Origin of the sequence: Hyella patelloides LEGE 07179, assembly GCF_900659865.1 — a bacterium.
Taxonomy (GTDB): domain Bacteria; phylum Cyanobacteriota; class Cyanobacteriia; order Cyanobacteriales; family Xenococcaceae; genus Hyella; species Hyella patelloides.
Genome location: NZ_LR213776.1, coordinates 1 through 57,671 on the forward strand (window position 1 = coordinate 1; position 57,671 = coordinate 57,671).

Consider the following 57,671-nt stretch of genomic DNA (forward strand, 5'->3'; position numbering starts at 1 on the left):
TGGTTTGCTGTCCAAAAATTTTCAGATTGTAGCTCCTGAAGATGGTGACTACACAATTTTGGTCAGGCTTGCAGGATGGGCTAATGAAGGAAATGGTGTTGTTGTCGAGGTTGATAATGTTAGTTTAGGGGTTGATTAACGGCAACTTGAATCAGGGAAAATTACTGTGTTGCGATTAATTAAAGCAGGTATTGTTACTCTTGGCGATCGCTGATTTTCTCATGTCAGCAATATCTAAAAATACATATTTGATAACTGTTTTATACTTCTAACTTTTCAAAAAGAGTAGCTAAAATTGTATTAGAAATTAAAAAGCCTTCAGGGTCGATTAATTTAAGCCTAGTTTCTCCTTTTTGATTTTCAAGGACTACTAGATTTTGCTCTGAATAGGGTTTTAAGCAAGTTAAAATATTGGCTTTAGTTTGTTCTCCAAAATTTTTTGCTATTTGGGATAAACTGACACCTTCTACTAAGCGTAAGCCTAACATCAGAGTTTCTAATAAATAATCATTTTTAGTAAGGTTTGGAACATTAATAATTGCTCCTTTTTGTACCCAATCATAATAGGTTTTGCGAGTGCCAGGACGATTAAATCTTAGATCGTTGAAATAACTAGCTGCACTCATGCCAAATCCATAGTAATACTTATTTTCCCAATAAATTCTATTGTGACGACATTGATATCCTGTTTGAGCATAATTAGATATTTCGTAATGTTGATATCCTTGTTGTGTCAGCAATTGTTGGGTTAGCTGATACATTTTTCTTGTGGTTTCATCTGTGGGTAGCGGAGTTTCTCCTGGTTGATATTGTTTTCCAAAAGCAGTTACAGGCTCAAGTACTAAATCGTAACAAGATATATGAGGCGGTGCAATTTTAATTGCAGTTTCTAAAGAGTGTTGACAATGTTCTATAGTTTGATGGGGTAAACCTGTAATTAGGTCTATACTAAAGTTTTTAATATTAGCTTGTTTAATTAAATCGATCGCAGTAAAAATATCTTTAACATTATGGGTTCTTCCACAAATTTCTAGTAGTTTGCTATCGAAAGTCTGGACTCCTAAGCTAACACGATTAATACCCAAACTTAAATATTCTTGTAGCTGTTTTTTATCAAATGTTCCAGGATCAATTTCTAAAGAGATTTCCGCATTAGAGGCAATACCCAAATATTGTTTTATGGTAGTTAAAATTGTTGCTAATTTATCTACTGGTAATAAAGATGGTGTTCCTCCACCAAAAAAGATAGTTTGTAACGGCTCATTTTTAATAGCTGTTAGTTTAATTTCTTGGCAGAGATGATCTACATAATCTGCTACCATTGTCGAACTATTCTGTAAGGGAGCATCTCCTACTACGGAAATCGCAAAATCGCAATAATAACAACGACGACGACAAAAAGGAATATGAATATAAGCAGCAGTAGGATTATGATAAATCATTCAATATTTTGTTCAGTAACTTCTATGATTTTACCTTGGGAGGTTTTCTTAAATACAGCAAGAGCATCTTGTCCTTGTTGTACGTTAGCCAAACAACAAATATTACCGATCTTATCTGAAGCAACTTGCATAGAGGAACGATATTTAAGATGCATATGACCAAATAAAACTAATTTTGGTTGTAAAGCTTCAATTAATAATCGAGCGTATTCATTGCCAATTTGCTCGTATCGAGCATTAGAGTATCTTTGTTGCAGTTTATCTAAGTCTTCTTTTTTTAAGATATCAGTAGCCCATTCATGCATAATTAAAATATCTGTATCTTGATAATTAAGTGCTTGTTCAATTTCTACTTCGGTAAAGCCAATATATTTTTTATTAGAATAAGATTTGATAGCTTTTATTGACGGGCGATAAGAAAATAATTCTGGTTTATATATTCCCGAAACTCCCACAATTTTTAAATCACATACCTTAATTTGATTAACTCTTCCTAAATAATTAAAATTAGGAGCTATCTCTTGACCTTGAGGAAAATAGTCTAAAAATCCATAGGGTTCATGGTTGCCACCAATAAAATATAAAGGATAAGTAAAACGAGCCTGATTATGATAAAAATTGGCAAAATCTCCTAACTTTTTATACTTAGTTGGAGCATCCATTGTTACTAGATCTTCTTCATGACGATGAGGTTCAAAATCGCCTACTTGTAAAACAAAATCTAGTTTTTGCTGATGTTTTGCTTCCCACTTTTGTAACAGTCCTAGCATCTTATAAATATGACCATGAACATCTCCAACCGCAGCGAAGTAAATATCGAGATGTGTGTTTTTCTCTATTGTCTCTATCATCAATTTAACCAGCTATAAGCTCTAAGCTTTGTTTAATTCCTCCACTTCTAGCATAGTGGAATAAGACTACGTAGTGGATAAAATTGCCCCCACATTTGCTTGCTTGTAACTAATAGCCTATAGCGATTTTAAAATCATTTAGGATTATTATATAGCAATACGTTTTTAGTTTAAGACATTAGGGATTTGTTCAAAGGGAAGAGGCAAGAGGCAAGAGAAAACGTCCTAATGTTGTCCCGTAGTGTTATAGTTCTATTTTGAGGTTAGTTTTCAAACCAATAATCGCTAAAATCACATACAGGTTCATAACCAATCTTTTTATAGATTCTATTTGATGTGGGATTGGCTAAATCGGTAAATAAAAAACAATATTTAAATCCTTTATCCAACAAGGACTTACTCAAAGTGGCAACACAAGACTTTGCATAACCTTTTCTCCGATATTCTGGAGGAGTATACACAGCATTGATTCTAATTCCGTTAGGAGTTGCTCCGCTCACACCTGCCATCGATACAGGAACATCATTTTGCCAAATATACAAACTATTTTGGCTGAGACGACGATCGCAATTTTCTTGATAGTGTTGTTCTGGTTCATTTTCGCCTAATGCTTCTTCGGCAAAAGTTTTTATCCAACTAATTAATAAAGGGCGATCTCACGAAGTGAGGCGTTGCACGATCGCTTTTAGTAGCTAGACGCAGATAACCATTAGTTTTATTGACTGGGTTCACAACTTCTAATTGATAAATACGCTGTGCCAAACCCAATCGATAAGATTTTCCTGTCAAAGATTGCCACATTTGAGCAAAAGTGAGTGCTTCGGGTTTGGGTGCAATAACACCTGGTAAAGATTCCCCGCGAGAAACCAAATCTCTGGCAATAATAGCGATCGCATTTTCCGATCCAGATTTTGATAACACTAACTCATCAGGAGGCGGAGTTTTGATGGCAGTAGCTAAAACTGTATTGTTTTCTGTTACTACAGCTAAATAAGGCTGCTGAGTAAAATGTTTTCTCGAACCTATTCCCAACATCCAACAGTGAGTGGCTTCTTGCTGTAGCAAATAATCTTTTACAGTTTTATAGTAGCAATCTATATTTTCAAAATGCTCGATTTGCATTTTTTAAGTCTTTCTACTTTGTGCTATTGTTTCCTTTTTTTATCTTACAAATTTATTGACGGTTGTAAAAAGCGATCGCTCTAACTTAAAAAACTATTCTTATCTCAATTTGATAAATGGAAAGCTACACATAAATTCAATCTAAAGAAAGGGTGGGCGATGCTCACCCTTGTATATCGAAAGTAGTGATCGACTGTTGCATTCTTTCTTCTAATTGGTATTAGAGATGTTGGTTTATTTCTGCACGTACCAAGAGCAATGGTATTAATTGTTGTTAAAAATCTTAACTACTGATTTCTAACTCCTGATTGCTAACTGCATGACTTTTAACTTCTGATGCATTAGGATTTAATACTTGATGGTATTTTTGAGCAATAATTTGAGGAGTAAAGTTAGTTTCTAAATATTGGCGACCAGAAGCACCCATATCTACAGATAGATGAGGATTGTCCGCTAAATAACGAATAAAATTAGCTAAACCGTAACTATCTTGGTTATTAAAACAACCGCCACAGCCAGCTTCGGCGAGTAATTCTCTCAAATAAGAATGAGGTTCACAGATAGCTGCGATCGCTCTTCCTGCTGCCATTACGCCATAGAGTTTACTAGGAGCGACGATTCCTTCCATACCTGGGGCGATACTGACTAAAGCCAAATCACAAGCTGTTAGAGAATAGGGGAGATTTTTGCGGTCTTGATAGGGTAAAAAACTACAGTTATCAAAACCCCAATCTGCAACAGTTTGACGACAGATATCATGTTTTGCGCCAGCACCAATAAAGACAAACTGGATCGGCTCATTTTTGAGTAGTTTAATTGTGCCTAAAATAGTATCGACATCATGACAACGCCCCAAATTACCAGAGTAAAGTACAGTAAATTTGCGATCGATTCCATGTTCGCAAGCAAACCAGTTTTGTTGTTTGGCTAGAGGTTTAATCCAGTCTGCATTAGCCCAATTGTGAATAATGGCAATTTTAGAATCTGTGTCAGGGTGTTTAGCGGTAATACGATTTTTCATGGTTTCACTAAGCACGATAATGCTTTTAGCTCTGCGCCACACCTTCCCATTAACCCAGTTCCAAAATTTGGCGATAGGATGATTGTCACTAATTAAGCCAAACTCTGTCGCCACATCAGGATAGAGATCGTAAACCAAACAGACATAAGATACTCCAAAAAAGAGATTAGTTAAATAACCAACTACAGAAAGAAAAGGAGGTGCAGTAGTAATTAGTAAGACATCATTTCTTTTGCGATGACGCACGATATGTAAGGCTGTTCTCAAACAAAAGATGATTCCATTAATCGCTTTACCAGTAATTCTTCCCGACCACATCCGAGAAGCACGGGATCTTTTAATAGTCACTCCTTTGACTTTTTCTTTAGGGGGAGCATTTTCTTCGCTAAAAGCGTATCCTGGTTGTCCAGTAAAGACATTTACCTCGATATTATTATCCTCTAATTGCGTAGCTAATTCTTGAATTAATTGACCCGTCGCAGCGTAATCAGGTGGATAAAATTGCGTAATTATCGATAAACGAAAGTCATACTCTTTTGCTATTTGTAAATCTTTATCTTGAATAGTTGTATCGATATAAACATTTTTAATTTGAGTTGCCCACACATCGGATAATTTAAACACTGTTAACTTTACCTATAGATACGACTGGAAACTGAGTTTTTACTGTCTTATAGTTCCCAAAAATCACGTAGTATCGATCGCGATTATGATTTTTTGGGTATTTTTTTTGGCTAATAGTTTCTACTGAGTAAAATAAAATATTACTGAATATAAGTAGCTAAATTTACGTATTTTATCTGATTCCTTCAATTCCTTATCAATCACTAAATCTAAATCAACAAGTCAAACTAGATTAAGGATTTTATAAAGATGCCATGTTTTTTATCCCTGTAAAATAACCTACGAGTAATTACGTAATAAGATAACTAATAAGCAAACTTTTAAAATTAAATCAATTTTAGATTGATGTATAGAAAACTTTTACTTAGTGGTCTTACTGCTCTAAGCGTTATTACTTTATCTTCTAACAATCTGGTTTCGGCATTTTCCGCAAATAATGACCCAACTAAGCGAGAATGTACTGCTATTGATAGTTCAAAACTCAATCAAAAATCCGATATTTTGCAAAAATTCAATTTTTCCGAGCATCTGAATGTTAAGATTGAAGGCTCAGGGATTGTTGCTCAATTTGTGCCTCAAAATACGCAACAACAGGCTATAGAATTAGATGATTTAGCAGCAGCTACGGGTTATAAAAGTTTTAATTGGGTAAATTATGTAGAACAAGACCCTTATGGCATTGCAGATTATCAGGGAAATTTATTATCTCTTCCTTATAACGACCCACCTCCAGGTGGCTATCAATACGAAGCAGCAGATCGTCAACCTTTTTATTGGGATATTGAAAAGTGCGAAAATTGCAGTTCTCGTCACTATTATCAACATCCCAAAATTAAGCAAAAATTTACTTTAACCTTTGAAGATCATCCTTCTGATTATCGTCTGCAACTAGGAGAAACTATTGAATTTGTGACTCATTTAGTAGGAGTTAAAAATAGTCATCTCAATCAGGAGCGATTGCAATGGGATGTCTTAAGCACCTTTAAATGGCAACTTAGTAATAATGCTGCTGGTAGAAGTCAAGTATCTTTAATTGCTGTAGAGCATAATGTTTTAGAGCTATCATCATCTTTACTTGCTCAAATACAAAATGATGGCGGTATTATTCCTGATTTAGAGATTGCGACTCAGGATAAATACAATTCTCATAGCCCCCAATGCCCACTACAAAGTCATCAAAATCAACATCTTGATAGCCATCTTTAACTAAAGTTGAACCTGTATCATCAAAACGTAATAACAGCCCACCTTCTACTAAAGATTCAAACTGATTAATTTCTGAATTAGGGATATTTCTTCTGGTAGCTAATTTAGTAGGAATTTCTTCGTTAAACAAAGCTTGTCTGTTGCTTTGATTATTAAAAAAGTCTACGGAGTAAACTACTCCTGCAAATTTGCCTTCATAGTAGGACTCTAAATAAAAGGCATATCTTTTACCTGTTTTAAAGGTAAATTCTACCATCGGTTGAGGTACAGCATTACCTGGTGTTCCGACAAAATCGTAGTTAGAACCACTCAAATTATCTTCATAGGTAGAACGGCGACTTACCGTTTCATAAATATCAGATGGCTTAGTTTCTGCTAGCAAAGGAGTTTTGGCACAAGATTCAAAAATAATTTCTCCTCCCACACCATTTTGACAAGAATCTAAATCAATTATCCCAAAAGTAGATTGATACGCACCATGAGATTGAATAAATTCAAATTCAATAGTGGTATTTTCTTGAAATTGAATTCCTTTGTTTCCGATATAATCATTGGCGGTTGCTGATTGACTCAACACGTTGAGAAATCCTATTGTGCCGAGGGAAATACTAACCAAAGCTAGTTTAGATAATTTTTTTGGCTGCAACCTGGTCAAGTAATCGATCATTTGCTGATTTAACTTCATTTTTATTAATTCTCCGCAAAGCTTGTGATGTTACCAAATGCTGTTTTCTGGGTTTAATTGATCCACCTGCTCCACAAATTTTTGTGATTCTTCAAGCTTTTTCTCCACAGTTTGACGAGCTTGAATTGCAGGATTGACACAATTGGCCGATCTTCTTCTGACAAATTTTCTAGGCTGATTACTAGCTCTTTGTTCTACTGCTTCTGCTGCTGCCAGTTCATTTAAAGAATTTTGCAGGTCATTTTCGATCAATTCGGCTAAATCATTCAAGCTAATAGCCCTAGTACCCTCTCCAGAAGGAACACAAGGGTCAGAAAAACAAATTGTAACTGTATTAGAGCTATCAGAACTCAAAGTATCGGCATTTCCTGTTATGGTTTCACCACCAGAAACACCACTTATATCTTGAATAGATTGAATGATATCGGGAGAAAGAGTAATGGTGCTACCTAATCCTTCTACTGTCAAGACACCTGTATCAGAATCTAAACTGCCATTAATGCCATTACTAGGAACACTCGTATCGACTAAAGACTGATTAGTCGGGATTGATGTTGTATCGTGATTAAAACCATTAGCATTACTAGGATTAATAGCAGCTATTTCTCCTGCAATAATCACCAAACCAGCTAAAAACCATTTATTGCTCGTAAACATAATTAATTTTTGCACCTAATCTATATACAGTTAAAATCCTGCGCCGACTCCTAAAACAAAACGTGCGCCATCTCCTGCGCCAGTAATATCTCTTAAGCCTAAGTTGAAAGTGACGGGTACAGTTTTAAAAGGAGAGATCGAAGTACCTACGGCTAAGTCTTGTCCTGTCCATTCGATAATGCCACTGACAGGTCTAGCAATTCTAAAAGCTAAACTACCAAAAACATTAAATCCTTCTTCATCATCTTCAATTGCTTGTTCCGTACGAAACTGTCCATTGCCAGCTCCTACAGTCAAAGCGACTCGACTAAAAGCAGAATTGAGATTTTCTCTAGTAGAAAAGATTTTAGTTGTCGCTAGATAAAGAGAATCTTGGAAGTCATTTTCATCGCCAATATTTAAAAATCCATTCCAGCCAGCAGCAATTCCCCAGCCAGTAGAAATAGTACGATGAAGTTTGGCACTAAAACCACCTGTACCAAAATCACGATTTTCACCAAAACCAGCCATGGTATAATTGAGTTCAAAGCCAACCGCTTTTCTGGCGTTGCCAACACCAATACCAAAGCCAATAACCCCATCAGGATCATCCTGATCGAAACCCGCTCCATTGCGACTATTGGGGGTAAAACCAATACCTACATAAGCATTACCGCCATCAGCACCAAACCCATAAGGATTTGCCATAGTAAAGCCAGGTGCGCCTCTATTAGGAGCAAAGTCACGACGACCAATTTGTTGCAATTGAAATAAAGTCTCTGTAGGTTCTTCTTCTTCATCAGAGTTTGACCACGAACCATTGGCGATGTCTTGAGGTCTATCAGAAGCCTCGTTTTCTGCTTGTGCTAAGAGAGAACTTGCTTTTGTTGTCCACTGATTTTGTTCGATAAAGTCAGCTTTACGAACCGAGAGATTTTGATTTTTAATATTGTCTGCTGTAGTTTCAATAGTGCGAGCTTCTACTGATAGTTCAGTCAAAGGTAATAAAATAGCACTTAAACAGATCAAATTTACTATACGCATTAGTTTACTTTAGTACAATACAAATAAAACATTTACTAAGGTAAGACTACAGAAAAAGGTCAATAGGCTACAGAAGTATCAACTTAACTTTTGTAAGTAGTTGAGTTAATTTTCTTAAGTAGCTATCCTTAAATCCAGTAGCACTGTTGCTGTTATACTCTAGATTTTTATAAGCCTCAACCAAAAAGTAAAAATTTCAGAATATTTACGTAAATAGTTGATTGAATACATATTAAGTAGCTAAGTATAATTTCTATTAAGAATAGATATTATAAAAAAATAATTATTATTAAGAAAAAAAGCAATAAATAGCTTAAGCTTGTTAATTAATAGATGGAAAGTCTAGATCGTAAGGATACAGAATGCCATAATGCCGATAAAATAAGTTATAAAAAAAGTAACAAACAATTCCTAATTAGGCTTGCGCTCAAAGCCAATAAACAAATAAACAATAATAAATACTCGTAAAAAATATTGTTTAAATAGCTATTGATACGCAAAAATCCTATTAATCGTCATCCGTATTTGCTCTAGTCAATTACTTATATTTAAGGAAAAATACGTATAAATACTGACAGCAAAAAATCGGTAATTTGATAGCATCTTAAAAGTAATAAGCAATGAATATTTCTCGATCTCCAATGGACAAAAAAACCTGGGCAGCTATCAGTGTTGTAAGCCTGGGAATTTTTTACTTTAATCTTCTCTGGAAAACAACAGGAGATATAGATAGCTTAACAACTGACCTGTTATTTTATAGTGCAATTTGCGCCTTGCTGTGGCGACGGAAAGATTCTCTAGTCTGTAACAGCGATCTGGTTTCTTCTTTTGTGGGTTTGTCTTTATTGACTATTTTGTTAATAAAAAGTACTACCCTTTTTAGTTTTGAGGCTACTTTAATTCCTTTGATTCCTTTCTTTGCTGCTATTAGTTTGGCACTAATTAGCTCTGGTATTCGAGGTATTGGACAATACAAAAAAGAGATATTTTTTGCTTGGTTTTTATTTTTCCCCACAGGAGTAATTGGGCATTTTATAGATGGTTTAATTCAAATTACGGTGTTAAATGCCAAGCTTGCTACTTACATTCTCTATTATGTCGGGTTTAATGTGGCAAACCAAGGTAATCAAGTCATCCTTGCATTACCAGAATTAGGACAATTTAAAGCGATTGTGGATTATCCTTGCGCTGGAGTTCCTATGATACTCCTGATGCTGAAATTATCACTATTGCTAGTGTGCTTCTTTCCTTTTAATAAATCGCAAAAAATTTTGATTCCTACTGTTTCGGTAGCAATTGGATTTACCCTAGGAGTGATTCGAGTTTGTATTTTAACTTTGCTAATTCCCCAGCCAGCTAAATTTGATTATTGGCATGGCTCAAGTGGCGATGGGATTTTTTCTACTTTGGCTGTTGTAATTTTTTCTGGCTTTGCTTATTGGATGCTAGAGAAAGCAAACTCATCAGTTAATAATAACCAGTTAGTAGTTCCTAGTGAGTTATCGGTTATCAATGATCGGCAAGCTATTAGCGATGAAAAGGTAGCAACGAACAACCAACAACGAACAGCTAATTATGATTAAAAAAAATCTTTGGCATCACAGGTTATTAACTACTACAGCCATTGGTATTAGTCTTGTAGCAACTTATTCTGTTATTAATCCTAATGCAGGAAATCATTCTGTAGCTACTTTTGCTTTTCCCGAACAGATACCCCTTCCTTTTTGGGAATATAGGGGTAATCAAGCAATAAATGTCAGTAAATTGAACTCTGAAAAAAGTCAAGATGTAATTCAATCGGCAAATCGTTATCAATATCAAGAAAACGATACCCGATTAGATATTGAAGTGTATTATTTGACCGATACTAGGGGTAATGTAGAAAGTCTTTTAGTAGAGCAAACTAAGATTACTCCTGAAAGTTTAAAAACCCAAGAGATCGAACAACAAGATAACGGTTACTATAGCATATTTAGCGATCGCGATCGCACCTATCTGAGTAGTTGTCTCAATCCTACTGGTAATAGTACGGTAACTCAAAAACAGTTTTCGCAAAATCTCGATCGACGCCAGTTAAATCTCAAGTTGCTTGGGAATTGGCTGTTGGGTAAAGATAGTATACGCGATCGTCGCTGTCTTTGGGTAACGATTTCTATTCCCAACGATAATTCTTCTTTTCTGCAACCTAGGGGAATCCTCGAACAAGTTTGGCAAAATTGGTACGAATGGTGGCAACCCCGTTTTCCCAGTTTATAAATTTGCATAAATATACGGAATTAATTTCATGACTAAAAGCCCCACTTCCCCTGTGATTAGTTTTTTTAAAGAGCAACAAGTTTTTTCTCTAGCTATTCTACGTTTAGTTGGCTATGGACTGATCGTGATGGCTGCGATCGACTATATTAGTTTATTAATTCCACCTCAATTGATGAATCCTGTCTGGGAATTTAAAACTGTGGGAGCAATTGTCGAGCGAATTCCCATTGTTTTATTGGGTCTGGTTTTTGTCTTTTGTGGAGAAAGAGAAGAACGTACCCCCATAGAAAATTTGTTACTGAGATGGATATCTTGGTTCTGTTTAATTTTTGCTATCTTTTTATTTATTACCTTTCCCCTCAGTATTATTAATGGTTTCCGTATTTACTATAGTAATAATGCTCAAGTTAACCTTCAAATTGGTAGTCGTATTGAAAATTTAGCTAAGTTTCAAACAGAACTAGAATCAGCACAATCTCTAGAACAAATTGGCAATGTTTTGCAAAAACAGAGTAATAGCAAAGTTAATATTCCACAGTCAGTAAATGAAGAGCAACTCAAAGCCGATATCTTAAAAAGCGTCACAGAAAACCAAAATACATTAAAATCTCAAGCTGCTAATTTACGATCGAGTAAAAGTTTTACTCTTCTCAAGCAGGGTATTAAGTGGAATCTCGGAGCATTGATTTCTGCTTTTATTTTATTATTTATTTGGCAGCAGACTTTTTGGGCAAGAATTAAGTATGAACCAGAAAATGATTAAATTAGTTACTTGAGACTAAGTAATCAAGTTAAGAGTTACTAAATATATTATTAAAGCTAATTTTTAATTTATTTAAAAAGCATTTTTATGAAAACACAAAAACTCATAATCAAGATATTTTATAACCTTTAGCTTACTAATTAATACTGATATTTACTACTGCTTTTAAATCATTAATTCTGTTACTTAGTAGGCTCTACAAATAAATGAGTGAATTTACTGAGGCAGCCTACGTATAATCTGTATAATATAAGCTTAGTAACTAGATATTAAAGCAAACTATTGACTAAATACTTATATTTAACTATCAACTATTTTTTGAGTTTGAAACTTTATTGAATATATAAAGAATTATCATTAAGTAATTTCCCAACTGTTTGATCGTCCAAAACTTTAGTTCTAAATAATTAGAATGAATAATCCCATAAATAATCCAGAATTTGTTCAGTTACCTTCTCAAGAAACAGGCTTTTCTTTATCTGAACTTAAGCAAATAATTTTTCGTCGCTGGAAACCAGCTTTAATCGTTGGTACAACAGTATTTGCAGGAATTTTTATTCCTACTATGTTGCAGACACCGAAATACCAATCAGAAACCTTTATTCTTCTAGAAAATCCTCAAACTAAAGAATCTGCCCGTATTGTTCCTGGTAATATGACAAGAGGAAGTGCCTTTTCTAGTCTGAGAGATTTATCAACAGAAATCTTAGTACTCAGAAGCAACTCTCTAATTTCTCAAGCTATAGCTCAATATCCTAATACTTTTAAAGGATTATCAGTAGGTGAGGTTATTAGTAAACTATCTATTAATACTCAGGAAGTTAACGAGATTCCTACAGACGTTTTGACGGTTTCCTTTATTGATTCTTCTCCTCAAAGAGCCAAAGAAGTATTAGATGCTCTGGGTAAAGTTTATGTTCAATATAGTTTAGATAAACAGCGTTCTCAAGCAGCTAATGCTATTGATTTTATCGATGAACAACTACCAGATTCTCAACTGGATTTAGATAAAGTAGCCTATGACATACGCAGTTTTCGCCAAGAAAATAATCTAGTCGATCCCAATATTTATGCTTCTGATGTCAGTAAGTTCCGTCAATCTTTAGAACAAGATTCCAGGTCAACAGAAATAGCTCTTGCGAGAGCTAAAAGCAAGTATCAAGAACTATATTTTCAACTGCAACAACTAGGTCAAGAGCCTGATACTATCCTGGCATCTACTGTTTTAAGTCAAGATGGGGTTTATCGAAAGTTAGCAACTCAACTAAGTGGATTAGAAACTCAGTATCTTTTAAATAGCACTAACTTTAAGGATACTTTCCCTATAATGCAAGACCTTAAAGATAAAGGACAAGAACTTCAAGAATTGTTGAGAGAGCGAGCTACACAAGTCTTAGGAAATACTGTCTCTCAGGCTGTCTTAGATAAAGCGATCGCGACTTCAGCAGAAATTATCAATAATACTAATACCACAACTAGCATTACTAACGCAACTGAAAGCGAATCAACTACGGAAAATTCAGAAGTTAACTCTCAAGGTAACATCCTCGCAAGTCTAGGGAATCAACTTCTGGCAGCCAAACATGAAATAGCAATTCTCGAAAGTCAGATAGGAGGAACCGACAAAGCCAAAGCTAAAGTAGAAAATAGCTTTCAAGATGTACCTCAGTTACAAGAGGCTTATGCAGAATTAGAACGTCAGTTAGTAGTTAAGTCAGAATCACTTGACTATTTATTGAAAAGACGACAAGAATTGCAGATATCTCTTGCTCAAGAAACTGCTCCTTGGAAAGTTCTCGACAAGCCTTATCTACCCCATAAGCCAATTTCGCCTAATATCCAAAGAGGTTTAGCTTTGGCTCTGGCTGGCGGTGGTTTTATTGGCATCTTAACTGCCTGGCTACTACATCAGTTAGATACTAGAGTTAAATTAATTGACGAAGTCAAACAAATAACTCAACTACCTTTATTGGGTGCTGTACCTAAAGTTTTAGAACCTCGTATAGTTCTTAGTAATGAAGCAGAAATTAATATCTCAAAAGGCTACAATTATAGCTACTCTTCTTTTACGGAAGCTTTTCGTGCTATTGCGATGAACCTGGGCTATATGATGGCTCAATCAGGCAAAATTAAATCATTAGTTTTAACTTCTTCCACTTCTTCTGAAGGAAAAAGTACTACTGCTTATAACCTGGGTTTAGCTCTTACCGATTTAGGCTCGCGAGTTTTAATTGTTGATGCAGATATGCGTAAGCCTAAAATGCATAAACTCACGAAACAGTCTAACGAAAAAGGTTTAACTGAAGCTATTGTTTCTGATGAACATTGGTCAGAAATTGTCAATCCGAACATAGTAGATGGTCTAGATGTTATGACCGCAGGTTCTAATGTACCGAACCCCATCGCCATCTTAAATTCGCCAAAAATGGCTCAGCTTTTGAAAGAATGGGAAGAATCTTATGACTATGTTTTAATCGATACACCACCTATTGGCATAATGGCAGATGCTCAAAGCATTATCCATCTTGTGGATACAGTTTTATTTGTAGTAGGAATCGAACGCGCGACTCAGAAATCTATTTCCCATACCCTGGAAATCTTGCAAGGCAATCACTCTAATTTAGCTGGATTTGTCGCTAACTTTGTGGAGAAAGACTTAGACTACTATTCCTATTCTTACTACTCACACTACTACAATCAACCTACTAATAGTGGTAATGAGAATCAACAAGAAAACAGTGGCATTATGCAACAATTCCGCCGTCGATAAAACCAGTTGCTAACAGAGGCAATGTGATGAATAAATTAACAAAAAGAAAAATTAATCGCAGTATCAGACATTCCCGTCAAGCAACTTGGAATATCTACTCTCCAGAAAGTCAAATCAAACATCCGATCCAGCTAGTCAAAATCATGTGGCGCGATCTACTTGCTTCTCGTGAATTAGCTTGGCGACTCTTGGTTAGAGACATTAGTGCTAAATACCGTCAATCTTTCTTAGGTATCTTTTGGGCAATAATTCCTGCGGTGGTTACAGCAGCAAGTTTTACCCTAGCAAAAAATAACGGGATTGTTAATATCGGTACGACTGATTTACCTTATCCCGCCTATGTCATGTTTAGTATGACGCTGTGGCAAACTTTTGTCGAAGCTCTCAATGCACCTATTCAAGGAGTAACTGCGGGAAAAGCCATGTTAGCGAGAATTAATTTTCCCCGCGAAGCACTGATTTTAAGCAAGCTGGGAGAAGTCTTCTTTAATTTTGGCATCAAGTTAATTTTGATTATCCTGATATTTATCTGGTTCAAAATGCCTGTGAGTACTAGTGTAATTTTAGCTCCCGTAGCTTTAATTCACTTGGTAGCATTAGGAACATTTTTTGGTTTAATATTGGCACCTATCGGAGCTTTATATCAGGATGTTTCGCAAGTTATCACCTTAGCAACTAGCTTCTGGCTATTTCTAACTCCTGTCGTTTATCCCGTACCCAGTGGTGGTGGTTTATTTGGGGTAATTATCAAGTTTAACCCCGTGACACCTCTATTAGTTACCACGCGAGAATTAGCCACTACGGGAATTATTTCCGATCCGATAGGTTTTTGGATTGCCAGTAGTATCAGCTTAGTTGGTTTGCTAGTTGCTTGGATTGTTTACCGCATCTCAATGCCTTACATAGTAGAAAGAATTAGTTCCTAGAAAATGATTAATCTTACCCCAGAAAAAGTAATTGAACCTTCTCCTGACAATAGTGAAGTAGTTCTCTCCGTCGAAGGAGTATCTAAAAAGTTTTGTCGCGATTTAAAACGTTCTCTATTTTACGGAGTACAGGATATTGCTGGCGAATTAACTGGATTTAGAGCAAAAAGCGATAAGTTAAGAACCAAAGAATTTTGGGCTTTAGATAATGTCAATTTTCAACTTAAAAAGGGCGAAGCACTGGGCTTAGTGGGTAAAAATGGTAGCGGTAAATCAACTCTGTTACGCATCATTGCAGGTTTAATTAAACCCGATCTCGGTACGGTAAGAGTAACTGGTAGAGTTGCACCTCTAATCGCTTTAGGCGCAGGTTTTAATCCCATCCTCACAGGAAGAGAAAACATCTATGCCAATATGTCAATCTTGGGGTTATCCACTAAAGAAATTGATGAGAGATTTGATGATGTTGTTGAATTTGCAGAGATCGGAGAGGCTATTGATTCTCCTGTGCAAACATACAGTTCTGGAATGGCTGCACGCTTAGGCTTTGCTAGTGCCATTCATACCGAACCAGATATTTTGTTGATTGATGAAGTATTGGCTGTTGGAGACGCAAAATTTAGAGCCAAATGTAACCGAAAACTCAACGAAATTCGGAGTCAAGGTTCATCTTTTGTTTTAGTTTCTCATAATGTAGCAGCAATTTTAGGTATATGCGATCATTCTGTATATCTATCAAAAGGAAATATGATTGCAGATGGCTTAACAGATTCAGTAGTAAGGAAATATGAAGCAGATTTATTTATCCAGGAACAGGAAATATATCATGGAAAAGTTTACTTTGAGGAAAAGACCCCAATAGCAAGTTCTGGTGCAGATATTAGATATTTTTGTTTCAAAGATATAGATGGCAATATTATAGATTTTCCAGAAGTTGGAGAATATGTTAGTTTTTGTGTTGGGTGTAAAATACATCAAAAAATTGATGAAATCTTTATTTATTTTGCTATCAACGATCTAACTAAAGACAATGAAAGTATTTTAGTAATGTCTAGTCGTTTTGATAAAAAATGCATTAAAACTCAACTAGGAGAATTAGAAATACAGTTACAGTTACCCTGTTGTTATCTTAGACCTGGTACTTATGAAATGGCGATACATCTGCAAAAGCAAAACAGTTACGCTTTTGATATTGTTTCTTCTTTAAGGTTTGAAATTAAAGATTCTCATAAAATTACTTATTTGAATGGTAGAAATTTATTTTATCATCCTAGAAAATGGAATTATTTGACTACTAAATATTAACTATTGTTGAGCAATATAACTCATGTGAAATGAAGAAATTATTTAAATCTAAGATAAAGTCTTATTTGTCTAAAGGAATTCAATATTTAGCTAATAGTCAAGAATTTTCGGCTGTATTAGCTAATAATGATTTTTTCATCCAAGAATTGAAACAATCAGAAAAACAAAAAGAGTCATTAAGAAATCAAACTCTTTTACAGCAGCTTAAATTCTGTGGTCACGGAGTCAGGTTAAATGGCAAAATGTTTATTTCCAGTCCCCAGAATATGATTATTGGACACAATGTTCATATTAATGAAAATGCTTATTTTTCTTCTGCAGGGGGATTGACAATTGGAGACAATGCTCATATTAGTCGCAACTTAACTATATATACCGTCAATCATAATTATCGTGGAGAAGCTTTACCTTACGATCATAAAGAAATTAGAAAGCCTGTTGTAATCGGCAAAAATGTTTGGATTGGTATGAATGTTTGTATTGTTCCTGGTGTCCATATTGGAGACGGGGCAATTATTGGTCTAGGTACAGTAGTAACTCAAGATATACCGCCGTTAGCAATAGTTGGTAATCAGCCAAGTCGTGTATTGAAATATCGAGATACCGAACACTATCAAAATTTAGAGTCGAAAAACTGTTACGGTGGCGTTGGTGGTCAAATTTTAGCTCCAGAACAACTAAAATACCTACAAAATAATAAACAAAAGGGATATGTTGAGTCCAATTCAATCAATTACAAGTAATAAATTATCCTATTATCGAACTACTCATAATTTCAAAAACTATGCTGAGTTTGAAACTTTAGAGCAGTTTAAAGAATATTGTATTTGGGCAAAAGCTAATAATCGTAAAATCTATATTTTAGGTAATGGCTCTAATACTTTATTTGCCCGCAAAAATATTAAATCGCTAATTCTTAAAAATCAACTGCACAAGAAGATCGATGTATTATCAAAAAACAAAATTAGAGCATCTTCATCTACTTTAATAAGAGATGTTTTAAAATACTGTTTTGATAATTCTCTTGATTCTTTCTATTATCTGGCATCAGTTCCAGCTACAATTGGCGGAGCATTAGCTATGAATGCTGGAAGAGGTAAAAGTTTTCAGCGCACTATTTACGATTTCGTTGAGACTGTTGATTTTTTTGATTTTGAAGACAATCGTGTTAAAACTCTAACTAACGAAGAAATTGTCAAGAGTTATAGACAAACAATATTTACTGGTATTCAGTCGAAGCTGATTTTGAGTGCAGTATTTAAGTTTCAGAAAATTCAGTTAGAAGGCAATCCCATCACGCAAAGATGTATATGGTCAAAAGAAAATCAAGATTATTCTGCACCTAATTGTGGTTCTGTATTTAAGGAAGCCGATCCTTATATATTGAATAAATTAAGAGGTTGGCATATCAATAAAGCTAGTTTTTCTTCTAAAACAAATAATTGGATTTTAAATAAATCTGAAAGTTATATTCCGCTAATGTTACTAATTACAGCAGCAAAAATAATTCATTTTTTAAAAAGAAAAATAGCTAAAATTGAAATTATTTTTGTGGATTAAATTAATTTTCTAGATTTAAAATACTAGGTCTTTCAACAAGGAATAAAGAAAATGAAAGTAGGAATTATCACTTTTCATCATACTACCAACTTTGGTGCAACATTACAGACTTATGGATTGTGGAAAGCAATTAAAAATCAAGGGCATAAGGTTGAAATAATTGATTATAGACCAGCTTCAGCTACTCAATACTATCGGGAACGAATTATTAATCCTATTAGTTGGAATTTTGATTTTTTACCCTGGTTGAAACTTTTGCTGAAATATTTTTTTCCTGGTTTGGCAAAATATATTAAGATGAGGCTTTTCTTGATATCTGAATTGAATTTAAGTGAGAAAAAATTTATCAATAAAGAACAATTAAAATCTTTTCTAGAATCAACAAAAAACTATGATGCTATAGTCTGTGGAAGCGATCAAATTTGGTGTATTAATTCCATCAGAGGATTTGACACTTCTTATTTTTTGGACTTTGTTAATAATAATTGTCGCAAGTTAAGCTACGCAGCTAGTTTGGGTCCAGCAGATAGTTTTGAAGAACATTGTGAATATATTAGTAAGTTAATTAGGGATTTTGATAATGTTTCTGTACGAGATAGCAATAGTTTGAATTTAATTAGGCAAAATTGTGGTATTTCAGCAGTTAAAGTTCTCGATCCTACATTTCTTGTTAATTACCAAAAGGTTTTTAATTTAAGAAAAAATCCTATTAATAAAGAGTATCTTTTGTTGTATATAGAAAAAATCATGAATTCTCAAGAAATTGAGTTTATTCAGTTTCTTGCAAAAAAAAGAAATTTAACTATTATTTCAATTGGAGAGCCTTGTTATATAGCAAATAAAACCATAGTTAATCTTAGTCCTACTGATTGGTTGAGTTATTTTAATCATGCTTCTTATGTAATTACTAATTTTTACCATGGAACTATTTTCTCTATAAAATTTAACAAGCAATTTACAACTCTTGCCAGAAAAAGCAAATTAAACAAAACTGGTGATTTATTAAATGATTTGGGCTTAAGCAATAGATTTGTAAGTAATATTCAATCTAACTTGTTTGAGCAGCAATTAAAAGAAATTAATTACGATATTATTGGCAAAAAATTAGAAACTGAAATATCAAAATCAAAGACTTATCTATCTGATGCTTTAAATGGGAATCAATATAAAACTGCACCACTAAGTACGATAGGAACCAGTACAAAAAATTAAGGTTTAGGCAAACACAAACAATGAATGTATTATCAGATAAACCACTTGTAAGTGTCATCATCCCAACCTATAATCGCGCTGATTTAATCTGTCAGACTCTTAATAGTGTACTTAGACAATCGTATCAAAATTTAGAAATTATTGTTGTTGATGATCGCTCTACAGACAATACTGAAACAGTAATTAACAGTATTAACGATCCTAGAATTCGCTATCTTAGCCACTCAACTAACCAGGGAGGTGCAGCAGCACGTAATACAGGTATTGATGCAGCCAAAGGTGAATATATAGCCTTTTTAGATTCTGATGACGTTTGGGTTGCTAATAAGCTAGAGTTACAACTTGCTTCGATTCTCCAATCTGATAATCCCCAAAGAGTAGTGAGTTATACTCAAGCATTTTATAGTGCATCGGGAATTTCGGAGTCTACTTATACAGCGTTTGATAATCGCTTTTTTGTTCCTAAAAGGGGGAAAGAATTAACAGAATCTCTGGGAGATTATTTATTTTGTCATGAGGGAAAAGCATTAACTAGCACTTTAATACTACACCGTTCTCTCGCTTTAGGAACTCGTTTTCGAGCAAGCTTGAGAAAGCATCAAGATTGGGATTTTTGTCTAAGACTAGAAGCTAGAGGAGCAATATTTTCCTTTATTCAACAGCCTCTTACTATTTGGAATGGCGATCCTAAATTAGAACACGTTGGGAGAAAAGTTGACTATCGACTGTCAGAAAGCTTTATGACAGACTGTCGAACTTATGTTTCATCTAAGGCTGCTACAGCTTTTTTACTGGATAAAGTAGTTCCATTTTTAATCCAAGACGGAACGAGAAAATTATATTGTCAAAAAATATTTTGCCAGGGATTAGTACACAAATTAATTTCTGGTAAACAATTTACCAGAATTACTGCTCGATTGTGGTTGAAAAAATTAAAAACATTACGCAAATTAAATTTTATGAGAAGAGTATTGTCTTCTTGAAGATTTTTACTAACGAAATAGACTAAAGTGTCGCAGATTATTAATCAATTTCTAAGTTTATATCCTGTTCTTTATAGCTAAAATAATATGCGGTATTTAAGATGACAGCCATTACCAGAAAAATCCACCAATTTAATCAACAGCTTCAGACTCAGTTATGGACTAAATATTACATAGACTATGATTTGTCATCTGAAAACACAATTCTTTTAGCTGGATGTGGAAGAAGTGGAACTACTTGGGTTTCCAATATTATTAATTACCAAAACAAGTATCGTTATATTTTTGAACCTTTTTGCTTGGAAGAAGTTGATGTTTTTAAATCTTTAGATTTTGGTAATGGGAAATATCTCAGACATGACGCAGAAGACAAAGAATTATTAAAAGTTGTTAAATTTATATGTTCGGGTAAACTAAGGAATAAATGGTGCGATCGGTTTAATCAAAAGTTTATTACTGATCGAAGATTAATTAAAGTGATTCGGATTAATCTGCTTTTAGGGTGGATAAATCATAAATTACCCAGTATGCCAATTATTTTATTACTCAGACATCCTTGTGCTGTAGCAAATTCAAAAATTCAACTTAATTGGAAGACAAGTATCAATAAATATTTAATTCAAGAACAATTAATACAAGATTTCTTGCATCCTTTTATCGACACAATTAAAGCAATTAACAACCAAGGAGATGCTTTTGAAAAAATAATATTAGCTTGGTGTATAGAAAACTATGTTCCTCTCAAACAATTTGAAAAGAAAAAACTTTGTATAGTTTTTTATGAAAAACTTTGTACAGAACCAGAGTTAGAACTCAAAAAAATCTTTTCTTTTTTAGGAGATAAGGATAACAAATATCTTACACATAACTTTAGAATACCATCGCAGCTTAGTCGGCGATCAAGTTCGATAATTACAGGGGAAAATTTAACAGATAGTTGGAAAAAAAATATTACTGAAAGACAAATCAAAAAAGCTATGGAAATACTAAGTATATTTGGTTTAGAGCAAATATATTCACATAATTCAATACCTGAAAGCCAAAATTTAAAGATATTAATGGCTAGTTAATTTTTGGGTGAGTCTTGTTTTTTATGTAGTTCAAGAAAATAATATGAATAGACCAAAACCGAAAGTCAGTATTTTAATGTGTGTCTATAATGGGGAAGCTTACCTACAAGAAGCTGTAGACAGTATTCTACAACAAACTTTCCCAGACTTTGAGTTTGTAATTGTTGATGATGGTTCAACAGACAGCAGTTGGCAAATTCTTACAAAATATAGTAAACAAGATTCTCGAATTGTTCTCATTAGTAACGCAGAAAATCTTGGTTTAGAAAAATCTTTAAATAAGGGATTAGCGACTGTTAAAGGAAAATATATTGCTCGTCAAGATGCAGATGATGTGTCTTTACCAAATCGTCTGCAACTACAAGTAGATTTCTTAGATGCTCATCCAGAAGTAGGTGCATTAGGCTCTTCTATAGAATTTATCGATCGCGAAAGTTTAGTTTTAAGACAATTAGAAGTAGCTACAGACCACGACTCTATAGAAGCTCTACTATTAGTTAATAACTGTTTGTGGCATTCATCAATGATGATGCGTCGTCACCTATTACAAGAGTTAGCAGGATATAACGAAAATATGCTTCACGCCGAAGATTACGATCTTTGGTGGCGCATCAGTCGTCACTCTCGCTTGGCAAATTTACCAGATATTTTATTACAGTACCGCCAAGATAATGTCTCTGCTATTAGCAAACTCAAACGCCAGCAACAGCTTGAATGCGCTCAAAAAATCTCCCTCAGAGCAGTCCAGGAAAGTTTACCAAAAACTGCTTTAAATATAGATAAGCTAGCTTACGAGCGATTTTGGTGGGCATATTTAGGATTAATAGACCCTCAATCTTATCAAAAATGCTGGTATAGCGATCGCGGAAAATCAGAGTTACTCCGATGGCAGGATATTAGGCAGCTTCAGCCATTTTGGGATTTATTGGCAAACCATCCAGCAGGGGCGAAAATTTGGGGATCCCGACTATATGAATTAGTCCTTTATTGTTTGCGTATTCGACAAACATCTACAGGGCTTTATTTGCTTTGGGTTGGCTGGCGACAGTTACAAATGCCAATTTCTTGGTCGATAGTTTTCAGAAGTTCAACCAAACCTTATCTACCCAACTTTTTCCATCGACTGTGGCGAATTAAGCAGCAAAAACAGCAAAAACCTCTATTTTCTAATTAATTTATTCTAATTAACTTGCTATTGGATTACGGAGTAGTCCCAAACATGAAAATTCTACATATTAATCAATCAGATATTTCAGGAGGAGCAGGTATTGCAGGTTATCGCTTGCACCAAGGCTTATTAGATCGGAAGCTCGATTCTCGACTATTGGTAGGTCAAGCTCAAACTAAGAGCGATCGCGTAGCCACAGTTCAACGCAAACATCGTCTAGAAAATCGTCTGTTTCGCTTATCTCGTTATTTAGGACTGAACAACCTCAACCTGATTAGCAGCTTCGATATACCCAAACACCAGTTTTACCAAGAAGCCGATGTTTTAAATTTTCACAATTTACACACTGGTTATTTTAACTATCTAACAATTCCCAATCTGACCAAAAATAAACCTGCTGTGTTTACCCTCCACGATATGTGGAGTTTTACTGGTCATTGTGCTTATAGTTATGATTGCGATCGCTGGAAAAGTGGTTGTGGGCAATGTACTTATCTAGATAGTTATCCCAACGTCCAAAGAGATAACACACAGATTGAATGGAAGCTCAAAAATTGGGTTTACAGTCGCTCTAACTTGATTGTTGTCACCCTCAGTCAATGGTTGACCCAACAGGTCAAACAAAGTTTACTCAATCGCTTTCAGATTCATCATATTCCCAATGGGATTGATACTGAAGCATATCAACCGTTAGAGCGTGAATTATGTCGCAAAATACTAGATATTCCCCCCCATAGCAAAGTCTTGATGTTTGGAGCGCAAAGTCTAAGCGACTCTCGTAAAGGAGGAGATCTACTCTTAAAAGCTTTACAAGCATTACCACAATCTTTAAAAGCTGAAATCGTGCTGTTGACAATGGGTAGTAGTAGTAATCAGATTACTCAAACTGTAGGCATCAAAGCAATTAATTTAGGTTATTTAGAAAGAGATCGCTTAAAATCGGTGGCATATTCGGCTGCGGATTTATTCGTGTTTCCCACTCGTGCGGATAACTTACCCCTAGTTTTACAAGAAAGTATGGCTTGCGGTACGCCGATGGTTTCTTTCAAAGTTGGTGGTGTTCCCGATTTAGTCCGTCATAACGTTACTGGTTATTTAGCCACTCCAGAAGACACTGAAGATTTAAGTCGAGGTATCGTGCAGCTTTTAGAAGATGACGAGTTACGTCAACAAATGAGCCAAAATTGTCGAGCGATCGCACTTGCAGAATATGGAATCGAAATTCAAGTACAACGTTATGTCAACCTATATCGTCAGGCGTTGCACAATTAAAAAGCGATCGAAAATATAACAACTACTCATTATTTTTTAGTTTTAACACTCAGTACTTATTTAATCATGTTACTTGTTTCTAATATTCCTACTCTCCAAGACTTACCTGCAACACCACCAGGAAAAACAGGATGGCCCTGGACAGAGCAAAGCAAACCATTACCCGCTAAGATGCCTAATGGCTCTGATTGGCCCCGTATTAGTATTGTGACTCCTAGCTACAATCAAGGAGAATTTATTGAAAAAACAATTCGATCTATTTTGCTTCAGGGCTATCCCAACCTCGAATACATTATTCTTGATGGTGGTTCTACAGATCGAACTGTAGAGATTATTCGTAAATACGAACCTTGGCTTGACTATTGGGTAAGCGAACCAGATAAAGGGCAAAGTGATGCGATTAACAAAGGATTTAGTCGCACTAGCGGACAAATTTTAGCTTGGTTAAATAGCGATGATTATTATCTTCCTCAAGCCTTAGAAACGGCTGGTTCTTATCAATGGCAAGAAAATATTGGAGCGATTGTTGGTATTGGACATGGTGTAGATATAAAAGGAAAAATTTCAAAGACAATCCAATCTCCCGAACTAAACTTTACTGCCTTTTTAGATTGGATGGACTATTCTAATTTTTCCCAACCATCCTGTTTTTTTACAAAAAAAGCTTGGCAAGAATGCGGGCCTTTAGATGTAGAGCGTAATTATTGTATGGACGTAAAGTTATGGCTTGATATTAGTAAAAAATACAAATTTGCTCCAATAAATCAAAGTCTTTCCCATGCTTTAGTTCATCAAGGTAGTAAAACTATTGGTCAAGGACAATATAGTCGAGCAGAAACAATTTTATTACTTGCTGAGTATGGAGGAGAAGAAATTGCCAAAAAAGAGTTATTCGATTTGATGGATATGCTTACTCACTATTTATTGTTAAAAAAACGTATTCAGAAAAACCCTCTTGTGAAATATTTTCTAATGCCTATTTATCGGAAATTCCATAATTAATGAAAGGTATTTATAGAAGTAATAACATGAAAAATATTAACTTAATTCAGATTACAGAATATCTTCCTCCTCACCTTAATGGTATTGGTCATTATGCTCATAATTTAGCTCAACAATTACAGTCTCAGTACGATGTATCGACTTCTTTTATATTAATAGATAAACAAAAGAAATCATCTTTAGACAATGGCTCTGATTTTACAACTTATTACTTATCTCAACTAGCAAACTCTTTGGAAGTAGCTGTAAGTAGATTAACCGAGTTAAAAGCAGCAGAAAATAATACTATTATTTTGCACTTCGAGCGAGGTATTTACGATCGCTTTATTGACGACAAATTTTACAGAAGATATGGGTTGTCTTTTCAGTTAGCAAAAGCCATTAAAAAAATCAAAATAAAACATCCAAATACCCAAATAATTACAAATTTTCATGAGTTTCTTTATCCATCAATTTTACAACAAAGAGACTATTTACTAAGACCGTTACAAAATTATTATATGCGATCGCTACTTAAATTATCTGATACAGTAGTTTGTAGCAATCCAGTAGTCGAACAACAAATAAAACAGCTATATCCTTCAGTAAATATCAATCTTATCCCCGTTTTTTCTAATATTAAAGAGCCATCATGGGAACAACTAAAAACTAAAAGATTGGGTCATTGGGTACTTTTTGGCTCTACAGATAACTTAAAGCGTAATACAATTAATTTTATTCAACACCTACCAATAATCAAAAAACAATTACCAATTAATCAAGTTAACATTATTGGAGGTAGTTACAACCCTAGTATTATTGAGCTAGTAAAACAATTAAAAAAATCAATTATTAATGTAGATTACCATCCCAATCTTTCTAATAAAGAAGTAAGTAAATTTTTTGCTCAAGCTCAATTTTGCTATCAATATTACTTTAATACTCCTCAAGCAAAAAACCCAGGTCTAATTTTCAAATCAGGAGTTTTCGCCAATGCTTCCGCTCATGGAGTAATTTCTGTGATGGGCAATCAAGGAATAGAAACTGCTCTTAATTATTTGAATTATCCAGGTTTTATTTATATGCAAAACAATAGCTTACAAATTAATTCTCAATTCAATTTTGATTTATGGAGCAAAGAAATACATAATTGGTATCAACAATACTGTAGTTTATCTCAGGCAGCTAAAACCTTTGAGACAATAATTAAGCAAAATCTTTCTTGTCGTGCGATCAAGCAGTATGCTTCTATTTCGTAAACAATTTTCTTGATTGATATTAAGTGCGTATTTTTGATTAGCTATGATTAACACAATTAAAAAGAATCAAACTAAATTAATTCCTAAAACCTGTCATAATCGCTGGATGAGTGACAAATATAAAGAGAAATTAGTATCCGTTATTATCCCAACTTATAATCGAGAAGAATTAATTCAAGATGCGATTCAATCTGTTAGAAATCAGACCTATAGACCTCTAGAATTATTGATTATTGATGATGGCTCGACTGATAATACTAGATCGGTGATTGATCGATTTAAATCACAAACAGAGCAAGATCGAGAAATCACAATTCGTTATTTATTTCAAAAGCAAAAAGGAGCGCAAGCTGCTAGAAATTTAGGACTAATTGAATCACAAGGAGAGTATATTCAGTTTTTAGATTCAGACGATATTCTCATCAGTCAGAAAATAGAATGGGGAGTAGACCAGTTAAAAATAAACAGTTGTTCTCTGGTCTATTTTTTGACCCAAGAAACAGATCGAGATTTAAAGCCGATTCCTCACCATTTTTGTGGGAAAAATAGTTCCCAATGGCACAATGATGTTATTGATTATTTATGGCACACTTCCGCCCCACTTTATCGCAGAAGTGTTGTTAAAGAGATTGGCCCTTGGTTAGAAAATTTAAGTGGCAGTCAAGATTGGGAATATGGGGCAAGAATCAAACTTTATAAGTATCAATCATTATACGATAATCGGGTTGGTTCTTTATTTCGAGATCATCAAAACCACCGTATTAGCGTTTCAAAATTTGACTATAAGTACACTCATAGCGCAGAGTTAGCTTACGATTATATTCTTAATTTGGCTCGTCAATTAAACTATTTAGACACAAAATTGGGTTCTCGTTTTGTACGTCTGTATTTAACTAGAGCTTTAGAATTTCATCAGGCTAATTATTACCAAGAGCGAGATCGATGTTTGCGAAAAGCGTTGGAATTACCCTCCTCTAAAAATTTAGTTTGGTTTATTACTTACTTGTGTCAAATATTACCCAATAAATTTCTTTTAAACTCTATCAACAAAGCTTTAGTAATGAGGAGGACTATTAAATGAAATTTCACGCCTTACTTCCAGTCCGCGACGAAGCAGATATTATTAGACAATGTCTAGAACATCTCCTTACCTGGTGCAATGCTATCTACGTTTTCGATACAGGTAGTGTAGACAACACTTGGGAAATTGTTCGAGAAATTGCCTCTAATGACAGTCGAGTTATAACCATTTGTAAAGAACCTGTTTATTACTGTGAAACCAAGCTAAGAGGCTATATGTTTCACTACGCTCGTCAGTATATGGAACATGGAGATTGGTTTTTAAGGGTAGATGCTGATGAATTTCATCACGTACCACCACCAGAATTTATCAAAACTCAACTTCGTCCCCATGAAACAATTGTCTATCACCAATACTATGATTTTTGCTTGACAACCGAAGAAGTAGCAGCTTGGGAAAGAGGAGCAGAAACTATTAAAGACCGTCAAAAACCGATAGCAGAACGCCGTCGCTACTTTATCCCTAGTGTTTATAGTGAGCCTCGTATGTGTCGCTATCGCAGTACTATGCAATGGCCAATCAACTGCTCTTTTCCCGTCAATGCAGGGTTTGTTGCTCAAAAAAGATTGCCGATTCGTCATTACCCTAATCGCGACCCCTTACAGCTAGAACGTCGCTGTCGTCTACGAGCCATTATGATGGCAGATAAAACCAACCGCAGCAATTGGACTCAACCAGAACAACATCACTGGTCACAGGGAGATTGGCAAAAATTTATCGTTGATAGTAACGACCCGCAACTCCAGTACTGGGAAACAAATACAGAGCTACCAGTAATCAACAATACCAATCACTTAAAACCGCCTCATATTCGTATCGTACAGAGATTAGTTCATTCTTTTTGTCTGCCGATGCTCGACCGTCAGCGTCCTTCTTTTCCCGATGATGCTCGACCTCAACCCATATCTGAAGCGGTCAATCAAACTCTAATCAAAGAACTACAAATAGGATAAAAATCATGAAACTATTAACCAACGCCAAAACTGTTATTTCCAATTCCAATATGTTGAAATCTTATCAGAAATGGGTTTTTCATAAAATGATTGGTTCCGAGCCTAAAATTAATATACCCTATGGCGGTAGTGTAGGACATTTACGCCACTTTACAGAATTTTGGTCAGTGACCAACAATATTTATAAAATGACTTTGGAAAGAGAACAAAAGCTAATTGAAAAATTCTTAGAACCCGAAAAAATTGCTTTTGATATTGGAGCGAATGTAGGGGTATTTAGTTGTATGATGTCCTACACATATCCCGAAGCTTCTATTTACTCTTTTGAACCAGTTACTTCAACTTTTGAAATTTTACAATCTAACATCAAAGATAATAAATTAGACAATGTAGTTTGCGAAAATATTGCTCTTTCTAATCAATCTGGATCGTTCAACTTTATTGCTAACGAGCATAATCCTTCTCAAAATAAATTAAGTCCTGCCAATCAAACAGCTAATAATACTCTTTCTGTTCCCACAATTACTCTTGATTCTTATTGCGATCAGAAAAATATTACCGAATTGAGTTTTGTCAAGATTGATGTGGAAGGCGCAGAACTTTTAGTTTTAGAAGGAGCAAAAAATATGCTTCAAAGTAAAAAGATAGCTGCTTTATTAATCGAAGTTATTCCCCACGCTATTACTGATATGGGATTGAACATGAATAAATTATTTGACTTTATTGAGAATGTAGGTTACGAATGTCGGCAAGTAACTGACGATGGAAACATTGGCTCAAAAATAGACATGGCAACAGCACAAGATTTTAAATTAGAAAATGTTCTTTTAGTTCCTCAATTTTCCAATTAAAGTAAATTGAAACAACGGCATTTTATTGAAAAAGAATCAAGCTTTATCATGAAAAAAAAACTAATCAAAGTACATCTAGTTTGCACTGGAGTAGGAGTAATTAATAGGGGTATCGAAACTTTTGCTAGAGAATGTTTTGATGGTTTGAAAGGTGCTGATGGTTTGGATATTAAGCTTTTTAAAGGAGCAGGAGCAGAAAAAGATTGTGAATATCGCCTCTGTAATCTCTCTCGAAATAGCCAACTAGCTGATTTTTTAGGAAAGTTAATTAAGCGTAATGGCTATGTGGTCGAACAGCTATCTTCTTTTCTACCTCTTGTCGGAAAAATTATCCAAGATCGACCAGACGTTATTTTTTATAGCGAAGCAAATTTAGGTTATCAGCTTTATCATTGGCGAAATCTCATAGGTGTTCCCTATAAATTAGTCTTTTCTAATGGCGGTCCTTGTTTTCCTCCTTTTTCTCGTACCGACCACGTACAGCAAGTTGCGCCATTTTATCGAGATTTAGCTCTTAAATCTGGGGAAGCACCAGAAAAACATTCATTAGTTCCTTATGGCATTAACCTACCCCCAGGAAATCCTGTATACGATACCGCAATCAAAACCAAAATCCGACAAAAGCTCCAGCTACCACTAAATCGACCCATAGTTTTAAGTGTTGGTTGGATTAGTTCTCAACACAAACGAATGGATTACGTAGTGTCAGAAGTTGCTGCGCTACCACAACCCAGACCTTACTTAGTAATGCTAGGACACATGGATGAAAATAGTATTCCCATAGTGCAGCTAGCAGAACAAAAACTAGGAAAAGCCAACTTTACCGCACTTTCAGTTCCTTACGAACAAGTTCAAGAATATTATCAAGCAGCAGATGTTTTTGTTCTCGGTTCTTTAAAAGAAGGTTTTGGTCGAGTCTATCTTGAAGCATTAATTAACGGTTTACCTTCTATAGTTAACGATCATCCTGTAATGCGTTACGTTCTCAAAGAACAAGGAATTTTTCAAGACCTTTCTCAATCTGGAACTTTAACTCAAACTTTAGCAGAACTAATCAAGCAACCACAATCTGCTGAATCAATGATTAAACGCCGAGAGTATGTGAAAAATACTTTTAGCTGGGAAGCTTTAATTCCTGCTTATAGAAATATGTTTAATCATTGCCTCAAAACACCAGCTTATTTTTAGTAGATATTTAAATTATGACAAAGTTTCAAGATATAGGTAAACCTATTGTAATTGCCAGTCATCCTCGTTCTGGTACACACTTAACCATTGATTTATTACGAAAGCAGTTTGCAGAATGTAAGTCTTATAAAAAGCCAGGAGAACCACTAGATAGGCTTTATTTTGCTTTGGAGTCTTTTGCTTCTGTGAATAAGCCTTTACCAGAAAAAACTGCTCTCAATATATTATCTAGAGCCAAAAAACCAATTATAAAAACTCATTCAGACCCTCAATTTACTTACTTATTAAAGCAACAAAAAGAACATTGGGTTTCTTGGTTACAACAAGAAGCAGAGACTTACTATATTTGTCGAGATGGTCGTGCTGTTCTTTGTTCTCTTCATTTATTTATGCAAAGTTACGAACCCAAAACTCGATGTTCTTTTAGTGAATTTATCCGTCAACAAGAACATGGCTGTAGTCGGATCGAAAATTGGGCAAAACATATTCAAGCATGGTCAGATCTCTCTAATATCAAATTGCTACGTTTTGAAGATATTATCAAAAATCCGAATTCAATTATTACTAAAATTGGTCAGGATTTAAAATTACTTCCTTTATATCAAGAGCCATTACTACCTCAAAGGTTTAGTAATATATGGCATAGCCGTTGGGCAAGAATGACAAATTTTTATTCTGAAAGTACGGCAATTATTGGATATTATAAAAATCAAAAAGTTCAAAAATGGCAAGAAGTTTTTACTGAAGAAGACAGAAAATTATTTCATCAAGAAGCTGGTAATATATTAATCGATTTAGGATATGAAAAATCAGATTATTGGGTAAGTAAAAAGGAAATTTTAAATTTAAGTTATTAGCATTTTAGTTAAAAATATAATTGAATACCTCTTATGCGTACAGACAAATCAGAATGGCTTTGTTTTCAGTTAGGCTCAAGAGAACATTACTCAATTCCCAGAGTATTAAATGAACAAAAAATATTATCTCATTTCATTACTGATACCTGGATTATCCCCAATTCTCCTTTGAATTTACTACCTCATAAATTTTGTACTAGTTTAAGAGAAAGATTTCATCATGAATTAGCAACAGCATCCATATCTTCTTTTAACAACAATTTATTTTGGTTTGAAATCCAGCAAAAAATTAGGAGAAAATCAGGCTGGAATAAAATTATTTCTCGCAATCAGTTATTTCAAGAACAGTGTTTAAATTTTTTACGAAAGCTTGAATATAAGTATTTCCAAGATATCACTATTTTCTCTTATAGCTATACTGCTTTAGAAATTTTTCGTTGGGCAAAGAAAAGAGGTTGGCGAACTATCTTAGGACAAATAGACCCAGGAATATATGAAGAAAAAATAGTCAAACAAGAATGTTATAAATATCCTCAATATAGTAACAATTGGCAGCCAGCACCATCTCAATATTGGAAAAATTGGCAGCAAGAATGTGACCTCGCTGATACTATAGTTGTTAATTCTCAGTGGTCAGAACAAGCATTACAAAAAGTTGGAATTTCTCAGGATAAAATTAAAGTCATTCCTTTAGCTTATGCTCCCGCCAAAGCAGCTTCTGAGTTTGTGAGAACCTATCCCAAAAGCTTTAATAGCAAACGACCTTTGAAAGTGTTATTTTTAGGTCAAATTATTTTACGTAAAGGTATTGCTCAAATTGTTCAAGCAATTGAATTATTAGCAAAAGAATCAATAGAATTTTGGCTTGTTGGTTCTGTAGGAGTAAATTTACCGAACCATATTACGAATAATGGTCGGGTAAAACTTTTCGGTAAAGTTTCTCGTAGCCAAACCGCCCATTACTATCAACAAGCAGATATTTTTTTATTTCCTACTCTATCAGATGGCTTTGGTTTAACTCAGTTAGAAGCTCAAGCTTGGGGATTACCCATTATTGCTTCTAAATTTTGCGGGGAGGTAGTTAAAGACGAAGTGAACGGTCTAATTTTACCAGAACTAACAGGAGAAAGCATTGCTAAATCGCTTCAAAGATGTTTACATAATCCTGAAATACTTAATATTTTTGCTGGTAAATCTTTATCTAGAGTTACTGATTTTGATTTATCAGAATTAAAGATAAAAATACAACACATAACCTAAAAATTACACTTTTAAACTACAAATGGTAGAACTCTATTTTGGCTTATTTATTATTGCCTGTGCATTTTTAATTCTTTGGGGCTTAGTCTATTTAGAAAGAGCTTACCAATATCCATTTTTGACGGGTAGTATCTTTATTTCTTTTCTCATTCCTCAAGGATTTGCTTTATACAATAATCCCGAAGCAGTCGATACTAATGGATTAGCAAGAGTATTTTTAATGTGTTTTCTTTGTGCATTAATGTGCTTAATCGGTTATCAGCTTTCCCCAAATAATAATGTAATCAATTATTTGAATGTTAAAGTTAATGAGCAAAAGCTATTTAAAGCAGGAATTGGTTTACTGGTAATAGGAACAATCTGTAATGCAGCAATTAGATTCGTTGCTATTGAAACCGATGGACATAGTAACGGTTGGACTGGTAAAGCGACGATCTTAGTATTTTTTGGTCGGCTTACCTATATCGCATTAGCAATTTTTTTGATGGAATTACTTAAAAGACCTAGTATGCAGAACTTTGTTTTCACTGCTATTGCTGCTTATTATCCCATAAGGAGTATTGTTATTGGTGGTAGAAGGCAACCAACTATGGTATTTCTGATTATTATCGGTCTTTCTTTTTGGTTTGTCAGACGCTCCATTCCACCTAGATGGTTTTTCCTTCTGGCTATCGTTGCTATTACTTTTCTTATTCCCTTTTTGGGCTATAACCGTGATGCTTTTCAAGATATTACTGTTCAAGATTGGGAACAATTACAAACATCTTCTCAAGATTCTTTAGAATTTATAACTCAGGGGAAAGTATTAGAACTGAGAAATGCAGCAGTTTTAATGAAAGCAACATCACAAACAGGAAGATATGGCTATGGTACTGGTTATTGGGATGCAATAATCTTCCAATTTTTTCCTGGTCAAATCTTTGGTCATGAACTTAAAGATGCACTGCAACTGAGATGGGGTTTAGGGCATTTTAAACGGTTCTATGACTACTATGTGACTCCAGGCAGTACTAATACAGGAATTGGTGATGCATTTGCTGAATTTGATTATTTTGGTAGTTTGATTTTTGCTGGGATTGGTTATCTTTTCAAAAATCTTTGGATTTCTGCCAACTATTATCAAAGTGTTTTTAGTAAGTTACTTTATATTGGATTAGTTACTCCAGCAATGGTTTGTATCACTCACGGTACGCAAAGATTTTTCCAAGAAGCATTATTTCAATTTATCTTTATCGGCTTGGCAGTTCATTTTTCCCAAGAAAAAACTTTTTACAGAGCCATACCCAAGAAATCAGTAGCTTATCATGAATAAAAATATTGGTCTTTTATTTTCTAACTATGGTCCTTACCATATTGCCAGATTAGAGAGTCTGAGTAATTATCTATCAATTAAAAATTTGCAAGCTGTAGGAATAGAATTATCTCGCTCTGAGAAAAGATATCCTTGGCAAACTAAATTAGAAAATCTGACGCTACCAATTATCTCAGTAATTAAAAACTCTTCTCTAGAAGAAACAAAGCTAATTCATTTAATTAAACAATTATTAACTACTCTAAAGCAAGTTGACCCTACAGTATTAGCTATTTCTGGCTATTTTAATCCTTCAATGTTGGTCGCCCTTTTTTGGTGTCGATTGCGTAATAAGCCTGTGATTTTATTTTCCGAAACTACAGAAAGCGATTTTGAGCGAGTTTGGTGGAAAGAAACAATTAAACGCTTAATTGTCAAGCAGTTTAAGTCTGCGTTGGTAGGAGGAAAACCCCATAAACGCTATTTAATGAAATTAGGAATGCCAGAAAAGGCTATTTTTGTTGGCTATGACATTGTAGGTAATGATACTTTTCTTCCTGATGAAATACAGCATTTGCCTAAGCCTTTAGATAGACCTTTCTTTCTGACAGTTAATCGCTTTATAACTAAAAAAAATCTTCCTTTTATCATTGATTCTTACGCCAAGTATCGTCAACAAGTAGCAGATAAGGCTTGGGATTTAGTGCTTTGTGGTGATGGAGAATTACGTCCGCAAATCGAGAAACAAATTGCTGAATTAAACTTACAAACAGTAGTTCACTTACCAGGGTTTTTACAACAGGAAGAGATGCTACCCTATTTTGCTCATGCTGGTTGTTTTGTTCATGGCAGCACCACAGAACAATGGGGATTAGTGGTTAATGAAGCAATGGCTGCTGGTTTACCTGTGTTGGTATCCAATCGCTGTGGTTGTTTTGAAGATTTAATTATTGAAGGAGTTAATGGCTTTGGTTTCGATCCTGAAAATTCTCAGCAATTAACTAGTTTAATGTTAAAAATTAGTGCGGAAAGTTTTGATAAGCAAAAAATGGGAAATACTGCTTTTAAACACATTCAAGATTTTTCCCCAGATCGTTTTGCGAATGGTTTAATGCAAGCTGTTGAATATGCAACTACTCACTAATTGAATTATTGCTTAATTCGCTTTACTTACAATAGCTAATATTTTAAAAAGTAAGAATCACTCAAAATAAAAGTTATCCAAGATATGAAAATTTTATGCGTAACTCCTTATCTGGGAAAAAGCTATGGTGGAACATCAAAAGTTGTTACAGAAATAGCTCAAGAACTTGGCTCTTTTAACTGTAATATTGATTTAATTACGACAAATGCTAATGATAAGAATATATTAGATGTTTCTTTGAATACTTGGATCGATAACATCAATTATCGAGTACAATACTTTTCTTGTTGGCATCGTAGTGATTTTATTTTTAGCTTATCACTAATTAAATGGCTGTATAAAAATGTTACTAACTATGATTTAGTTCACACTAATACTATATTTTCACCTTTAATTTCGGTCGTTCATGGAATTTGTAAACTGCAAAATATTCCTTATATAGCTACTCTTCACGGAATGCTAGAACCTTGGGCATTATCCTATAAAGCAGGAAAAAAACGTTACTATTATCAGTTTCTAGAAAAACCTCTTTTAAAACAAGCTAATGCTATTCATACCTTAGCAAGTTCAGAAGCAGAAAGAGTTCAGAATCTTGGTTTATCAAAAACTATTATTATTCCCAATGGGATTCATCGCCAAGACTATCAAATTTTACCCAATTCCGATATTTTTTATCAGCAATTTCCTCACACTCGCCATAAAACACTAATTTTATTTCTTGGAAGAATCGATCCCAAAAAAGGATTAGATTTACTAGCTCCTGCTTTTGCTCAGGCTTATCAAAAGTTTCCCAATGCTCATCTAATAGTAGCAGGGCCAGATAGTATTAATTTTATGCCTACTGCAACACAATACTTTCAGGATGTAGGTTGTCAAGATGCAGTTACCTTTACGGGAATGCTCAAAGGAGATTTAAAATTAGCTGCTCTAGCTGCTGCTGATATCTATGTCGCTCCATCTTATTCTGAAGGCTTTAGTATGTCAGTTTTAGAAGGAATGGCTTCAAGTTTGCCCTGCATCATCACCACAGGTTGCAATTTTCCTGAAGCAGCAGAAGCAAAAGTAGCTCACGTAGTAGATATCGATGCTGAATCTATTACTGAAGCCTTAATTACTTGCTTGCAACAGCCTCAAGAAGCAAAAGCTATGGGAATGAAAGCCCGTCAGTTTATTTTTGATAATTATACTTGGGATATTGCTGCTAAAAAGTTAGTCAGAGTTTATCAACAAATTTTAGCTCGCCAAAACTACGCCCTTGAAAGTATCTGTAGTAATTAACTAGCGAACAGCTTTAAGCTCCAAGCTCCAGGTTCAACTCCTCCACTAAAGATAAGTGGAATAGAGCAGATTCTAACTTATAGCTAATGGCTTAAAGCTAATTTAAATATACTGATAATTAATAACAAATGACTGGGGTTCAAATTTATAGCTAAATAAGGTCATTGTGTAGCTTGCATTTACATTAGTAATAATGTAGTTGACTATTAGTTCATAAGTATTTTGGGATGCCACTACTTCTTTAATTGCTTTGACGTTCTCCTCTCCCTAAAAGAGAAGAGGATTCACTTCATCACTAAAGCGATTTCCTCTTTCGACGAGCCGACTTATTGGGTTGTGTTTCCACGACCGAACAGAGGTCATTCTCTCCAGAGGCGTTGTTGATTACCGTGCGCCCCACGGTATCTGATAGTTGTTTCAAGCTAGATTTAAGAATATTTCTAGCTGCGTTTTCGTCCCTGTCAGCAATATAGGAACAGCTATTACAGCAGTGTGTTCTGGTACTCAGGGTTTTAATAACTGGCTCGCCACAATTAGAACAATTAATACTGGTATAGCTTGGGTTAATTGCAATCACAGGTACTCCATAAACTACCCCAAAGTACTCTAACCATTCTCGGAACTTGCGCCAGCTAGCGTCATTAATTGACTTGGCTAATTGATGATTTTTAACCATGTTACGCACCTGTAGGTTTTCAATCGCTAATAAATCGCTAGATTTTATGACGCGCTGGGCTAACTTACATACCCAATCGTTACGTCTGCGTGAAACCGATAAATGCGCTCTACCTAATCTATTTCTGGCTTTAACTCGGTTTTGGCTTTTCTTTTGAGTGCGAGATAGACGACGTTGAAGCTTTTTGAGCTTGCGTTCATCTTTTCTCAAAAACCGAGGATTGTCTATTTTTTCCCCGAAATTATCAGTGTAGAAATGGTTCAAACCCACATCTAAATCTCGTTCTACTCCTGTTAACTCTTTATCTATCCTCCTGTCTACATCAATTAAAAACTGGGCGTAATAGCCATCACATCTTCTAATTACTCTAACTCGTTTGATTTGATTGAGTTGATAAAAATGCAGATCGCGAGTTCCCCAAAGCTGAAAATTACCTGCTTTAAAACCATCAGTGAATTTCAAATAGCGTCGGCATTCAGATAGTTTCCAACCACTGGTCTTGTATTCTACCGATGCTCGTACTTGATATTTGGCAAACTTAGGAAAACCTTTCTTTCCTTTAATTTTGGCTTGACAATTGCGATAAAAACGTTCGATGGATGCCCAGGCTCTTTCGGCATGAGCTTGTCTTGCCATTGAATTCAGCTTTTTCGCCCAAGGAAACGACCGATTGTCTGCCAACACCTTGCAATATTTATAAGCACCGTTACGGCTTTTTACCTGTCGATCTATCCAAGCTCGAATTAGAGAATTGCGAACAAAGCGACCAGTACGAATAGCCTCATCTAGCTTTCCATACTGTTCTTTTGTTCCTTCTAGTTTCGCCTCGTAGACAATCATTTTTATCGTTTAAGCTCACGATAAGATTTTACCATAATTAGTGATTCGCTTATATCACAAGGGGCTGTCTCCTGTGGTTTTCCCAGGAGTTTACATTGTCCTCGAATGGGGATACGCCCCGTCGCCCTGAGAAGGACGGTACTTTACGCTCAAATGCGGTAAATTAGATTAAGGAAGAAGGCAGATAACTCGCTATGACTATTGAGCAAGCATTGGCTTTAGTGGATCGAGTAATTTACGATCGCACTGGTAAACCTCTTAACGATCTCCAAGCTACTATCTTGCGAGAAGTTTGGCAAGGAAAAAAGTATTTAGAAATTGCTGATATTTATGGCTGTACTGAGGGACACGCTAAGGATGCGGGTTATCTTTTATGGAAAATGTTATCGAAAGCTTGGGGAGTCAGGATTAATAAAAATAATTTTCGTACAGCTATTAAAAAGCGTTTAAAATCAACAGTTCCTCATCTTCCTCGGTTAGTAAATTCTCAAATTAAAGCTGCTGTTACTGCGCCAACATTAAATAAGATTCTAGAAGATAGTAATTTTCTCGGTCGTCAACAAGCAATTACTGATTTAACTACTTTAGTTAATCAGGGAAATAAAATAATTGTTATTCAAGGACAGGGTGGTATTGGAAAAACTACTCTGGCAAAAAAGTATTTAGCTACTCAAGAGTTTGACCTTATTTTAGAGTTTCTGATGGCTAAAGAAACCGTAAATATTACTTCTGTGGAAAGCTTAGTAGAAGAGTGGTTAAAGCGGGATTTTCAAGAAGAACCTGGTCAAGAATTTGGTGTTACTTTGGCAAGGCTAAAAAGGCATCTAGAAAAACGCAAAGTAGGAATTTTAATTGATAATTTAGAACCTGCTTTAAGTAAAGATGGTCTGTTAATTACTGAACAAAGAAACTATATCGAATTATTACGTATTTTAGCTGATATTAATGTTAAATCTGTTACTTTAATTACTAGTCGCGATCGCTTTTGTGAATCGGACATTAATTTATCCCATTATCGTTTATCAGGACTAAGTTCAACTGCTTGGCAACAGTTTTTTACGATTAATCAAGTACCAATTAATAAATCTATTCTTCAAGAAATGCATCATATTTATGGTGGTAATGCCAAGGCGATGGGAATCTTATGCGGTGTAATCCAAGAAGATTTTACAGCAGATATAAATACGTATTGGCAGGAAAACTCTAACGACCCTTTAATAGAAATTAATTTGAAAAATCTGGTTACCAGTCAATTTAATCGCTTACAAAAATTAGACTCTCAAGCATACTTATTACTATGTCGTTTAGGTTGTTATCGCTATCAAGATGTACCTACTATCTCTAAAGCAGGATTATTATCTTTACTTTGGGATGTTCAAGTAGATAATAAAAATCGCATTATTGAATCTCTTCGTAATCGCTCTTTAATCGAATTTTCTCAAGGAAACTATTGGCTGCATCCCGTAATTAAAGCAGAGTCTTTATCTCGTTTAGCTTCTACAGAATGGCAACAAATCAATCAAAGAATTGCTCAATTTTATATAGAAAGCGTGAGCCAGATTACAACTATTCAAGATGGTTTAACAGCCCTTGAAGCTTATCATCATTATTTTACAATTGCTGATTTTACCCAAGCAGGAAAAGTAATTTTATTTAGTCGTCCCAATCAATGGGGACAGCATTTAACCCTTGGTACTAACTTATATCGTCTTGGTTTATCACAACCTTTGTTAAAAGCAATCACCCAAATTATAGATCGTATTGAAGAGCCAAAAATTTATAGTGAACTTAATAATATTTTAGGGGACTTATATTGGATTAGCGGTCAAGTAAAAAAAGCGATCGCTTGTCAACAATCTACTATTACAACAGCAACTAATTATCTTAACAAGATTACCATTGCACCATATAATAAGCAAAGTATTTACTACTGGAAAATGCTTCGGGTAGATTCTTTACTAAGTATTGGCTTATATAATGTTGATTTGTGGCAACTAGAAGAAGCTGCAACTTTTTTTCAGGAAGTAATTACTATCGCCCAAAATACCAGACATCATCCTTGGGCAGAAAAAGCGGATATTTGTTTAGCATTAGTCCATTCCTATTTAGGACAAACAGAAATAGCCAGAACTACTGCCCAAAAATTTATTCAACTAATTAACCACGACCCAAATAAAATCTATAATACAGGTCGCTTTGCTTACTTTATGCAAATTTTAGGACAAACCCTAATTAACCTGCAACAATATAATTCAGCCCAAGAAATCTTAGAAAAAGCGATCGCTTTTTGTCAAGAAAGTCATTATATTCAAATTAAAGCCAAAGCCCTAACTTGTCTAGCTAAGATTCAAGCACAAACAAATAATTTCATCGCAGCAAATCAATATCATCTAGAAGCAATTCAACTTTTAGAAAATATCGGTGCAAAATGCGATCTCGCTGAAGCCTACTATCAATATGCTCTAACCCTACAACAATTTGAAAAGATAACAGAAAGTAAAACCTACTCCCAAAACGCTATCAAACTATTCCAACAAATAGAAGCTCCGAAGAAAATAGCCAAAATTTTAGCAAATCTGTCGTAAGTTATAGATTATCCTGATATTTTTTATTTTATGGAAAATTGAACCACTAATCATGGATAATAAAATTTGTACAAAATAAAATTTTTAAACTGAGATGTTCTGTTGTAGACAATACTTATCGCAATATTAGACTAGACATTGCCCATCTTACTGATGGTTTTTGAGCGATAACTTTTTTTCAATAAATAGAAATCTTTAAACATACAGCAAAATCTACAACGAACAACGAACGACTAGTAACTAACTAAATAAAATGGTTCCTTTAAAAGACGAAAACCCAATTAAGATTACTCCTTATGTCACCTATACCTTAATCGCCATTAACATAATTGTTTTTATTTACGAACTTAGTTTAAATCCCTCTCAACTAGAAACCTTGTTTCACTACTTTGCTGTTGTACCCCTAGAATTAACCGTAAATCTAGGCGGTGCTGCAACTTATCAACCAGTACCAGAACTTGCTACCCTAATTACCTGTCAATTTCTCCATGCTAGTATTGCCCATATCGCTTTTAATATGCTCTTCTTGTGGATATTTGGGAACAATGTCGAAGAACAATTAGGTAGCAGCAAATACTTAGTTTTTTATCTTTCTTGTGGCGCACTTGCAGCCTTATCCCAATGGTTTTTCTCCGCTACCTCTGATGTTCCCTCTTTAGGTGCTAGTGGTGCAATCGCAGGAGTTATGGGCGCATATATTTTAAAATTCCCCCAAGCTAAAATTGTGACTCTCGTACCTTTGGGCTTTTTCTTCCCCATCTTTCGTATTCCCGCTATTTACTTTCTTGGTTTTTGGTTTCTCGAACAAGCATTCAATGGTATTGCTTCTCTAGAAGTACCCGTCAATGTCGGAATGGAAAGTGGTGGTGTTGCTTATTGGGCGCACGCAGGAGGCTTTGTCTTTGGTGCTATCCTCGCCCCCATGTTAGGATTATTTTCCTCAAGGGATGAAGGATGAAGTCAGAAGTCAGAAGTCAGAAGTCAGAAGTCAGAAGTCAGAAGTCAGAAGTAGCGAGTAATGAGCCACCAACAACTAACAACTAACCACTAACCACTAACCACTAACCACCAACCACTAACCAAAATAATGCTTGCCAAAAGAATTTTACCCTGTCTTGATGTCAAAGCTGGACGAGTAGTCAAAGGGATTAACTTTGTCGATCTCAAAGATGCTGGCGACCCTGTAGAATTAGCAAAAGTATATAATGATGCGGGAGCAGATGAATTAGTCTTTTTAGATATTACTGCTACCCACGAAGATCGCAATATTATTCTCGATGTTGTTTATAATACCGCCGAACAAGTGTTTATTCCCCTTACCGTAGGGGGTGGGATTCAATCCACAGAAGATATTAAAAAATTATTAAGAGCAGGAGCAGACAAAGTTAGTATCAACTCTGCTGCGGTGCGTAACCCAGACTTAATTAATCGTGGAGCTGATCGCTTTGGTAGACAATGTATAGTAGTAGCGATCGATGCTAGAAGGCGTAATGACTCTAGTAACCCTGGCTGGGATGTTTTTGTTCGTGGCGGTAGAGAAAACACGGGCTTAGACGCTATTACCTGGGCAAAAGAGGTCACCAAAAGAGGCGCAGGCGAACTATTGGTAACCAGTATGGATGCAGATGGTACTCAAGCAGGATACGATTTAGAGCTTACTCGTACTATTGCCGAACAAGTAGAGATACCTGTTATCGCTTCAGGAGGCGCAGGTAACTCTCAGCACATTTATGAAGCCTTTAGCAAAGGCAAAGCCGAAGCAGCCCTTTTGGCTTCTTTACTGCATTACGGACAATTAAGCGTCGCAGAAATTAAAAAATATTTGCAACAGCATCAAGTTCCTGTGCGTATCAGCTAACAAACATTCTTTAGTAAAGTTTAAGTTCTAGAAAATATCCTCACAATTAGCAAAATTGTGTACTAGAATAAATAAGATTTTACATTTCGTAAAAATGCTGATTCCGATTCTCATATTTGATGTTGCTCTTGTAGCCTGGTCTTTGCACCTAATGCAAGAAGCTTTAGACTTACAAGAATTTTCTCTGATGCTGGCAGGTACTTTAGTGGCAGCTTCGGCTGGTGCCATGTTAGTAGTCTATTTTTTGATGGGTCACTGCTTGAGCCACTTGATATAGTTGATTAATTTTCTTCGCAAAAATTCATTAAGTTACAAGAAAAAAATTTATCAATAGACTTTTTGTTTTAATGTATCTTGGATTCAAAAAATCTAGGTATAAAGCCAGGAAACTAACAGCTAAGGTAAATGAAAAAGTAAGTAACTCTAGGTTAGATTTTCTACACAAGCTATCACTTTGACTTAGTAAATATATACTAAAAAAGTCGCTGTGGGGTATTTTTACCTCGTGATTAGAATGCGAGTATCAATTTAGCTCGCTATGCGGACGGCTTGTCCTTGGACGAAGGGGGTTTAAATAGACCAAGGTTAATGCACCTTAACTAAAAACTTAAGATAAAAGCCCCGTTGCTACTATGAAACAAGAAGTAAAAAGTGTCTAATCTAGCTTGTCTAGGTTCGTCTATTATTTCTATTCATGAAGCAGAGTGGAGAAACTATTAGTCAAGGAAGTAGACGTAAAAAATCCACAACCGAGCAAGTCTCAGGAAAATGATAATCTCCAGTATAGACGGCGGGAATTGTCAAATGATGTATTTGAACAAGATTTAGTATGAAAACACGCTGTACGTTTCAATCATCAAATATTACTCTTTCCTATTTACAATGGAATCGAGGTAAAGAGCCTTTACTACTATTGCATGGCATGGCTGACTTAAATTTAGTCTGGTCTAGTCTGGGAGAATTTTTAGCAGAAAAGTATCATATTGTTGCACCAGATTTACGGGGACATGGAGAAAGCAGTAAGCCGAAAACTGGTTATTGCTGTCAAGATATTATTAATGATTTGGAAGCTTTAATGGACGAGTTGGGATGGGAAAACGCGCACATTCTCGGTCATTCTTGGGGTGGTAAAATAGCTGCATTATGGGCTAATAATCATCCTCAGCGTTTTCGCAGTCTGATTTTAGTCGATCCTTTTTATGTTGGTAAGTTACCCAGTTGGTTAAAAATCACCTTCCCTTTACTATATCGAGTATTGCCTTTTTTACAAGGAATGAAGCCCTATCCTAGTTACGAAGCAGCAGAAGCAGCAGCTAAAGAATTGAAACAATATCAAGGATGGAGTGATTTGCAGCAAAAGGTTTTTCAAGCCAGTATTGAAAAGAAAGCTGATGGGACATGGAGAAGTAAGTTTCCAGTGGCAGCCAGAGATGGTATTTTTGATGATGTGATGACTGTTGCTAGCTTCACTAAACAAGTTGATGTGCCGACTCTACTCATAAAACTTGATGCAGGACTCAATCGCAGTCAATGGCAATTTAAACCCTATTATCAATATCTTTCTCATCTAGAAGTTCGAGAAATTTCTGGTAATCATTGGGCTTTTTTAACCAACCCTGAAATATTTAATCAAACAATTCAAAATTACTTAACGTCAGTTCGACCTAAGACAATTTAGCATGGGAGCATGATTTTTAAAACCACAAAAAAAAGATCGCATCTAGATGCGATCTTTTATAATCTATAAAGAAAGATTAATTTTTAGCCTTGACCACTCATTGCTTTAGCTAATTCTTCAGCCACTTTAGGACGAGAGAATTGTGGAGGAGGAGTTTTACCTTCTCTTAGCATTGCACGAACCTTAGTTCCAGATAGGTGAATACGTTCTTCCTTAGTTGCAGGACTGGTTTTAGCAGTCGCCATTTGTTCGGTGCGAGTGCAATAGAAAGCGTGTTCAAATTTTAAAGGAGTAATACCTAACTCTTCTGGTTTAAACTGACTAAATATTTCCTGAGCGTCATAAGTACCATAGTAATCCCCTACCCCCGCGTGGTCGCGTCCTACGATAAAGTGAGTACAACCATAGTTTTTACGAATTAAAGCGTGGAAGATTGCTTCACGAGGACCTGCATAACGCATTGCAGAAGGGTTAATTGCTAAAATAACGCGGTCTTGAGGAAAATAGTTTTCCATCATAATTTCGTAGCAGCGCATCCGCACATCCGCAGGGATATCATCGCTTTTAGTTGCACCAACCAAAGGATGTAGAAATAAACCATCAACAATCTCTAAAGCACATTTAATAATGTATTCGTGAGCGCGGTGAATGGGGTTACGAGTTTGGAAACCCACAACTGTTCTCCAGCCTTTGTCACGGAATATTGCTCTGGATGCTGCGGGGTCAATTTGATACGTAGGAAATAAAAGATGAGCTTCTCTTTCTAATAACCAAACTGGACCTGCTAGGTTAACAGCACCTTGTTCATAAACTACTTTTACCCCAGGATGCTTATCTTCATCAGTGCGATAAACATTAACCGCTTCATGGGTTTTATTATAAGTATATTTTTCAGTTAATTCTAAAACACCAATAAATTTACCTTCAGGATTGTCTAAACGAATTAGGCTACCTTCTTTTAGAGGTGCTGCAACTTCTTCGGAAACAGATAAAGTAACAGGTACAGACCAAACAGTACCATCAGCCATCCGCATATCATCAACGACACCTTGATAGTCTGCTTCTCCCATAAAACCACTGATGGGGCTAAAACCACCAATAGCAATCATGACTAAATCAGAAGTTGCTCTTTTATCCAATTGAACTTTAGGTAAAGAGTCTGCTTGAGCTAAAAATTCTGCTTTTTGTTCTTCTGTAACAATGCGATTAATTAGTGTGCCACCGTGGGGGGCAATTGTATCTGTAATTACACTCATATTCATGTATTTAGCTGCGAGCAACAATCCTAACAAACTATTCTTATATTGTGATGTCTCTTAACATACATCGGCAAATTATTGCCTATGCACGATCTGACAACAGGATAGCTGTTAACTTATGTTAAGTAAACCATACTTTAGTTCCTTAAACCAGATTTAAAAGCCAATGAATCGTCATTCTTTTGTGAAGTTTTTGTCAATCATTTGTCTGTCTTTACTATTTTTTAGTAACTGCGTCCCTTATGCTTTAGCTTTAGGTGGAACACAACCACCAGTTAATGAACCAGCACCAGAGTTTACCCTTCCTACTAATACAGGGGATGGGGAAATTTCTTTAAATGATTATCAGGGTAAGTGGGTGGTTTTGTATTTCTATCCCCAAGACTTTACCTCTGGTTGTACCGTTGAAGCTCGTCGTTTTCAACAAGATTTAGCGGAATATGAAGCTAGAGATGCTCAAATTTTAGGGGTAAGTGTTGATGATGTTGATTCTCACCGCGAGTTTTGCGATGCAGAGGGTCTCAAGTTTCCCCTTCTGGCTGATACTGATGGTAATGTTAGTAAAGCCTATGGCTCTTGGTTAGGCTCAATGTCTTTGCGTCATACCTATTTAATTGACCCTAATGGTGTTTTACAAAAGGTGTATTTAGGAGTAAGACCTAATACCCACAGTCAAGAAGTATTAGCCGATTTAGATAGCTTTCAAAATTCTTAATTGAAATTAGATAAAGTCACAGATTACTCCGCCGTAAAACGACGGAGACGGCACGTGACCGTTGGTTAAAGTAGGGTGGGATATGTCTCGCCCTACAATTGTAAGGTGTTTTTTATTGATTTCTTGAGTTAATGCTTCTTGAGTTAATACACTATTATAGTGATTCCAAATAAAAACCTTATACTTGACTGTTCAGGCGTTCCCTGTTCAGGCGTTCCCTCGAACCATTAAACTTAATGTAAGGAAATTAATTGGAACGACTATACTTTTTAATCACGATCGCAAATTAGATTGTTTTTAACTATGGTGGAATTCTTTGTCTATTCTTAATTTTCTTGGCTATGATAGTAGACATCAAATTAAATGATGGGTTTTACCTTCAAAAATAAGAGCAACAATTGTGATTAATCAGTTGATTCAAGCATTTAAGCCTAAAAGCTCTAATGTTACTATTAGTGTCAGCTTTGATAATAAATACTTAGACTATGGAAAAATCTTACTAAATTCTCTTATCAAAAATTCTCCAGATGTCAAAGTTGTAGTGTTAGCAATTAACATACCAGAGAATGACCTAAAAAAGTTTGCTGAGATCGAGAATATTAAAGTAATTCATGAGAACAAAAATTTTCTCCATGCTTATGAGCAACGTCTATACGTTACTACAAGAAGAATTTTTTTGATTAACGAGCTTAGACAAGATAGTTCTACTGAAAATCTTCTTCAATTAGATGCCGATGCAATTGTCAAAAGAAATCTCAACAGATTTGGTACTCTCTTTCAGCAAGGAGATTTCTGTATTTTTGCTCGACCTAAAATGAAGCATGAAGCTTTAAGGTTGACAATGAACGTACTCGGTTTATCTAATTCTTCTGTGGCTAAAGAACTAACTCAAGAGTGGGTTAAACAACTTTGGAAAATTCTTGAAGAACCACAACAAAGCAAGTATATCGATCAGCTAACCCTATGGAAAGCTTATGAAAAAGTAAATCAAGAGTATGGAGTAAAGTTGGTTAATTTAGGTACTCCTTGGATTGGTAGTTCAAGAAATACTATTATCAGAACATTCTATGCAACAAAAAATGCTAAAGGCGATCGAAAACTCTTGAAAGAACTTAATAAATTTACAGAAAATTACCTGAAAGAAGCACCTAGTAATGCACCTGCAAAGCCTGAAGAAACAGAGGTTTTCTTGACAAGAAGTTTACTTAGCGAACATTTTGAAAAATTTGGTTTGAGTGCCTCATAAGCTTTGTATCTAAAATCTATAGTGATTCCAAATAAAAACCTTATACTTGACTGTTCAGGCGTTCCCTGTTCAGGCGTTCCCTCGAACCATTAAACTTAATGTAAGGAAATTAATTGGAACGACTATAAGTTCAATGTTTAATAATTAATCCCACCAATATGTTTGTCTTTGAAAAGGATAAGTAGGCAAAGTAATTCTGTTTCCACCAAAATTTTTGGCTACAGTTTGCCAATTAATCGCAACACCTAATATATACAATTGTGCTAATCCTGATGTTAGTAGTTGCCAATCATCTAATTCATGATTGATTTTCGTAAAAATAACTGTTTGATTTTCATTTGATTGTAAGCTCGACTGGTCGTTAATTTCCCAACAAATTTTAGCGACATCTAAATCAGCAACGGGATTAATAAGCATCGATGCTGCTAAATCTAATAGGGGTTTTTGTACTTCAGGAGAATTAATAACAGTAACTTTAGGTTCACTATTGAGATTTACTTTACCTTGCCAAAATTCTGTAGGTGTTTTTTGATTGATAAATTGCCTTAATTTGCTTTGTAATTCCAGGGTAGAACTTGCGGTGAGGGCTAATCTATGGTTAAAATGCGATCGCCCTATATTAACGGTTAAACAAATGTCTTCTAGGTTAAGATGGGGATTTTTTTCTAGATATTCAGTGTAATTGGTAACTAGCTGTTGTAAAGCGGGTTTATTTCTGGCAGAGAGGCTAAATAAATTACTATCTGGTCTAATAACGGTATGACTGTCTTCCATATCGGGAGCTTCTGAGATTATTACATGGGCATTTGTCCCGCTCAAGCCAAAAGCACTGACTCCTGCAATACGAGGTTGTTCTTTTTTCTCCCAAGACAAGTTATTTTTGGGTAAGATAAAGGGCGATTTTTGCCAATCTATTTGGTTATGGGGTTGTTTAAGATGGAGATTAGCAGGAATGGTTGATTTTTGCAGAGATAAGACCGTTTTGATCGAGCTAGCAATACCTGATGCCGATTCTAAGTGACCGATGTTAGTTTTAACCGCGCCTAAAATTAATTGCTCATTATAGGCAAAGACTGAGCTTAAAGCTTCTATTTCAATTAAATCTCCTAATGATGTTCCCGTACCGTGGCTTTCTACATAGCTAACTTGGGATGGCTTTATTTTACTATTCTTCAATGCCTGCTTAATTACCGCTTGCTGCGACAAACTATTGGGGGTGGTAATACTGCTAGTGCGCCCATCTTGATTAACCGCCGAACCTAATAAAACAGCTTGAATATTATCTCGATCTGCAATAGCATCATCTAAGCGTTTCAAGATGACAATGCCACAACCTTCCGAGCGTACAAAGCCATTAGCAGAGGTGTCAAAAGTTTTACATAGCCCATCAGGAGAGAGCATTTTAGCCTGAGAAAAGTTAATACTAACTTGAGGCGCAATGAGGCGATTTACACCTCCTACTATAGCTAAATTTGATTCGCGATCGCGTAAACTTTTAATTGCTAAATGTACTGCAACTAAAGATGAAGAACAAGCAGTATCTAAAGAAATACTGGGCGCAGTTAAACCATAAAAGTGTGATAAACGCCCCGAAGCCAGACTATGGGTATTACCTGTAGTTAAATAAGCATCGATTTGGTTAGGGTTACGATTGAGTAATTGATGCCAATAGTCTGTACCACAGATACCAATAAAAACCCCTGTAGCAGTTCCTTTAAGCTCTTCTGCGGGGATAGCTGCATTTTCTAAAGCTTCCCAACTTACTTCTAACAGTAATCTTTGTTGGGGGTCAAGACTGATTGCTTCTCTGGGTGCAATACGAAAGAAAGCAGCATCAAATTCTTTTAAATGGGGGACAAATCCACCGTAAGCAGTACAAATTTTACCAGGGGTGTTAACGGCATCACTACAATATTGCTTTAGATCCCAATGTACTTCAGGTACTTTGGTGATAGCATTACCACCTTGAGATAATAATTGCCAAAACTCTTCAGGATTATCTGCGCCAGGAAAACGACACCCAATTCCGATAATCGCTATCGGTTCATGTTTCGCTTTTTCCAAGGTATCTATTTTGTCTCGCATTTGTTTTAATGCCAGTAGAGCCTTTTTCGTAGGTGAGAGATTATCTGATGCTGCTAAACTTTCCACAGGTGTTGGTGTTAGATCGGGTTCGCTTAAACATTTATTGAGTGTGATAGCACAAGGAGAGGGAGATAAATTTTATTTAAAAGCAGGGGGTAATCATACAGACTTGAATACTAATACTTTATTTTCGCTCCAGAACCAGGATTTTGAATATCTGCTGTAGAGACGCGATATCTCACGTCTCTACGACTTGGGGAACCTCACGCCTATTACTACTTTTTCAGCAAACCCTATATGTGATAAGATTCACGGGTTATCTCTTTTCTCAACGAACAAATTGGGGCATAATTTCGGCTGCGGTAAATAAACCACTCATACCACGACGTTGCAGAGCAATACCCGCTTTCAAATAACCAAAAGCAGGGCCACAAACATTAGCAGCCATGCTAGTTTCATCGCCTAGAGTAAAAGTATGGGTAGAAATTTTGCCTTCAAAAGTACGTCCTGTAATCTGAACATTAGTACTAAGTGGTTTTTGAGGATTGCGAGTATCTACCACACCACCCACTGTAACGCGATCGCGACTACAGATACCAGCCAATTCCAACATAATATCGTCAGCGTGTTCCATATTTTCTAGAGCAATAATCCCGTTGGTTTTATCCAGCAGTGCTGATACCTCTTCATCAGTCATGGCTCTAGCGGTTTCCACATCGTATTCAGGCATATGGGCAATATCTTCGCGAATTGTAGCGCGATAAGCTTCCCAGTTAGCAATACCCACGCCAAAAGTAATTTTAACGCTGTGAATTTCCCCATAGCTTTGGGCTGCTACTGCTGCTGCTGCGGTTAATAACCCAGGTGTGGCACCACAACCCGTTAGATATGTGATACCCGCTTGTTGTAACTCGGTTTGTAATTCTAGTAATTGTTCCACTGCGCTGGTGCGTTTGAGCGCGTCTACTAATACCCCTTGCCAACCAGACTTGATAAATTGTTGGGCGACATCTGCCATAAAAGTATTGGGTAAGTTGGGTAATGCCAGAAAATAACCGTCTACCTGTTTGTTAGCGAGTAAGTCTTGAATACTATGACTACTCAAAACACCATTGGGTTCTAAATAGCCTACAGAGCCTTGTTGATGATAGCTTTTGATAACCGCATCAGAATTTAAACCAGTGGGGTCATAAGCGTAACCTTGCTTGTCTGCTGCTGCTACCCAGGACATTTCCCCTTTAGGTGTTAAAACTTTGGCTGCTGCTTGTCCTAAACCGCCAAAACCGAGGACTCCTACCTTAATTGGAGAATTGATTTTATCTACAATCATTTTCTTCTTAAATCATCGCCGAATGAAATATAGCATTGCATATTTGTTGCTAATTTACTCTTTGAATTTATTAACTGGCTCAACCTTTGTATAGATTTATTAACTGATTATTCTTTTTTATACTATTTATACTTGACTAGAAACATAAGGTAAGGAAAACTTAGAAAATAATAAAGTAATCCACCTACCCATTATTAATTTTTGATAAAATTCCAATCATAATGCTGTGATAGCCAAAGATAAGTATTTTGCTAAAAACTTAGGCAATCTATTGATTTCTATCTATTGCAACCCCACTTTATTAACCAATTAACTATCGAATAATCGACCATGAATGTAGAAACTCTTGAATTTATTATCTATCCCGATGGTCGGGTCAAAGAAACCGTGACTGGTATTGTTGGGGCATCTTGTCAAGAGGTAACAGCAGCAATTGAAGAACAACTTGGGGTAGTAGTTTCTCAGCAATCAACTGCGGAATACTACGCTCAAGAAGTTACTCAATCAACAAAAGTAAATAATCAAAATACTTTTAGTGGTTGGTAATCAAATTAAAATTCTGGTTTCCTTATCCAAATAGTTCCTTTAAACAACCCAAATATGTCTCATTTTAGTAATATCAAAACCAAAATTCGGAATCTGTCTTCTTTAAAAGCAGCCCTTAATGATATGGGTATTGAGTGGAAAGATAGTTCTGCACCCATCAGAGGCTATCAAGGTCAAACTAGAGACGCAGAAGTAGTAGTTGAACAAGATAACAATTACGACTTCGGCTTTAGTTGGAATGGTAACGAATACGAATTAGTTGCAGACTTACAATACTGGGAACAGCCTTTAACTGTAGATGGTTTCCTCAGAAAAGTGACTCAGCGTTATGCTTATCACACCGTAATGGAAGAAACTACCAAACAAGGCTTTGAAATCTCCGAACAACAAAAAAATCAAGATGGTTCAATCCGTCTAGTATTGCAACGCTGGAGTGCGTAAATGTCTGATGATTTTATATCTACCCCCGAACCTACTGGCTTTGAGCCAGAGCTAGGGGGGGGTTTTTCGAGACGCGCCCGAAAGAAATGGTTTTGAACCAGAGTTAGGGGGAGTATTGCGTCAAAAAGGTGCTTATGTGGACGAAACTACCTGTATTGGCTGTAAAAATTGCGCCCACGTTGCTCCTGACACATTTTATATTGAACCCAATTACGGGCGAGCGCGGGTATTCAATCAGGATGGAGACTCGGAAGAGATGATTGACGAGGCAATAGATACTTGTCCTGTTAACTGTATTAACTGGGTAGACTACACAGAGTTAAAGAAACTAGAGAAACAAAGAAAGAATCAAGTTATGAGAAATCTTGGCTTGCCTCCAAAACGCTAAACCATTTATTATTTATCTCCCGCAAACCTTAAAGCGGGTGCGATTTTAACCAGAGTCTTGCTCTGGTTCTTGCTTTCTCATACGTGCGTGATAGCGAGGAAATCTCTGAAATTGTATTTTTGACCTACTCTACCATGAGGAGTTGTTATGTCCGCTAAGGGTCAGACATGAGTTATAAGCCATGTCAAACTAGACTGAGTTTTGTCGGCATTGCTGATCGATAATGATTTTTAGACTAGGAATCGATGAAATAGCTGGATTTTGCAATTTCATCTTTAACTGTTGAACATTACATTTCAGCAACGCCGTTTTGTAACAAGCGGATAAGTGTTACCCTATTGTGGTTAATGAGATAGATACAGTTTTTGTCTGGGAGTCTAAAGGAGATTATGTTCATAATCGATGTCGTGTGCGTATTTATTGGATTACCGAGGAAAAAGCCGTCATAATCGCCACAGATGTCACTAAAAATCCAGGTAGAAAAGTCGCTAACGTCAGCAAAGAAATAATTAGTTTTTTCAGCAATCTCTACAATCTAGTTCCTGGTAAAACCATGTTAGTTGAACATTATCCAATGAGTAATTTGCCTGATGGAGATATCTATTTACAAGTACTATTCGTAAACAAAGAAGCTATGAGATATGAGATTGGCAGAAATGAGTTAAAACAATTGCTAGGTAAGCCAATACAATAGGAGTAATATAGACAAATTTTATACTAGTGCTTATTTGTGATTAAAGACGATAAGTAATTCACGAGTAACTCGTCATTACCTCTTTAAAAGTAGCAAGTACCGCTTCGCTCAAGTAGCAAGTAGCAAGTTTGTCTTCTTGTAAGTTAAAAGCAATTATTTGATCCTTCTTATTTGAGTTACTTGCTACTTGTTCCTTGCTACTTGCTACTTGCTACTTAAACCATACTTCGGGCTTTACTTATTACTTATTACTTATTACTTATTACTTATTACTTATTACTTATTACTTATTACTTATTACTTGAGCCTCGTTGGGCGTGGTAATAAAGTCAGTCTTGGCAAAATTAACTGAGCTTGCTCAATGACTAATCGAAGCAATTCTAACTATTAGCTAAGGGATAAATATCGATTGTATCGGTCAGTTATTTGATTCTTCAGGATTATAATGCTCATCGGTTTAGTCATTACTTCTACATCTGCATCAACTTGCGACTGAACCATTTTCTCCATCCCAATCATAGCGGTTAGAAAAATAATGGGAATAGAGCAAGTAGCCTGCTTGGACTTAAGCATTTTATAAACAGCTATTCCATCTAAGTTGGGCATTACTATATCCAGCAAAATCAAATCTAGCTTTTCTAGTTGCGCTTTGGCAATCCCCTCTTTGACCGTTGACGCGGTTATGATTCTCCAGTTATTATCTTGTTCTAAAACCAACTTAACTAGAGTTGTATAATCATCGTTATCGTCAATAAGCAAGAGGCTTCTAGAAGTCACGAGCAATTTAGCTTTTTTTTGTAAGGTATTGCCTTCAAACCCTTGATGGATTTAGTTATCTACACATATTTTCCTTAGCGTCTCATATTGTCTGTGCTTAAGTCTGTCCGCTAGCGGATATTAATTAGATTGTCGGTTTGCTTAGGGTATAAAACCTAATATAGGTAAAAAATGGGAGCAAAAACTAGTAATCAATCATCAATGTCTAACTTATATCGTTTAGTATTCGATCCTTCTCAGCAAACAGCAGATACAGTTAGATTAACCAAAGAACAAGAACACTATTTGAAGCGAGTTCTCCGTTTTCAGAGAGGCGATCGCTTTATTGTGATAAATGGTCAAGGAAAATCTTGGCTAGCAGAGTTAAATGGCGCAAATGCTCATTTACTCGAAATAATCTCTTTAAAAACTGAATTAGCGGTTAATTTAACTCTTATTACTGCTTTACCAAAAGGTAACGGTTACGAACAGGTCTTAAAATGTGGTACAGAATTAGGAGTTAGTCAGTTTATCCCAGTAAAAAGCGATCGCTCTTTATTAAAACCTAGTAGTAACAAAGTAGACAGATGGCGCAAAATTGTTACAGAAGCAGCAGAACAAGCAGAAAGAGAAATCGTACCTCAAATTATCGAGCCTTTACCTTTTAAACAAGCTATTACCGAATTAATACCTCAAAAAAGCAACAGCTATATATGTGTCGCGCGAGGCGATTTTCCTTCTCTTTGGAGTTGTTTGCAAACTTCCCCACAATCAGAGATTGCTATTGCTACAGGTGCAGAAGGTGGTTGGACAGAAAACGAAATAAAAATAGCGCAAACTCAGCAATTTAAGTCAGTTTCTTTAGGTAAATCTATTTTACGTGCTGTCACTGCTCCCATTGCTGCTGCGACTTTAGTTAATGCGATCTTCAATGAAAATAATTAATCATTTACCTGGATATTAGTTAAATCTGACAAATTATTGGGGAATACTAAGATCGACAATTTCTAATTTTACCTGTAATGTTCTCAATTTCTACTATCAAACATTTGTTTATTTTAGGTACTGCGGTAACTGCTTCTGTGATTGCTGCTGAATCGGCAATTGCGGTGTCTACTTTTGGTATTAATAATGATGTCAAAAAATTTACCGCTACCGATAATGAAGATACTTTAATTAGTGATGGCGTAGCAGTAGTAAGTAATGGCAACACTAATGTTTATATTGGCACAAACCAAGTAAATAATAATAATCAAGACCCAATTTTAACTAGCTTTACTAATGGTACGAGAGATTGGGTTTTCACGGATATCGAAACCACTGGTGCAGATGCTAGAGGTATTGCTTTACTGTGGGATGGAAATAATGATTTATATGCTGCTTTTACCACCGATGGAACTCAAGGAGATGCTAGCAATGATTTTCGCCGTTTTACGACTAATGGCTGGTTAAATAGTTATGGTCAAGGGGGAGGCGCAAAAGCTACTGTATTATTAAAAATTGAACTCGATCGGATTAATTCTAGCGACCCCAATAATATTACAGGAGTGATTAATAATGGAACTTTTGTTTCTGCACTGTTAAGTAATGGTAAGACTAATACTTTAGTTCCGACAAATATGTCTTTTTCAGGAACAGAGCTTGTTTTAGAAGCACAGTCATTTTTTGCTCCACGTAATACTGATGCTGAGAGAATGACTCAAACAACTTCAGGTATTTCTTCTCCTTTTGATTACACCATTACCTTTAATGATAGTTTAACTCAAGCCAATAGTGCGATCTCTCCTGGTTGGGATAATACTCCTGTTTCTGCTGCTGTTCCTTTTGAGTTTAAATCTAGTTTAGGATTGTTACTTAGTCTAATTACTTGGGGAATTGTTACTAAGAAGGAGTAATGTTTTGGACATCAGAACATCACGACTTCTTTACCCCAATTTTTAATCAGGTTGCTATAGTAGTCATGATTTAGTCGTTGATTCATGGAATGAGGATTATTATGAATAAACAAGTACTAACAGTTTTAGGATGTTCTGGTTCAATTGCTTTAAGTTTATTAGCAGGTAATGCTGCGGAGGCTAATACAAATAGAGAGTATGTTTTTTCTGCACCAGGTACTAATCAAGAGTTAGCGGATATACCTGCTAGCAATACAGATTATCCTTTTTTTGATTGTTCTTGTAATGGTTATGATGCAGATACGATGGAAGCATTAGATCGAGAAGGAGATAGAGCAATTGCTCGTTATGGTTGTGATTGCGCTGGTTGTAGACGTTTAGTCCGCAGTTTGGAAAAAACACAAAAAGTGCAACCTAGTGCTATCGAATAGGTTGTTTTGTTAGTCCCGTCAAGTCCTTTATCGTTGAAGGAGGGCAAACTAAACGGGACTTGTACCCATCGCATCTTCGTATAAACGGGATAACATGGGTAGGGACGTTCCACGTCACGTTCGTATAGTGGTTAGTAGTTGGTGATTGGTTATTAAATATTAATAATAATCAGTCATCTTTTTTAGTTGACCTATTACCTATTACCTTAAACTCTTACTGCTTTATCTTCATATTTTTAATTAAACAATAGCTAATAGATAGAGCAAAAATACCGATAGAGATTGCTATCATATCTTGACTATTTTGCTTGGCAAAATCAAAGATAATGATTTTTCGTGAAACAGCAATCAAAGCCGTAACAATTACTAGCTCCACATGAATAATATTCTTTTTTAAATAAGCTGTGATATTTTCTAGTAGCTCTAAAGCAATTAAAATATTTAAAAATAAACCAAATAGTTCGATAATGCTTCTATTATAGAAACCCGCAGGATCTTTAGCACTAATATCTTTACCTAAAAGATAAATTAGATCGAAAAGAGCCACAGCAATTACTATTAGTAAGGCTATAGATAAAATTTTAGAGACTAATCTCTCAACTATATGAATAATTTTTAAAAATTGTTCGTCACTTTCATTACTAAATATTGCTTTCCAGAAGTTTTTTAGCAAGGCGATCTCCTCAATATAATTTAAATTTTTAAATTCCGCTCTAGAAAAAAATGGATCAAAGGTATCATAATTAAGATAGTTTCTACTCAATTAAGCTATATAGACTCTATGGCATTTGCATCTGTAGTACGTGCGATCGCAAAATCTACTCTGACTAAAGAATTAGTTTCTAAACTAAATCATAATGGCTCTTTGTTACTCAATGGAATTTCCCGTTTACCGAAAGGCATAGTTACGTCGGGTTTGGCTAATGTGGCGGATAAAAATCTGTTGGTAGTATGTCCCAACCTAGAAGAAGCGGGGCTTTGGGCTGCTCAATTAGAGGCGATGGGATGGCAGAGTGTTAATTTTTATCCTACTTCTGAAGCGTCTCCCTATGACCCTTTTGACCCCGAATCAGAGACAATTTGGGGACAGATGCAGGTTTTATCGGCTATTGGGAAGCAAAAATTAACAAAGACAGCTATTGTCACTACAGAGAAGGCTTTACAGCAACATTTACCACCACCACAGGTATTTGCTGATTATTGTCTCTCTTTGCAGGAGGGAATGAGTTTAGATTCTAAGGAATTAGATACTGCTTTAGCTAAATTGGGTTATGAGAGGGTTTCTCTGGTAGAAATTGAGGGACAATGGAGTAGAAGGGGTGATATTGTTGATATTTTCCCTGTTTCGGCAGAACTACCCGTGCGTTTGGAGTGGTTTGGGGATGAGTTAGAACACATTAAAGAATTCGATCCTGCAAATCAACGTTCTTTAGATAATCTCAAAAATTTATTATTAACTCCTACTTCTTTTTCTAATATTATTACTAATACTATTTTAGAGAAAGATTTTAGTTTAGAAGAGTATTTATCTGATGAAGAGTTAGAGGGTTTATTAGAAGGTAATTATCCAGAAGGGATGCGTCGCTTTTTAGGTTTGGCGTTTGATAATCCCGCCTCTTTAATTGATTATTTACCAGCAAATACTATTATTGCTATTGATGAAGTCGAACAAAGTCAAGTAAAAAGCGATCGCTGGGCTGCTAATGCTGAGGAACAATGGAAAAATATTAAACCTCACCTGCCGAAAGTGCATGATATTTTTGAAGATAACTTAATTTTTAGCAATGAATTTAAAACAATCTATTTATCAGAAATTGCTGAAGAAAATCCTCGTTTACCTATAGATAATTATGCAGATATCCCCATAGTTAATCTTTATAGTCGTCCTGTTCCTACTACTCCTCATCAGTTCGGAAAATTGGCAGCTATCTTAAGAGGTAGAAAAGAAATTTATAGCGGAATCACTTTAGAGAAATATAAATCTTGGTTAGTTTCAGTACAGCCGACTCGTTCTGCTGCGTTGTTACAAGAACATGATTGTCCAGTACAGTATATTCCCAATCCCCATGATTTTAATGCTATCGAAAAAAATCAAATTCATGGTACAGCAATTGCGGTTAAGTATTCAGGCTTAGCGGATTTACAAGGCTTTATTTTACCTACATATCGGATTGCTATTGTTACAGATC

General features: G+C 35.5%; 54 protein-coding genes and 1 pseudogene (1 of these 55 running past the window's edge). 41 read left to right on the plus strand and 14 right to left on the minus strand.

The genetic code is table 11. The features are described from left to right. Positions 1-260: 260 nt before the first annotated feature. The 5 genes from hemW to H1P_RS02980 form a co-directional block, all read right to left on the minus strand. Positions 261-1,442 (minus strand): radical SAM family heme chaperone HemW, encoded by a 1,182-nt coding sequence (gene hemW, locus H1P_RS02965; protein ID WP_144863996.1) that lies wholly within the window; start codon positions 1,440-1,442, stop codon positions 261-263. Further along, the gene (locus H1P_RS02970; protein WP_144863998.1) at positions 1,439-2,293 is read right to left on the minus strand and encodes a metallophosphoesterase; all 855 of its coding nucleotides are present in this window, start codon (positions 2,291-2,293) and stop codon (positions 1,439-1,441) included. Before H1P_RS02970 ends, hemW begins: the two co-directional genes overlap by 4 nt. Before the next feature lie 263 nt (positions 2,294-2,556). Continuing rightward, positions 2,557-2,934: a GNAT family N-acetyltransferase gene (locus tag H1P_RS37195; protein ID WP_222426903.1), complete on the minus strand. Its 378-nt coding sequence runs from the start codon at positions 2,932-2,934 to the stop codon at positions 2,557-2,559. Next, a complete protein-coding gene (locus H1P_RS37200) occupies positions 2,930-3,415 on the minus strand; it encodes a hypothetical protein (RefSeq protein WP_222426900.1) in 486 nt (161 codons plus the stop codon). The genes H1P_RS37195 and H1P_RS37200 overlap by 5 nt, the downstream gene beginning before the upstream one ends. 283 nt (positions 3,416-3,698) lie before the next feature. Next, a complete protein-coding gene (locus tag H1P_RS02980) occupies positions 3,699-5,060 on the minus strand; it encodes a glycosyltransferase family 4 protein (protein WP_222426901.1) in 1,362 nt (453 codons plus the stop codon). 345 nt (positions 5,061-5,405) lie between these two features. On the opposite strand from H1P_RS02980, the gene H1P_RS02985 reads away from it, so the two are divergent. Then, positions 5,406-6,266 carry a hypothetical protein gene (locus H1P_RS02985; RefSeq protein ID WP_144864000.1) on the plus strand — a complete coding sequence of 287 codons (861 nt, stop codon included), beginning with the start codon at positions 5,406-5,408 and terminating at the stop codon, positions 6,264-6,266. Here the strand turns inward: H1P_RS02985 and H1P_RS02990 are convergent. Genes H1P_RS02990 through H1P_RS03000 form a run of 3 tightly spaced genes read right to left on the minus strand, consistent with a single transcriptional unit; the run spans position 6,163 to position 8,631 of the window. Continuing rightward, on the minus strand, positions 6,163-6,951 hold the full coding sequence (locus tag H1P_RS02990) for a hypothetical protein (RefSeq protein ID WP_144864002.1): 789 nt from the start codon (positions 6,949-6,951) through the stop codon (positions 6,163-6,165). The two genes, H1P_RS02985 and H1P_RS02990, sit on opposite strands and share 104 nt — an antisense overlap. 30 nt (positions 6,952-6,981) lie before the next feature. After that, complete coding sequence (locus H1P_RS02995) at positions 6,982-7,608, minus strand: hypothetical protein (RefSeq protein WP_144864004.1); 627 nt, start codon at positions 7,606-7,608, stop codon at positions 6,982-6,984. A gap of 30 nt (positions 7,609-7,638) precedes the next feature. Beyond that, positions 7,639-8,631, minus strand: coding sequence for a hypothetical protein (locus H1P_RS03000; protein WP_144864006.1), 993 nt, complete (start codon positions 8,629-8,631; stop codon positions 7,639-7,641). A 620-nt stretch (positions 8,632-9,251) separates the two neighbouring features. Between H1P_RS03000 and crtA the strand changes: the two genes are divergently transcribed. From crtA to H1P_RS03120, 24 genes are all read left to right on the plus strand, one after another. Next, positions 9,252-10,214, plus strand: coding sequence for a cyanoexosortase A (gene crtA / locus H1P_RS03005; RefSeq protein ID WP_144864008.1), 963 nt, complete (start codon positions 9,252-9,254; stop codon positions 10,212-10,214). Then, positions 10,207-10,887 (plus strand): cyanoexosortase A system-associated protein, encoded by a 681-nt coding sequence (locus tag H1P_RS03010; protein ID WP_144864010.1) that lies wholly within the window; start codon positions 10,207-10,209, stop codon positions 10,885-10,887. The genes crtA and H1P_RS03010 overlap by 8 nt, the downstream gene beginning before the upstream one ends. A 28-nt stretch (positions 10,888-10,915) precedes the next feature. Beyond that, positions 10,916-11,650 (plus strand): HpsJ-like protein, cyanoexosortase A-associated, encoded by a 735-nt coding sequence (hpsJ-A, locus tag H1P_RS03015; RefSeq protein ID WP_144864012.1) that lies wholly within the window; start codon positions 10,916-10,918, stop codon positions 11,648-11,650. Between the two features lie 412 nt (positions 11,651-12,062). After that, positions 12,063-14,420: a GumC family protein gene (locus H1P_RS03020; RefSeq protein WP_144864014.1), complete on the plus strand. Its 2,358-nt coding sequence runs from the start codon at positions 12,063-12,065 to the stop codon at positions 14,418-14,420. Positions 14,421-14,446: 26 nt separating this feature from the next. Beyond that, a complete protein-coding gene (locus H1P_RS03025; RefSeq protein WP_144864016.1) occupies positions 14,447-15,346 on the plus strand; it encodes an ABC transporter permease in 900 nt (299 codons plus the stop codon). A gap of 3 nt (positions 15,347-15,349) precedes the next feature. Then, positions 15,350-16,651, plus strand: coding sequence for an ABC transporter ATP-binding protein (locus H1P_RS03030; protein ID WP_144864018.1), 1,302 nt, complete (start codon positions 15,350-15,352; stop codon positions 16,649-16,651). 29 nt (positions 16,652-16,680) lie between these two features. After that, entirely contained in the window at positions 16,681-17,394 is a 714-nt protein-coding gene (locus H1P_RS03035) for an acyltransferase (RefSeq protein ID WP_144864020.1), read from the plus strand. Continuing rightward, positions 17,363-18,211, plus strand: coding sequence for an FAD-binding protein (locus H1P_RS03040; protein WP_144864022.1), 849 nt, complete (start codon positions 17,363-17,365; stop codon positions 18,209-18,211). Before H1P_RS03035 ends, H1P_RS03040 begins: the two co-directional genes overlap by 32 nt. 51 nt (positions 18,212-18,262) lie before the next feature. After that, entirely contained in the window at positions 18,263-19,423 is a 1,161-nt protein-coding gene (locus tag H1P_RS03045; RefSeq protein ID WP_144864024.1) for a polysaccharide pyruvyl transferase family protein, read from the plus strand. A gap of 20 nt (positions 19,424-19,443) precedes the next feature. Next, positions 19,444-20,406 (plus strand): glycosyltransferase family 2 protein, encoded by a 963-nt coding sequence (locus H1P_RS03050; RefSeq protein WP_144864026.1) that lies wholly within the window; start codon positions 19,444-19,446, stop codon positions 20,404-20,406. Positions 20,407-20,507: 101 nt separating this feature from the next. Further along, positions 20,508-21,476 (plus strand): sulfotransferase domain-containing protein, encoded by a 969-nt coding sequence (locus H1P_RS03055; RefSeq protein ID WP_144864028.1) that lies wholly within the window; start codon positions 20,508-20,510, stop codon positions 21,474-21,476. A gap of 43 nt (positions 21,477-21,519) precedes the next feature. Further along, a complete protein-coding gene (locus H1P_RS03060; RefSeq protein WP_144864030.1) occupies positions 21,520-22,650 on the plus strand; it encodes a glycosyltransferase family 2 protein in 1,131 nt (376 codons plus the stop codon). 45 nt (positions 22,651-22,695) lie between these two features. Further along, a complete protein-coding gene (locus tag H1P_RS03065) occupies positions 22,696-23,916 on the plus strand; it encodes a glycosyltransferase family 4 protein (RefSeq protein WP_144864031.1) in 1,221 nt (406 codons plus the stop codon). Positions 23,917-23,982: 66 nt separating this feature from the next. Beyond that, positions 23,983-24,918, plus strand: a complete 936-nt coding sequence (locus H1P_RS03070; RefSeq protein ID WP_144864033.1) for a glycosyltransferase family 2 protein — start codon at positions 23,983-23,985, stop codon at positions 24,916-24,918. A gap of 26 nt (positions 24,919-24,944) precedes the next feature. Further along, positions 24,945-26,156: a glycosyltransferase family protein gene (locus H1P_RS03075; RefSeq protein ID WP_144864035.1), complete on the plus strand. Its 1,212-nt coding sequence runs from the start codon at positions 24,945-24,947 to the stop codon at positions 26,154-26,156. 43 nt (positions 26,157-26,199) lie between these two features. Continuing rightward, positions 26,200-27,237, plus strand: coding sequence for a glycosyltransferase family 2 protein (locus H1P_RS03080; RefSeq protein ID WP_144864037.1), 1,038 nt, complete (start codon positions 26,200-26,202; stop codon positions 27,235-27,237). After that, positions 27,234-28,190 (plus strand): glycosyltransferase family 2 protein, encoded by a 957-nt coding sequence (locus H1P_RS03085; protein ID WP_144864039.1) that lies wholly within the window; start codon positions 27,234-27,236, stop codon positions 28,188-28,190. Before H1P_RS03080 ends, H1P_RS03085 begins: the two co-directional genes overlap by 4 nt. A gap of 5 nt (positions 28,191-28,195) precedes the next feature. Further along, positions 28,196-29,041, plus strand: coding sequence for an FkbM family methyltransferase (locus H1P_RS03090; protein ID WP_144864040.1), 846 nt, complete (start codon positions 28,196-28,198; stop codon positions 29,039-29,041). Positions 29,042-29,089: 48 nt separating this feature from the next. After that, on the plus strand, positions 29,090-30,229 hold the full coding sequence (locus tag H1P_RS03095; protein WP_144864042.1) for a glycosyltransferase family 4 protein: 1,140 nt from the start codon (positions 29,090-29,092) through the stop codon (positions 30,227-30,229). A 14-nt stretch (positions 30,230-30,243) separates the two neighbouring features. Beyond that, positions 30,244-31,086, plus strand: a complete 843-nt coding sequence (locus H1P_RS03100) for a sulfotransferase domain-containing protein (protein ID WP_144864044.1) — start codon at positions 30,244-30,246, stop codon at positions 31,084-31,086. 33 nt (positions 31,087-31,119) lie between these two features. Then, on the plus strand, positions 31,120-32,346 hold the full coding sequence (locus tag H1P_RS03105; protein ID WP_144864046.1) for a glycosyltransferase family 4 protein: 1,227 nt from the start codon (positions 31,120-31,122) through the stop codon (positions 32,344-32,346). A 22-nt stretch (positions 32,347-32,368) separates the two neighbouring features. After that, complete coding sequence (locus H1P_RS03110; protein WP_144864049.1) at positions 32,369-33,658, plus strand: hypothetical protein; 1,290 nt, start codon at positions 32,369-32,371, stop codon at positions 33,656-33,658. Then, complete coding sequence (locus tag H1P_RS03115) at positions 33,651-34,781, plus strand: glycosyltransferase (RefSeq protein ID WP_144864051.1); 1,131 nt, start codon at positions 33,651-33,653, stop codon at positions 34,779-34,781. Before H1P_RS03110 ends, H1P_RS03115 begins: the two co-directional genes overlap by 8 nt. 84 nt (positions 34,782-34,865) lie before the next feature. Then, complete coding sequence (locus tag H1P_RS03120) at positions 34,866-36,059, plus strand: glycosyltransferase (RefSeq protein ID WP_144864053.1); 1,194 nt, start codon at positions 34,866-34,868, stop codon at positions 36,057-36,059. Positions 36,060-36,354: 295 nt separating this feature from the next. Here H1P_RS03120 and H1P_RS03125 read toward each other — a convergent pair whose 3' ends face one another. Continuing rightward, complete coding sequence (locus H1P_RS03125; RefSeq protein ID WP_144864055.1) at positions 36,355-37,575, minus strand: RNA-guided endonuclease InsQ/TnpB family protein; 1,221 nt, start codon at positions 37,573-37,575, stop codon at positions 36,355-36,357. A 194-nt stretch (positions 37,576-37,769) separates the two neighbouring features. On the opposite strand from H1P_RS03125, the gene H1P_RS03130 reads away from it, so the two are divergent. The 5 genes from H1P_RS03130 (at position 37,770) to H1P_RS03150 (ending at position 43,696) form a co-directional block, all read left to right on the plus strand. Beyond that, positions 37,770-40,160, plus strand: coding sequence for a helix-turn-helix domain-containing protein (locus H1P_RS03130; protein WP_144864058.1), 2,391 nt, complete (start codon positions 37,770-37,772; stop codon positions 40,158-40,160). Positions 40,161-40,413: 253 nt separating this feature from the next. Further along, positions 40,414-41,118 carry a rhomboid family intramembrane serine protease gene (locus tag H1P_RS03135; RefSeq protein ID WP_144864060.1) on the plus strand — a complete coding sequence of 235 codons (705 nt, stop codon included), beginning with the start codon at positions 40,414-40,416 and terminating at the stop codon, positions 41,116-41,118. 129 nt (positions 41,119-41,247) lie between these two features. After that, the gene (gene hisF, locus H1P_RS03140; protein WP_144864062.1) at positions 41,248-42,018 is read left to right on the plus strand and encodes an imidazole glycerol phosphate synthase subunit HisF; all 771 of its coding nucleotides are present in this window, start codon (positions 41,248-41,250) and stop codon (positions 42,016-42,018) included. A 94-nt stretch (positions 42,019-42,112) separates the two neighbouring features. After that, a complete protein-coding gene (locus tag H1P_RS03145; protein WP_144864064.1) occupies positions 42,113-42,295 on the plus strand; it encodes a hypothetical protein in 183 nt (60 codons plus the stop codon). Positions 42,296-42,847: 552 nt separating this feature from the next. Then, entirely contained in the window at positions 42,848-43,696 is an 849-nt protein-coding gene (locus H1P_RS03150) for an alpha/beta fold hydrolase (RefSeq protein WP_144864066.1), read from the plus strand. Between the two features lie 83 nt (positions 43,697-43,779). Here the strand turns inward: H1P_RS03150 and sat are convergent, their stop codons facing one another. Further along, positions 43,780-44,952: a sulfate adenylyltransferase gene (sat, locus tag H1P_RS03155; protein ID WP_144864068.1), complete on the minus strand. Its 1,173-nt coding sequence runs from the start codon at positions 44,950-44,952 to the stop codon at positions 43,780-43,782. Positions 44,953-45,121: 169 nt separating this feature from the next. Between sat and H1P_RS03160 the strand changes: the two genes are divergently transcribed. Continuing rightward, entirely contained in the window at positions 45,122-45,670 is a 549-nt protein-coding gene (locus H1P_RS03160; RefSeq protein ID WP_144864069.1) for a peroxiredoxin, read from the plus strand. A gap of 400 nt (positions 45,671-46,070) precedes the next feature. Then, complete coding sequence (locus tag H1P_RS03165) at positions 46,071-46,916, plus strand: glycosyltransferase family protein (protein WP_144864072.1); 846 nt, start codon at positions 46,071-46,073, stop codon at positions 46,914-46,916. 144 nt (positions 46,917-47,060) lie between these two features. Here H1P_RS03165 and H1P_RS03170 read toward each other — a convergent pair whose 3' ends face one another. After that, on the minus strand, positions 47,061-49,001 hold the full coding sequence (locus tag H1P_RS03170) for a type I polyketide synthase (RefSeq protein WP_144864093.1): 1,941 nt from the start codon (positions 48,999-49,001) through the stop codon (positions 47,061-47,063). Between H1P_RS03170 and H1P_RS37205 the strand changes: the two genes are divergently transcribed. Further along, positions 48,991-49,227 (plus strand): hypothetical protein, encoded by a 237-nt coding sequence (locus H1P_RS37205; protein ID WP_222426902.1) that lies wholly within the window; start codon positions 48,991-48,993, stop codon positions 49,225-49,227. The two genes, H1P_RS03170 and H1P_RS37205, sit on opposite strands and share 11 nt — an antisense overlap. Before the next feature lie 102 nt (positions 49,228-49,329). On the opposite strand, the gene bioU is transcribed toward H1P_RS37205, so the two are convergent. Next, complete coding sequence (bioU, locus tag H1P_RS03175; protein ID WP_144864074.1) at positions 49,330-50,331, minus strand: (S)-8-amino-7-oxononanoate synthase BioU; 1,002 nt, start codon at positions 50,329-50,331, stop codon at positions 49,330-49,332. 330 nt (positions 50,332-50,661) lie between these two features. On the opposite strand from bioU, the gene H1P_RS03180 reads away from it, so the two are divergent. From H1P_RS03180 to H1P_RS03195, 4 genes and pseudogenes are all read left to right on the plus strand, one after another. After that, complete coding sequence (locus H1P_RS03180) at positions 50,662-50,877, plus strand: DUF2997 domain-containing protein (protein WP_144864076.1); 216 nt, start codon at positions 50,662-50,664, stop codon at positions 50,875-50,877. 54 nt (positions 50,878-50,931) lie between these two features. Then, positions 50,932-51,318, plus strand: coding sequence for a DUF1257 domain-containing protein (locus H1P_RS03185; protein ID WP_144864078.1), 387 nt, complete (start codon positions 50,932-50,934; stop codon positions 51,316-51,318). Further along, positions 51,319-51,706: pseudogene (locus H1P_RS03190) on the plus strand (ferredoxin). Between the two features lie 340 nt (positions 51,707-52,046). Then, on the plus strand, positions 52,047-52,400 hold the full coding sequence (locus H1P_RS03195; RefSeq protein ID WP_144864080.1) for a hypothetical protein: 354 nt from the start codon (positions 52,047-52,049) through the stop codon (positions 52,398-52,400). A 387-nt stretch (positions 52,401-52,787) separates the two neighbouring features. Here the strand turns inward: H1P_RS03195 and H1P_RS03200 are convergent, their stop codons facing one another. After that, positions 52,788-53,177 carry a response regulator gene (locus H1P_RS03200; RefSeq protein WP_144864082.1) on the minus strand — a complete coding sequence of 130 codons (390 nt, stop codon included), beginning with the start codon at positions 53,175-53,177 and terminating at the stop codon, positions 52,788-52,790. 171 nt (positions 53,178-53,348) lie between these two features. Here H1P_RS03200 and H1P_RS03205 point away from each other — a divergent pair, with 171 nt between their 5' ends. The 3 genes from H1P_RS03205 to H1P_RS03215 all read left to right on the plus strand — a co-directional run bounded on the left by H1P_RS03205 (position 53,349) and on the right by H1P_RS03215 (position 55,482). Beyond that, positions 53,349-54,101 (plus strand): 16S rRNA (uracil(1498)-N(3))-methyltransferase, encoded by a 753-nt coding sequence (locus tag H1P_RS03205; RefSeq protein WP_246141447.1) that lies wholly within the window; start codon positions 53,349-53,351, stop codon positions 54,099-54,101. 77 nt (positions 54,102-54,178) lie between these two features. Further along, a complete protein-coding gene (locus H1P_RS03210; protein WP_144864084.1) occupies positions 54,179-55,051 on the plus strand; it encodes a hypothetical protein in 873 nt (290 codons plus the stop codon). A gap of 101 nt (positions 55,052-55,152) precedes the next feature. Next, positions 55,153-55,482 carry a hypothetical protein gene (locus tag H1P_RS03215; RefSeq protein WP_144864086.1) on the plus strand — a complete coding sequence of 110 codons (330 nt, stop codon included), beginning with the start codon at positions 55,153-55,155 and terminating at the stop codon, positions 55,480-55,482. Between the two features lie 214 nt (positions 55,483-55,696). On the opposite strand, the gene H1P_RS03220 is transcribed toward H1P_RS03215, so the two are convergent. Beyond that, on the minus strand, positions 55,697-56,161 hold the full coding sequence (locus H1P_RS03220; protein ID WP_144864096.1) for a phosphate-starvation-inducible PsiE family protein: 465 nt from the start codon (positions 56,159-56,161) through the stop codon (positions 55,697-55,699). Positions 56,162-56,263: 102 nt separating this feature from the next. Between H1P_RS03220 and H1P_RS03225 the strand changes: the two genes are divergently transcribed. Continuing rightward, positions 56,264-57,671: part of a DEAD/DEAH box helicase coding region (locus H1P_RS03225; RefSeq protein WP_144864088.1), annotated on the plus strand (this coding region is incomplete at its 3' end). The annotated region continues 855 nt past the right edge of the window; the window shows 1,408 of its 2,263 annotated nt.

Excerpts from the sequence above, each read along its gene's own strand:
- hemW (WP_144863996.1), bottom strand. The coding sequence starts at position 1,442 with ATGATTTATCATAATCCTACTGCTGCTTATATTCATATTCCTTTTTGT.
- H1P_RS02970 (WP_144863998.1), bottom strand. The coding sequence starts at position 2,293 with ATGATAGAGACAATAGAGAAAAACACACATCTCGATATTTACTTCGCT.
- H1P_RS37200 (WP_222426900.1), bottom strand. The coding sequence starts at position 3,415 with ATGCAAATCGAGCATTTTGAAAATATAGATTGCTACTATAAAACTGTA.
- H1P_RS02985 (WP_144864000.1), top strand. The coding sequence starts at position 5,406 with ATGTATAGAAAACTTTTACTTAGTGGTCTTACTGCTCTAAGCGTTATT.
- H1P_RS02990 (WP_144864002.1), bottom strand. The coding sequence starts at position 6,951 with ATGAAGTTAAATCAGCAAATGATCGATTACTTGACCAGGTTGCAGCCA.
- H1P_RS02995 (WP_144864004.1), bottom strand. The coding sequence starts at position 7,608 with ATGTTTACGAGCAATAAATGGTTTTTAGCTGGTTTGGTGATTATTGCA.
- H1P_RS03000 (WP_144864006.1), bottom strand. The coding sequence starts at position 8,631 with ATGCGTATAGTAAATTTGATCTGTTTAAGTGCTATTTTATTACCTTTG.
- crtA (WP_144864008.1), top strand. The coding sequence starts at position 9,252 with ATGAATATTTCTCGATCTCCAATGGACAAAAAAACCTGGGCAGCTATC.
- H1P_RS03010 (WP_144864010.1), top strand. The coding sequence starts at position 10,207 with ATGATTAAAAAAAATCTTTGGCATCACAGGTTATTAACTACTACAGCC.
- hpsJ-A (WP_144864012.1), top strand. The coding sequence starts at position 10,916 with ATGACTAAAAGCCCCACTTCCCCTGTGATTAGTTTTTTTAAAGAGCAA.
- H1P_RS03020 (WP_144864014.1), top strand. The coding sequence starts at position 12,063 with ATGAATAATCCCATAAATAATCCAGAATTTGTTCAGTTACCTTCTCAA.
- H1P_RS03025 (WP_144864016.1), top strand. The coding sequence starts at position 14,447 with ATGAATAAATTAACAAAAAGAAAAATTAATCGCAGTATCAGACATTCC.
- H1P_RS03030 (WP_144864018.1), top strand. The coding sequence starts at position 15,350 with ATGATTAATCTTACCCCAGAAAAAGTAATTGAACCTTCTCCTGACAAT.
- H1P_RS03035 (WP_144864020.1), top strand. The coding sequence starts at position 16,681 with ATGAAGAAATTATTTAAATCTAAGATAAAGTCTTATTTGTCTAAAGGA.
- H1P_RS03040 (WP_144864022.1), top strand. The coding sequence starts at position 17,363 with ATGTTGAGTCCAATTCAATCAATTACAAGTAATAAATTATCCTATTAT.
- H1P_RS03045 (WP_144864024.1), top strand. The coding sequence starts at position 18,263 with ATGAAAGTAGGAATTATCACTTTTCATCATACTACCAACTTTGGTGCA.
- H1P_RS03050 (WP_144864026.1), top strand. The coding sequence starts at position 19,444 with ATGAATGTATTATCAGATAAACCACTTGTAAGTGTCATCATCCCAACC.
- H1P_RS03055 (WP_144864028.1), top strand. The coding sequence starts at position 20,508 with ATGACAGCCATTACCAGAAAAATCCACCAATTTAATCAACAGCTTCAG.
- H1P_RS03060 (WP_144864030.1), top strand. The coding sequence starts at position 21,520 with ATGAATAGACCAAAACCGAAAGTCAGTATTTTAATGTGTGTCTATAAT.
- H1P_RS03065 (WP_144864031.1), top strand. The coding sequence starts at position 22,696 with ATGAAAATTCTACATATTAATCAATCAGATATTTCAGGAGGAGCAGGT.
- H1P_RS03070 (WP_144864033.1), top strand. The coding sequence starts at position 23,983 with ATGTTACTTGTTTCTAATATTCCTACTCTCCAAGACTTACCTGCAACA.
- H1P_RS03075 (WP_144864035.1), top strand. The coding sequence starts at position 24,945 with ATGAAAAATATTAACTTAATTCAGATTACAGAATATCTTCCTCCTCAC.
- H1P_RS03080 (WP_144864037.1), top strand. The coding sequence starts at position 26,200 with ATGATTAACACAATTAAAAAGAATCAAACTAAATTAATTCCTAAAACC.
- H1P_RS03085 (WP_144864039.1), top strand. The coding sequence starts at position 27,234 with ATGAAATTTCACGCCTTACTTCCAGTCCGCGACGAAGCAGATATTATT.
- H1P_RS03090 (WP_144864040.1), top strand. The coding sequence starts at position 28,196 with ATGAAACTATTAACCAACGCCAAAACTGTTATTTCCAATTCCAATATG.
- H1P_RS03095 (WP_144864042.1), top strand. The coding sequence starts at position 29,090 with ATGAAAAAAAAACTAATCAAAGTACATCTAGTTTGCACTGGAGTAGGA.
- H1P_RS03100 (WP_144864044.1), top strand. The coding sequence starts at position 30,244 with ATGACAAAGTTTCAAGATATAGGTAAACCTATTGTAATTGCCAGTCAT.
- H1P_RS03105 (WP_144864046.1), top strand. The coding sequence starts at position 31,120 with ATGCGTACAGACAAATCAGAATGGCTTTGTTTTCAGTTAGGCTCAAGA.
- H1P_RS03110 (WP_144864049.1), top strand. The coding sequence starts at position 32,369 with ATGGTAGAACTCTATTTTGGCTTATTTATTATTGCCTGTGCATTTTTA.
- H1P_RS03115 (WP_144864051.1), top strand. The coding sequence starts at position 33,651 with ATGAATAAAAATATTGGTCTTTTATTTTCTAACTATGGTCCTTACCAT.
- H1P_RS03120 (WP_144864053.1), top strand. The coding sequence starts at position 34,866 with ATGAAAATTTTATGCGTAACTCCTTATCTGGGAAAAAGCTATGGTGGA.
- H1P_RS03125 (WP_144864055.1), bottom strand. The coding sequence starts at position 37,575 with ATGATTGTCTACGAGGCGAAACTAGAAGGAACAAAAGAACAGTATGGA.
- H1P_RS03130 (WP_144864058.1), top strand. The coding sequence starts at position 37,770 with ATGACTATTGAGCAAGCATTGGCTTTAGTGGATCGAGTAATTTACGAT.
- H1P_RS03135 (WP_144864060.1), top strand. The coding sequence starts at position 40,414 with ATGGTTCCTTTAAAAGACGAAAACCCAATTAAGATTACTCCTTATGTC.
- hisF (WP_144864062.1), top strand. The coding sequence starts at position 41,248 with ATGCTTGCCAAAAGAATTTTACCCTGTCTTGATGTCAAAGCTGGACGA.
- H1P_RS03145 (WP_144864064.1), top strand. The coding sequence starts at position 42,113 with ATGCTGATTCCGATTCTCATATTTGATGTTGCTCTTGTAGCCTGGTCT.
- H1P_RS03150 (WP_144864066.1), top strand. The coding sequence starts at position 42,848 with ATGAAAACACGCTGTACGTTTCAATCATCAAATATTACTCTTTCCTAT.
- sat (WP_144864068.1), bottom strand. The coding sequence starts at position 44,952 with ATGAGTGTAATTACAGATACAATTGCCCCCCACGGTGGCACACTAATT.
- H1P_RS03160 (WP_144864069.1), top strand. The coding sequence starts at position 45,122 with ATGAATCGTCATTCTTTTGTGAAGTTTTTGTCAATCATTTGTCTGTCT.
- H1P_RS03170 (WP_144864093.1), bottom strand. The coding sequence starts at position 49,001 with ATGCGAGACAAAATAGATACCTTGGAAAAAGCGAAACATGAACCGATA.
- bioU (WP_144864074.1), bottom strand. The coding sequence starts at position 50,331 with ATGATTGTAGATAAAATCAATTCTCCAATTAAGGTAGGAGTCCTCGGT.
- H1P_RS03180 (WP_144864076.1), top strand. The coding sequence starts at position 50,662 with ATGAATGTAGAAACTCTTGAATTTATTATCTATCCCGATGGTCGGGTC.
- H1P_RS03185 (WP_144864078.1), top strand. The coding sequence starts at position 50,932 with ATGTCTCATTTTAGTAATATCAAAACCAAAATTCGGAATCTGTCTTCT.
- H1P_RS03205 (WP_246141447.1), top strand. The coding sequence starts at position 53,349 with ATGGGAGCAAAAACTAGTAATCAATCATCAATGTCTAACTTATATCGT.
- H1P_RS03210 (WP_144864084.1), top strand. The coding sequence starts at position 54,179 with ATGTTCTCAATTTCTACTATCAAACATTTGTTTATTTTAGGTACTGCG.
- H1P_RS03215 (WP_144864086.1), top strand. The coding sequence starts at position 55,153 with ATGAATAAACAAGTACTAACAGTTTTAGGATGTTCTGGTTCAATTGCT.